Source organism: Nocardiopsis sp. NPDC006938 (assembly GCF_042869555.1).
Classification (GTDB): Bacteria; Actinomycetota; Actinomycetes; order Streptosporangiales; family Streptosporangiaceae; genus Nocardiopsis.
Map to the genome: position 1 here is coordinate 100,476 of NZ_JBIAGA010000009.1, position 55,622 is coordinate 156,097.

Sequence of the window (55,622 nt, forward strand, 5' to 3'; positions counted from 1 at the left end):
GCCGGTGTTACCCCCGGCCCCCGCGCGTCGGGGAGGGGGGGACGGGGGGGGGGGGGCCCGGTGGGGGCGGGCCGCCCCCCCCCCGGGGGGGCCCCCCACCCCCCGGGCGGGGGCCGCGGGCCCGGGGGCCCTCGGCCGGGTGGTTCGGGTCCACGCCGACCAGACCAGCGGCCCCGCCCACCGGTGCGGGTCCACACCGACCCCGCGAACCTCCCCGGCGAAGGAGCGGGACCCCGCCGACCACCCCGGTGGCCCTCCCGGCCGACGGGCCCGGCCATGAGATCGCCCACGCTCGGCCCACCTCCTCCCCGCGCTCGCCGCGACGCCCCGAGCCGACGCATCGCCCCAGGGAGCGGGCCGCGCGGCCCCGAACCGGGCCCTCGGCACCCGAACCCGCTGCGCGCGCCGTGCCACCGACCACATCCCGTGCGGGTTCCCCCGCTCCCACATGCGAGTACGCTCATCCGAAGGCCTCATCCGCTCATGGTCCCCCCGGGGACCGGCCGCTCCCCCGACCCCGTCGGTGCGCGAGTGCCGCAGCGCGGTCGGCGCCCGGTCGCTTCCCCGGCCCGGCGTCGGGCGAGGCCCGTGAAGCCAGTGCGTGGCCGTGCTGTCGAGCCCGCCGAACACCCGGCCGGGCCCTGCCAGTCGTGGCGGCCACCGGCACCCGCGTCGCGGCGCGTCTTCCGCGTCGCTCTCCTCTGACCCTGGGGCCCGTCACGCTCTCCTCGACACTGATCGCCCCGCCGTGCCGTCCGGCACCGCGGGCGCCCTTCGTCGTGCGCGCTCGCGGGACGGCGCCCCGGCTCCCGAACTCCACCGACGAACAGGCGGTTACCTTCGTGCGCACCACCCCCGACTCCGGAAGGGTCGGACTCCACAGCCCAGGGCCGCGTGAGACCTCATGCCGAGCGGCACGTGAGGAGTCGACCCATGAATGACGCTCCGGCCGGACGAAGAACCGTCGGGGTGGTCTTCTGGGCCTCCCTCGCGTTGTCGGCCCTGTTCGTGGTGTGGGGCGTGGCCGCCCCGAACCACCAGATGGCCACCATGAACTCCGCCCTGAACGCGGTCACCTCCAGCTTCGGCTGGGTGTACATCCTGCTGCCGCTGCTCCTGCTGGGGCTCCTGGTGTGGCTGGCGTGCAGCCGCTACGGGCGTATCCGGCTGGGCGCCGACGACGACCGCCCCGAGTTCGCCACCCACACCTGGATCGCGATGATCCTGTGCGCGGTGATGGGCATCGGCCTGGTCTCCTACGGCATCGCCGAGCCGATCTCGCACTTCGCGACCCCGCCGCACGACCTGGCCGAGCCGGGTACGCCCGGGGCCGCCGTCCTGGCCCTCCAGTACTCCTTCTACGACTGGGGGCTGCACGCCTGGGCGATCTTCGCGGTGTTCGGCCTGGCCCTCGGATACTCGATGTACCGCAAGCAGCGCCCCGGGCTGGTCAGCGCCCTGTTCCGGCCCCTGCTGGGCCGGCACGCCGACGGCCCCGCGGGCAAGGCGATCGACGTGTTCACGGTGTTCGCGACGCTGTTCGGCACCACCACGTCGCTCGGTCTGGGCGCGCTCCAGATCGACAACGGCCTGAACCGCGTCCTGGGCACGCCCACCGGGTCCACCACCCAGGTCCTCATCGTGGTCGTGGTCACGGTGCTGTTCAGCCTCTCGGCGGCCTCGGGGGTCAAGCGCGGCATCCGCTACACCAGCGAGATCAACCTGTCGGTGGCCTCGGTGCTCTTCGTGTTCGTGCTGTTCCTCGGCCCGACCGCGTTCCTGGTGTCGCTGTTTCTGGAGTCCCTGGGCCAGTACGGCGGGGACTTCCTCCAGATGAGCCTGCGCGGCCCGGCCTTCGGTGACACCGTCTGGCTCCAGAGCTGGACCTACTTCATGATGGCCTGGTGGGTGTCCTGGGGCGCCTTCGTCGGTGTGTTCCTGGCGCGCATCTCGCGCGGGCGCACGATCCGCCAGTTCGTCCTGGTGGTCCTGGGGATGCCGAGCCTGGCGTTCTTCGCCTGGTTCTCGGTGTTCGGCGGCGCCGCGATCGACCTGGACCTGAATCACGGCACCGACATCGCGGGCGCCACGGCGGCCGACCTGAACAGCGCCTTCTTCGTCACCCTGGCGGAGTTCCCGCTGCCCGTGGTGACGGCCACTCTGGTGGTGATCCTCGCGGTGCTGTTCTTCGTCTCCGGAGCCGACGCCAACACCTACGTGCTGGGCATGCTCACCACCCACGGGTCCATCAGGCCCCGGACGCCGATCCTGCTGCTGTGGGGCGCGGTGACCGGCGCGCTGGCGATCATCCTGCTGCTCTCGGGAGGGCTCAACGCCCTCCAGCAGACCGTGATCGTGGCCTCCGCGCCGTTCCTCGTGGTCATCGTGGGCGTGGTGGTCAGCTTCCTGCGCGACCTGCGTTCGGAGCCCGGGCCCGATCCCCGGCCCGCGCCCGTGTCGACCGGGCACCCGCGGGACGAGGTCGCCGTCGAGGGCTGACGGCGTCCGTTCCCGACGACGGCCTCCGGTTCCCATCGGGGGCCGTCGCGTTCCCCGGGGACCGCTCCGAGGGTGGGGGCAGGAGGGCAGAAACGGCTCCTGGACTCCGCGCCCCCGCGCGGGGTTCACTGTGAGCGCCGTGGGGATTCTTCCTCGCACGCCACGGCCGTCCTGTTCCCACCCCCTCTGGGAGACCCCCACATGCGACCCTCCCCCGCCCCCGACCGTTCACCCGGCCCCGCGAGGAGGCCCCGACTCGACCGCCGCACGCTCCGCTCCGACCTGCGCCACCTGCTCTTCGACTCCTCCGCGGCCCTGGTCGCGACCGCCGTCATCTTCGTCGTCCTGTACGTACGGGTCGAGGGAGGCACCTCACAGACCCTGGAGGTGATGCCGTTCCTCGCCGACGCCCGGCGGTACTGGCTGTACTGGGCGTGCCAGGCCTTCGGCTGGTCGGCGCTGCTGTGGGCGTGGATCACCCTCATGCTCGGCCTGGTGCGCGCCACCCGTCCCCCGGCCTCCCTGCCGGTGCCCCTCTCGCGGCTGGAGCGCTGGCACCGGGTCACCAGCATCACCACCATCGGGCTGATGTTCGGCCACGCCCTCGCGTTCTTCCTCGAACTGCTCCGGGAGAACGCCGACGGCCTCGGCGCCCTCCCGCTCCTGTTCTCGGCGTTCGTGGACGTGTTCGTCCCAGGCGGGTACTCGTCGGGGACCGGACAGGTGGCCATCCTGCTGGGACTCATCGCCCTCTACCTGGCGATCCCGCTGAGCCTGTCGTTCTACGTACGGGCCTGGACCGGGTCGCGGCTGTGGCGGGTACTGCACCGGTTCGTCATCGTGGTCTACGTCCTGAGCGTGTGGCACACCCTGCTGTACGGCACGAACGTGTGGTTCGACGGCGCGTTCCGCACGGTCGTGTGGGCGCTCCAGCTGCCGGTGGCCCTGCTGTTCCTGGCCCGGCTGCTGACGCCGCTGCGCGCCGACGAGCGGCTGACCCGGGCCGACCTGGTCCGGGGCCGGGTGACCGGCGGTCTGGTCCGGCTCTGCGGGCGCCTGCTCGCGGCCGCCGGTGTGGTGGTGCTGCTCCTGGTCACCGTGACCGGTCGGGACGGCGGCCGCACCCGGGGCGAGCCGTCCGGTGATCTGCTGGTCACCCAGCCCCTGGTGTGGGGCGGGCTGGCCGTCCTGTTGACCGTCATGGGCGCGGTGGCCCTGGCGGTGCGGGCCTCCGAGCGCGATTCCGGCCCCGCCGGTCCGCGAAGGCGGCCCGAGGAGGACACGCCCTAACCGAGCGGCCGCCGGGACGTCCGGTCCCGGCGGCCGCCCGCCTCACCCCTTCACGGCACCGCGCGTGATGCCGTTGACGAAGCTGCGCTGGAAGAGCAGGTAGACGACCACGATGGGGGCGATCACGATCAGGCTGGCCGCCGCGAGCAGCGGGACGTCGGTCCCGTACTGACCGACGAACAGGCCCAGTCCGGTGGGCGCGGTGCGCAGCGCCGGGGTCTGCACCATCACGAGGATGAGCAGGAACTGGTTCCACGACCACATGAACACCAGCACCGACAGGGTCGTGACGGCGGGCCAGGAGATCGGCAGCAGCACCCGGGCGAGCACCGCGCTGTCGCGGGCGCCGTCCACCCGGGCGGCCTCCACCAGCTCCTTGGGCACCCCGGCGAAGTGCGACTGCATCCAGTACACGCCGAAGGGCAGGAACAGGGCGACCTCGGCGAGGACCACCCCCGTGTGGGTGTTGGTCAGGCCCACCTCCCGGAGGTTGAGGTAGAGGGCGATGACCAGGAGTTCCACCGGCAGGGTGAGCCCCAGGACGAAGCCGAGCGAGAGCACGCGCCCGCCCCACACGCCCAGGACCGCGAGCGCGTACCCGGCCAGGGTCGCGAAGCAGACCGTCAGCGGAACCACGAACGCGGCGATGACCAGACCGGACCTGGTGAGCTGGTCGAAGCGGCCCGCCTCCCAGGCCAGCCGGAAGTTCTCCCACGACCACTGGTCGGGCACGCCCAGCCCGCCGACCTGGGAGCCGGTGGGATGGAGGGCGGCCAGGACGATCCCGGCGAAGGGGAAGAGCACCAGCACGGCGATCACCGCCAGCACGCCGTGCCGCAGGACCGAGACCGGGACGTCTTGACGCATCACTTCTCCCTCGCGAGCAGTCGGATGACGCTGACCAGGGCGACGACCAGCAGGGTCAGGACCACCGCGAGCGCGCTGGCCGCACCGACGTCGCCCTCGTTGAAGGCGAGCCGGTAGACGAGCAGGGCGGGCACGTTGGTCTGCCCGGCGGGGCCCCCGTTGGTGGTGACGTACACGAGGTCGAAGCTGGCCAGCGCGGCGATGGTGGTGATCACGCCCGCGATGCCGACCTCCTTGCGCAGCCCGGGCAGGGTGACGTGCAGGAACCGGCGCAGGCGTCCGGCTCCGTCGAGGGCGGCGGCCTCGTGCAGCGCCGGGTCGATCTTCTGGGCCCCACTCATGAACAGCACCATGCACAGGCCGCTCATGCACCAGGTACCGATCAACCCCAGCGCGACGAGTGCGAGGTGGTAGTCGGCGAGCCAGGAGCGGGCCAGCCAGCCCAGGCCCACGGCCGCCAGGAACTCGTTGACGGCGCCGCCGCCGCTGTAGAGCCAGCGCCAGGTGGTGCCGACCGCCACCAGGGGCAGCACCTGGGGCAGGAAGTAGACCGTCCGGTAGAAGGTGGTGCCCCGCCCGCCCCGCGCGGTGAGCAGCCCGGTCATCAGCAGCCCGATCGCGATCGGCAGGAACGAGAAGAAGACGATGAGCACGAGCCCGTTGCGGATCGCCCCGGCGAGCAGAGGGTCGGTGACGACCCGCGTGTAGTTGGCCAGCCCCGCCCAGGCCGGGGCCTGGACGCCGTCCCACTCCAGGAAGGAGAAGGAGAGCGTGCTCAGCGCGGGGTAGATCGCGAAGCCGCCGTAGACGGCCAGGGCGGGCAGCAGGTAGAGCCAGCCCTTGAGCCCGGACCGGGTCCGGTGTCGGCGGCGCGGGCGCCCGCCCCCGGCGCCGGGGGGCGGCGCGGGGGCGGGCGCGGTGTGCCGGTGCGCGGGTCCTCCGCTACTCATGGTGGCTTTCCCATTCGGCCTGTAGGGAGGCGAGGAACTCCTCGGGGGTGGCGCTTCCGGAGATCAGCCCCTGGACGCCGGGGGTGAGCTGGTCGATCATGCCGGGCGTGGCGTAGTCCGGGAAGGGGACGATCCCCTCGTTGTCGGCGACGGTGCCGAACCCGGAGTTGACCTCGCCGAGCAGTCCGCGGCTCTCGGTGGGCGCCTGGGTGTCGACGGGCATGAAGCCGGTGGACAGCTGGATCTCGGCCGCCTCGACGCCGCTCAGGTAGTCGAGGAAGGCCGCGGCCACGTCCGGGTGGTCGGTGTGCGAGGACACCGCGTAGGCGACGCTGGCCCCGGAGGCGACCGGCGTCTGGTCCACGGTGGTGCCCGGCATGAGCATGAAGCCGACGTCGTCGCCCATCTCGGCCTCCAGTTCGAAGGCGGCCCAGTTGCCGGTCACGAGGAACATGCCGTCGCCGTCGACGAACGCGGCGCGGGCGTCGTTGTCGGAGGTGGCGTTGGCGCTCTCGGGGACGTACCCGGCCTCCACCCAGCGGTGGAAGGTCTCGGTGGCCTCGGCGGCGGCGTCGGTCTCGATGGTGGACCCGGCCGCTCCGTACACCCAGTCCTTGTACTCGCCGTGGTCACCGAGCACGTTGAGCAGGGCGTTCCAGATCTGGAATCCGCCCACCTCGAGGCCGCCGACGCTGAGGGGTGCGATGTCGGCCTGGTCGGCGAGTTCGAGGGCGGTCTCGAAGTCCTCCAGGGTGGCGGGCGGTTCGGGGACGCCGGCCTCCTCCAGGAGCGCGGTGTTGTAGAAGACGCCCAGGACGGAGAGGGCTCCGGGTGCGGCGTAGAGGCTGCCGGTGGCGAACTCGGAGGCCGCGTCGTCGGACCGGAGGGGTTCCAGGCTGGCCGCCGGGAAGGACTCGTCCCAGCCGTAGGCCTCGGCGTAGGGGTCGAGGTCGAGGATGTGGCCGCCGGGGATGAGGGAGCGCATCGCGCCGGGGTTGTACTGCGCGATGTCGGGGGCGTCGTCCGAGGTCATCGACAGGCTGATGGTCTTGACGTAGTCGGTGAACTGGGTCTGCTGGAGCTCGACCGTGACGTTGGGGTACCTGGACGTGAAGCCCTGGACCAGCTCGTGGGTGGGCGGGTCGTCGGCGAACGCGAGCGTGAGGGTGGCCTCGGCGTCGCCGATGTCGGTGGAGATCTCACCGGGGGTGTTGTCCTGGGCGGAGCCGGTGGTCAGGGCGGCGCAGGCGGTGAGCGTGAGCGCGGCCGAGGCGGCCGCCACCGAGAACGCCGCGGCGCGTGTGGCCTTTTCCTTGGGGGGCATCCTGTTTCTCCGTTGATCCTTTGTGGTGGGGGGTGCCGACACTCCTGGGGAGAGCGGACTCCGGTCCCTGGGACGGCGCGCGAGAACAGGGAACACCGACGGGGGATCACGCAGGCCGGGCGATGTCCTTGCGTTTCGCCCGCCGCAGCGTCGGGACGTCGAGGGCCCGGTAACCCAAGGCTTGTCCGGCCTCAGATCGGTTATGTACTGTACGTAACCGAATTCTCACGACGCAACTTGGATAACCTAAATGTCCGCTATAGCAACAAATTCTCCCTTTTGGGAAACCGTGGCACTCGGATTGGTCACCAGGATTCTCGGACCCGTTCACACGGAAGTCCACTTTCGGGCACTCGACGCGCGGGAAAGGGCGTTCGAGTTCAGTGCCCGGGAGGGCGCGCTCACCATCGCCGCCACCGACGCGCTCGCCGCGTCCGTGGGCCTGCACACCTACCTCCGGGAGGTCTGCGGAACCGCGGTCGGCTGGGACACGCCCCGGCCGCTGCCCGTCACGGAGTTCCCGGACGCCCCGCCGACCCGGCGCACCGCCGAGACCGACCAGCTCTACTACCTGAACTTCTGCACCCAGGGCTACACGGCCGCGTACTGGGACTGGGACGGCTGGGAACGCGAGATCGACTGGATGGCGCTGCACGGCGTCACCCTGCCCCTCACCCTGCTCGGCCACGAGGCCGTCCTCCTGGACGCCTACGCCGCGCTGGGGCTGGACGAGTCCACGGTGCTGCGCTTCCTCGGCGGGCCCGGCTACCTCCCCTGGCAGTACATGGGCAACCTCGACGGCTTCCCCGGCCCGATGCCCTCCTCCTGGGTCGACGGCCACCTGCGGCTCGCCCGACGTGTGCTCGAACGCCAGCGGTCCTTCGGCATGACCCCGGCCCTGCCCGGCTTCACCGGGCACGTACCCGACGAACTCGCCCCCGGGCGGACCCGGACCCGCACCTGGCAGGGGTTCACGACCCACGTCCTGGACCCCGCCGACCCCCGGTACGCGCGGGTCGCCGAGGAGATCGCGCGCAGCCAGGCCCGGCTGCTGGGCACCGACCACCTGTACGCGCTCGACCCGTTCATCGAGATGGTGCCGGTGGACGCCGACCCCGCCTTCCCGGGGCGGGTGGCGCGGGCCACCCTGGCGGGTCTGACCGAGGCCGACCCGGACGCGGTGTGGGTACTCCAGGCCTGGCCCTTCTCCTACCAGCGGGACTTCTGGTCGGACTCGCGCGTGCACGCCTTCCTGGACGCGATCCCCGACGAGCGCCTGCTCGTGCTCGACCTGTGGGCGGAGGAGGACCCCCAGTGGTCCCGGCTGGGGGCGTTCGGCACCAAGGAGTGGGTGTGGTGCGCGCTGCTCAACTTCGGCGGCCGCACCGACCCGATCGGCGACCTCCAGGGCGCGGTGGACGGGATCAACGCCGCCAAGGCCGCCGGGAACCGCCCCGTGGGTCTCGGACTGTCCATGGAGGCCACCCGGAACAACCCGGCCTTCTTCGAGCTGGTGGCGGACCAGGCGTGGACGCGCACCGGTGACGTGTCCCGGGACTGGCTGCCCGGGTTCGTGCGCGGGCGCTACGGGCCGGAGTCCGACCCCGCGCTGCTGGCGGGCTGGCGGGCACTGAACACCACCGTCTACGGCGCGTCGGGGGTGCGGATCTTCCCGGAACAGTTCAACGGGGTGCTGACCGCCCGGCCCGGTTACACGGACCTGGCCCGGCCGGAGAGGGTGCGCGCGGAGGTCGACGGGCTGGTCTGGTACCCGTGGACCGACCTCGTCGGAGCCTGGGAGGCGCTGGTGGGCGCCGCCGAACGGGAGCCCGCGCTGGCGGAGGGGCCGCTCGGCGGGGACCTGGCCGACGTGGCCATGGCGGTGCTGGCACGGGTGGCCGACCACCGGTACGCGGAGCTGGTGGAGGCCGCGGCCGCGCGCGGCGCGGTCTCGGCCGAGGACGTGGAGCGGTTCCTGCGCGTGTTCGACGACCTCGACGCGCTGCTGACGACCCGCCCCGAGTACCGGTACGCGACCTGGGAGGCCCGGGCGGAGTCGTGGGCGGCCGACGACACCGACCTGCGCGTGCTGCGGGACAACGCCCGCCGCGTCCTCACCGTGTGGACCACGCCCGGGGACACCGTACTGGACGACTACGCGGCCCGGCTGTGGGCGGGCCTGGTCGGCGGCTACCACCGGCCCCGGTGGGAGGCGTGGGGGCGGGGCCTGTCGCGTGCCGTCGTGGACCGGCACGGGGCCACGGCGGAACTGAACCGCGAGTTGACCGGGATCGCGGAGCGGTTCCTGGCCGAGGGGGCACCGACGGTGGAGGTCCCGCCGGAGGGGGTGGTGGGGCGGTCGCGCGCGCTGCTGGAACGCTACGGCCGCGCCGGGGCCCCCTGAGGACGGTGATCGGCCCGTGCCCGGCCCATCCGTCCCTCACGACTCCCGACCCTCGCCCTCCTCGACCGTTCCCGCGCTCCATCGTGTGGTCCGCTCCGACAGTGGAGGACAGGAACCGACCGCCACTCCTGCGAGGGTGTCCCCGCACCACGACGAACGGGGGAACCGACCATGGCCACGAGGACCGCGCCCGTGCTGGACGACCGCGCGCTGAACCGCGCCGCGCTGGCCCGGCAGGCCCTTCTCGAACCGACCACCCGGTCGGTGTGGGAGACCGTCTCCCACCTGGGCGGGCTCCAGGCCCAGGAGCCCCAGGAGCCGTTCGTCGGGCTCTGGTCCCGCATGGCCTCGTTCGATGCCGCACAGCTCTCCGACCTGCTCAGCGCACGGCGCGTCGTGCGGGTCCACCTGATGCGGCGCACCGTCCACCTGGTCACCGCCGAGGACGCCCTCGCCTGGAGGTCCCGGTTCGATGCCATGCTGCGGCAGAAGGTCATGGGCGTCTACCGGGCCGACCTGCGCGGGGTCGACCTCGACGCACTCGCCGAGGCGGGCCGCGCGGTGATGTCCGACGGGCGGCCCCGGTCCATGACCGAGCTGGTCGCGGCACTCTCCGACCGCTGGCCGGAGCCGGGGCGGCGTCCGCTCGGCGAGATGCTGGTCTCGGCCCTGCTGCCGGTGGTGCAGTCCCCGCCTCGCGGGCTGTGGCGCACCGGCGGCGGGGTGCGCAACGTCCTGGTCTCCTCGTGGCTGGGCCGGGAGCCCGATCCCCTCGCCCCCGAGGGCTCCGACCCCGTCGGTGAGGCCCTGGTCCGGCGCTATCTCGCCGCGTACGGTCCGGCCACCACCACCGACCTGCGTTCCTGGTGCGGGCTGGCCGGGCTTCCGGCGGCGGTGGCCGCGGTCCGGGGCGAGCTGGTCTCCTTCCGGGACGAGCGTGGCAGGGAGCTGCTCGACCTGCCGGACGCGCCCCGCCCGGACCCCGGCACCGCGGTTCCGGTGCGGTTCCTGCCCGCCTTCGACAACGCGGTGCTCGGGTACCACTTCCGGAACCGGATCATCGACGACGAGCACCGGGGGCTGTCGGTGGCGGGCGAGCGCGTGGTCCTGGTGGACGGCCGGGTCGGCGCGACCTGGCGGGTGGAGGACGGCGCCGTGGTGGTCGACCCGCTGCGCTCCCTGTCCCGGACCGACCGCGAGGAGGTCGCGGAGCAGGGGCGGCGGCTGGCGCTGTTCCTCTCGGACCAGCGGTGCGACCGGGTACGCGTGGGGACCTCCCCCGCGTGAGCCCCGCCCAGGCGCACCGAGCCGCCGCCGACCGACCCCGACCGACTCCGGAGCGACCCCCGGCCGACCCCCGACCGGGCCTGCGCGCGCACGGCGCACGCGCGGCGCGGCCGGGGGCGCGGCGCCGGTCAGCCCTGTCGGCCGTTGGCGGCGAGTCGGCGCAGGGTCTGTTCCGAGGCGGTCGTCATCTCGTTCGGGACACCGAGGGAGTCGAGGTAGTCCGCGGTGGCCCGCACCTCCTCACTGCGGCGCGACGCGTGCTTGACGGTGCCGCTGAGAAAGCGGTCGACCAGCTCCGTTCCGCCCGTGAGCTGCGCGGCCACCTGTTCGCGCACCCATTCCTCCGCCCCGGCCGCCCGGCCCGCCATCACGGCCTCGCACACCACGGAGGCGAGGGGCTTCATCAGGGAGCTGCGCAGGAGCTTGCGCGCCGTGGCCTCTCCCGGTTCCCCCTCCAGGACCTCCACGCGGGCGCCGAGGGGTGCGCACACCCGCGCGACGTCGGCGGCGCCCGGGCCGCTGGCGATGAGGTCGGTGGCGGCTCCCCCGATGGTCATCGGGCCGAGGATGGCGACGTCGGCGAACCGGGCCCCGGTGGAGCCGACCCTCGTGCCGATCGCCCGCATGGTGTCGGGGGCGGCGGAGGTGAGGTCGGCGTAGACGGTGTCCGGGCGGAGCGCTCCGAGCACGCCGTCCGCGACGGCCGGTGCGACGGAGGCGGAGGTGAGGACCAGTACCAGGTCCGCACCGGCCACGGCCGCGTGGGCGGAGTCCGCGCGGTGGACACCGTCGGGGGTGTCCGTGGGGCCGGGGTCGAAGCCGGTGACCTCGTGGCCCTTGGCGGTGAGCGCGCTGGCGTAGATGTTCCCGGCCTCACCGAGGCCGATGACCGTGATGCGCATGGTGACCTTTCGTCGTGTGGGAGCCGACGACGGTCCGGTGCGGCGCGCGGGTGCGCCCGCCCCGTCCGGTCGCCGCTCCGCCGTGGTCCGGCGGGCGGCGTTCCCGGTACGGGTCAGGCGCTGGGCCGGATCACGGGCGGGCGTGCCGTCCGCTGAGGGCGGAGGCTGCTCTTCGGAGTTCGGGGACGGCCTGTCGTAGGCGGTCCTTGGAGGTGTGTTCGGAGGGTCCGGACACGGAGAGGGCGGCGAGTACCTCGCCGGTGGGGCCGGTGACGGCGACGGCCGCGGCGGCGACGGCGACGTCGCGCTCACCGATGGTCAGGCTGTGGCCGTCCCTGTCGATGTCCTCGAGTTCGCGGCGTACGCGTTCGGGGTCGAGCGGTTCTCCGGCGGCGTTGACGCACCCCTCCGACATCGCCGCCACGGCGTCCCGCTCGTCCTTGGGCAGGTGGGCCGCGATGACCTTGCCGGACCCCACGTAGAGCGGGAACCAGCGGCCGATCGGAACCTGGTAGTGGAGCTGGGGGCTGCCGTCGACCCGCACCGCGAGCACGCGCTCGAAGCCGCTGCGCACGTACAGGGACGAGGTGAGCCCGGTGACCGAGGTGAGGCTCTGCATGACGGGACGGGCCTGTTGGGTGAGCTGGTCGTTGACCAGGAACCCGTGGGCCATGCGCAGCACGGCCACGCCCAGGCGGTAGGTCTGGTTCTCCGTGACCACGAGGCCCCTGCGCTGGAGGACGGCGAGCGACCTGAGCACGGTGGCCGGGTGCAGGTCCACCAGGCGGCACAGGTCCACCAGGCGCAGCGGGGTGTCGCTGCGTTCCAGGGCCTCCAGGACGTCAAGGGCACGCTCCACACTGCGTACCGTGGGCTGGCCCGACGACTCTGCGGCCACTGCGGAACCCCTCAGGGTAGGGAGCTGAATGTCCCGCAAATGCTACAGGGAGGCGATCCTCGCCCGTGCCTCCTCCTCGCTGGCGCGCTTGGCCTCGGCGGCGGTGACGATCTCCTCCAGCCGGTGCCTGGGGATGACGGTGACGCCGTCGTCGTCGCCCACGATCACGTCGCCGGGGTTGACCACGACGCGGCCGACGGAGACGGGGACCTGGAGCAGGCCGGGGCCATTGCGGTAGGGGCCCGCCGGGGTGACGGCGCGGGCCCAGGTCGGGAAGCCGATGGCGCCGAGGTCGTCGGCGTCGCGGACGGCGCCGTCCACGACGAACCCGGCGAGGCCGCGGGCCTTGGCCCGTCGGCCCATGAGGTCGCCGAGCAGGGCGCGGTGCGTGACCGCCTGGCCGTCGATGACGAGGACGTCACCGGGCGCCGCGGTGTCGATGGCCTCGTGGATGAGCTTGTTGTCGCCCCCTGCGGTCATCACCGTGAAGGCCGGTCCCACCACCTTCGCGCCCTTCCAGACGGTCGAGATGGCGGCCTCGGCCACGTACAGGCGGTCGAGCACGTCACCGACGTTGGCCGCGGGCAGCGTGCCCAGACGGCGGTGCAGGTCATCGGGCAGGGGTGTGGTCTGTCCCGTCATGGGGTTCCTTTCGAGGGCGCGAGTCGCCGAGTTCCCTTGGCGACACCACCAACATTTCATCTAGTGAAGTTCATTGTCAATGAATGAAATATACATGGCTTCTTGTCACCACTACGCCACCATCCGCAACCAACGAAGGCGGGGCGCCCGACCTGAACCGAGCCGCGCCCCGCCTCCGCGAGGTGGAGGATTGTGAGGTCAGGCCGCCGGAGTCTCCTCCTGGTCGTCACCGTGGAGGTAGGAGGCGAGGAAGGCGATGACACCGAAGGTGGAGGCGAGGGTCACCGCGGGAACCAGCAGGTACTCCGAGGCCGCGCTGACCAGCGCGGGCTGCGACAGGACGGTGCCGACCAGCTGCCCCAGCACCATGAGGATCGCGACGAGGAAGAACCCGGCGAACGTCGCGACGAAGAGGACCCGGAGGATGCTCAGCGCGAGCTGGCGCGCCGACTGTTTGCGTTCGGACATCAGGTGCCCCTTTCTGTTCGGGCGGGCGGCCGTACCGCCCGCCCGGGACGCGATGGATCAGACGACGAAAATCGGCAGGACTCCCCAGCCCACGAGACAGGCCAGGAGGATGATGGGCACGAGGTAGAACAGGATCAGCGGCACGAAGGTCTTCTCCGCCTTGACCTGCACGATCCCCGACGCGATGAAGATCGGCGCGGAGGGCGGGGAGGACCCCTCGGTGGAGGCGGCCACCAGCGGCACCACCAGCGCGATCACCGGGTCCACGCCCACGGCGACGAGGCTGAGGAAGGACACCTGGCCCACGGCGGTCAGCGCGGCGGTCGAGGTCAGGGGGATCGAGACGACCGCGACCAGGAAGACGGTCAGCGCCACCATGAGGAAGGGCCCGGCGTTGAAGTAGCCCAGGACCTGCTCGACGTCCTCGGCCAGGCCGAGGTCCGCGAGCACGCCGCTGGCGGCCATCGCGAAGATCAACAGCGCGCCGATGGTGCCCAGGCGCGGCATCGCGGCGAGCACGAAGTCGTACCACTGGCGTGCGCTCCCGGGCAGCTCGCGGCGGCCGACGATGGCGGCGATGAGGATGATCAGGATCGGAATCCACGTGATGAGCGAGATGTCGCCGAGCGCGTCCCCGAGGCGGTCCGGCGAGCCCAGGTAGTCCGAGAGCGGGCCGGTGGTGACCGCGATCGGGATGAGCGCGCCGAGGTAGATGAGGGTGGCGGGCCATCCGGTACGCCACACCCGTGCGAACGGGAGCCGGGCCTCGTCCTCGGCCACCCGCACGCCGTCCACCCGGACGAACACGAAGGCCATCACGAGCCGGTGCAGGACCTGGTACAGGCCGGTGACCAGCAGCGCGAGGTAGATGTCTCCGGTCGAGACGGCCGCACCCGCGAAGCCGAGCATGATCACCATGGACGAGCTGGGCGGCAGGGCGGCTCCCATACCCCCGTTGCCCGCGAGGATCGTGGCCGCGCGCGCCCGGGTGAAGCCGTTGCGCACCATCCAGGGTCCGGTGACCGAACCGGTGGAGGCGACGTTGCCCGAGTTGGACCCCGAGAGCGCCCCCATCACGCCGGAGGCGACGACGTCGACGTAGGCGGGGCCGCCGCGCAGGCGTCCCAGGGCCGCGTTGAGGATGTCGAGGATCTTGTTGATGAGGCCGGTGCGCTCGATCATGTACGCCATGAACACGAAGGCCAGCGCGGCGTAGATGACCTCGTTGGAGGTGGTGTTCACGAGGCCGGAGACCATCGCTCCGAAGAAGTCCCCGCCCGCGAACAGACAGGTGACGACGAAGCCGAGGAACATGGCCTCGCCCATGTTCCTCTTGAAGACGGCGCTCCAGACGATGATGACCGCGATGAAGGCGGCCAGGGCCAAGAGGGCTGAGGGCATGGGAGGCTCCCGGGCTCGGTGATCGGGGAACGGCGTCGCGGAGGACGCCGGGCGGTGGCGGACCGTTCGGAGGAGTGCGAACGGTCGGCGGGGTGGGGAGGCGGTCCTCTCCCACAGGTCGCGTGTTTTCATCTGGTCGAAACAAAGTTTCAACTAGTGAAGTGTAAGTGCGCTGTGTGAAGTGTGTCCCAGGTTACGTCGAACGTCAACCGTGCACCGAGAATCTTCTGACCTGCAACGCGACCGTCACGGGGCGCGCACGGACGCGGGCACGCCCAAGGCACACGCGGCCAACGCCCCGCTACGGTCCGCCGCTCTCCCGGATCGCCCGGCACACAGGGCATCCGGCACCCGGAGGGGGCGGGCGGCCGGACTCCCGCCCCCGGGAAGGGAAGGGGCCTCAGTCCGACCCGCGCTCGGCGATGCTCTCGGCCAGGGCCAACGTGCGCAGGGCCGCGGCCACGACCGGCGCGTCGACGAAGCGGCCGTCGGCCAGAGCGATCGCGCCGCCCCCGCGCACCGACTCCGCGGACGCGCCCTCGGCCGCCTCGGCGATCTGGCGGGCACGGGACACCTCCTCCTCGGAGGGGGTGAAGGCCCTGCGGATCACCGGGACCTGGCGGGGGTGGATCGCCGAACGGCCGAAGAGCCCGCTGTCACGCCCGCGCAGGCAGGAGCGGTACAGGCCCTCGGTGTCACGGACGTCGATGTAGGCGGCCATCCCCGGCGCCGCCAGCCCGGCGGCGGCCGAGGCGACGACGATGCGGGTCCGCAGCCACGCGAAGGCCTCGTCGCCCCGCAGACCCAGTTCGGCGGTCAGGTCCGCCTCCCCCAGGGCCAACGAGCGCACGGCCGGGTGAGCCGCGATCTCCGAGGCGTTCTCCACGCCCCGCGCCGACTCCAACAGACAGTCCACGGGCACGCCCTCGCCGACGGCGTCCACGACGAGGTCGACGTCCCGCACGGACTCGATCTTGGGCACCCGCACCCCGTCCGCGCCCCCGGCCGCCACGGCGGCGGCGTCGAGCGCGGCCCACTCGCTGTGCGGGGCGTTGATCCGCACGTGCACCCGCACCCCGTCGTCGGCCGACCCCGCGCGGCGGGCGTCGAGGAAGTCCCGCACGTTGCGTCGGGCCGCTTCCTTGGCCGGGGGCAGGACCGCGTCCTCCAGGTCGAGGATGACGGCGTCGGCCCCTGAGGCGACCGCCTTGGCGAAGCGCTCGGGACGGTCACCGGGTACGTAGAGCCACGTGACCAGTGGCGCCTGGGTGCCGCTCATCAGATGACCCCCGCTTCGCGCAGCCCGGTCCGGGCCTGCTCGGAGTAACCGAGCTCCGCCAGGACCTCGTCGGTGTGACGGCCCTTGGGCGGACCCACCCAACGGATCTCACCGGGGCTCTCGGACATCCGGAAGGGCACGTTCTGGATCGCCACGCTCCCCAGTTCGTCGTCGGGGACGTGCACGATCGTCTCCAGGGCCCGGTACTGCGGGTCGTCGGCGATGTCGGACGCGTCGTAGATGGGCGCGATGGCCGCCTGCGCCCGGTCGAACTCCGCGATCACCTCGTCCGCGTCGCGCGCGGCGATCCAGGAACCCACGGCCTCGTCGAGTTCGTCGGCGTGCTCGTAACGGGTTCGGCCGGACGCGAACCAGGGCTCGTCCACGAGGTCCTCACGCCCCACCAGGCGCATCACGCGTTCGGCGATGGACTGGGCACTGGTCGAGATCGCCAGCCAGCGGCCGTCCCGGGTCCGGTAGGTGTTGCGGGGGGCGTTGCTGGTGGACCGGTTACCCGTCCGCTCCGGGATCGCGCCGGTCGCGTGGTAGGCGGTGAGCTGGGGGCCCAGGACCGTGAGGATCGGCTCGATGATGGCCAGGTCGATCACCTGGCCCCGGCCGGTCTCCTCCCGGTGGTGCACGGCGACCATGACGGCGTAGGCCACCGCCAGCGCGGCGATCCCGTCGGCCAGTGCCAGGGGCGGGAGCGTGGGCGGACCGTCGGGCTGCCCGGTCATGGCGGCGAAGCCGCTCATGGCCTCGGCGAGGGTCCCGAAGCCGGGGCGATGGGCCATCGGCCCCTTCTGCCCGAACCCGGTGACGCGGGCGATGATGAGCCGGGGGTTGCGTTCGAGGAGCGTCTCGGGGGCGAGGTTCCAGCGTTCGAGGGTGCCGGGGCGGAAGTTCTCGATGAGGACGTCGGCCTCGTCCAGCAGTCGGAGCGCCACTTCCTGGCCCTCGGGCCGGGACAGGTCGAGCGTGGTCGTGCGCTTGTTGCGGGCCAGCATCTTCCACCAGAGCCCGACCCCGTCCTTGGTGGGCCCGTGCCCCCGGGCCGGGTCGCCGCGACGGGGGTGCTCGACCTTGACGACGTCGGCGCCGAAGTCGCCGAGGTAGGTGGCGGCCATCGGACCGGCGAAGAGCGTGGCCGCGTCGACGACCTTCAGGTTGCTCAGTGATCTCATAGAAAACAACTTATAAGATATATAACCAGGCGCAAGGGGGTCCCCAGTCATCCGGCGCCACCGCCGCGCTCTCGCCACGGCCCCCACCACCGCCGAACGCCGACGGGGTACCGGGTCCCGAACCCCTAAGCTGGGTTCCATGAACATCGTGTCGACGGGGAGGTCCGCTCTTGTCCGCCTCTGGTAGCGGGGAGACAGCGGGGCTCCCGCGTACTGGACGTCCGCCCACAAGCAAGGCCGAGTACGTACACGAGACGCTCCGGCACGAGATCGTCAACGGGGTCCATCCCCCCGGCTCCTCGGTCAACCAGGACGAGGTGGCCACCCGCCTCGGGGTCTCCATCACGCCCGTCCGCGAGGCGCTGCGCCGCCTGGAGAGCGACGGCCTGGTCACCTACCGCGCCCACCACGGCGCCACCGTCTCCGCCCTCGGGGTGGAGGCGGCCGAGGAGCTCCGGCTCCTGCGCGCCTCGGTGGAGGGGTTGAGCGCCCGGCTCGCCGCCCAGCGGATCACCGAGGGGCAGCTCGCCGAGCTCACGGCCGTCCACGACCGCATGGTCGCCGCCGCCCGGGACTCCGCCGACTCCCAGGAGCTGGCCCGGGACAGCCACCTGTTCCACCAGATGGTCGCCGACATCGGCGGCCCCGCCCTGCTGGGCGGACACGTCCGCTCGCTCCGGCGCAACAACCCCATCCTGGAGACCGTCTCGCGTTGGAAGGACCCAGCCAGGGTCCGCTTGTATCTGGACGCACACGGAGAGATGCTCAGGGCCTTCGCGCAGGGCGACGCCGAGGAGGCCGAACGCCTCATGGCCGAGCACATCCTGGCCTCCCCCGGCGAGGACGCGGCCCGCTAGCACGGGCGTGCCGGACCCTCACCCGGCACATCCGCCACACGACCAGGCCACCAGGAAGCCCGGGAATCACGGGACCGACCCCGCACGGGACCCAGGAGCCTCAGGAACCCCAGAAACCCAGGGGCCCGAGGCGCCCCGTCACCCCTGACGTCCAGCGCCGGCACCTCGACCACCTACGGCATCCACGTCACCAGCGGCTTCCCCGACATCCGCGCCCGAGCGGGCCAGTCCGCCGCGTGCCCACCGCGCGGAAGGCGCGGCACCCGGGTACGCGTCGAGGCGTCGCTCACGTGAGGTCGGCACCCGTGGGCGCACTCCACCCCGCCCGTGGGCGGTCCCGAACGGTGCCGCCCGCAGGCCCGCCCGCCCCCGACTTGTGAATTCCTGTGCCGATGACGCATCATGGCTTCGTGATCGCACATGTAAACGTTTCCACGCGGTGCGCCGAGGGGGTCCCTCGAGGCTCTCACCGGGCTGACCACACCCCGGAACCCGCGCGATACCGCGTCCCGGACCGCACCCCGGAACCCGCGTCCACGGGTGGCCCGGAGTGGTAGGCATCAAGGACGTCGCCGCCGCCTCCGGCCTGTCCGTGGCCACGGTCTCCCGCGCCCTCAACGGCCACGCCTCCGTCAGCGAGGCCGCCCGCACCAGGGTGCTCGCGGCCGTCGACGCCCTCGGCTACCGGCCCAACGCGGTGGCGCGCTCCCTGCGCACCGACCGCACCGGCACCATCGGCCTCGTCATCAGCGACGTCCTCAACCCCTACTTCACCGAGCTCGCCAGAGCCGTGGAGGAGGAGGCCCGCGCACTGGGCTTCAGCGTGATCATCGGCAACGCCGACGAGCGCGCCGACCTGGAGGACCACCACGTCCGCAACCTGCTCGAACGCCGGATCGACGGGCTCCTGGTCTCCCCCGCCGACGGCCACTCCCCCAGCACCCTCGACGCCGCCGCCGGGCCCACCCCCGTGGTCTTCGTGGACCGGTGGATCGCCGGGGCCGACGCCCCCGTGGTGCGCGCGGACGGCCGTGACGCCGTCCGCGACCTGGTCGACCACCTGCACGCCCTGGGCCGCCGACGGATCGCCGTGATCACCGGCCCCGCCGCCACGACCACCGGCCGCGAACGGCTCGACGCCTTCCGCTCGGCCCTGGCCCGCCACGGGCTCCCCCTCCCGGAGGAGTACGTGGGGCGCGGCGACTTCCAGGCCGAGAGCGGCCGCCTGGCCACCGAGCGCTTCCTCGACCTGCCCGAACCCCCCGACGTCGTCTTCGCCACCGACAACCTCATGGCGCTGGGCGCCCTCGACGCGATCTCCGCGCGGGGCCTGCGCGTGCCCGACGACATCGGGCTCGCCGCCTTCGACGACATCCCGTGGTTCTCCCACACCGACCCGCCGATCACCACGATCGCCCAGCCCACCGCCGAACTCGGGCGGGTGGCGGTGCGGGCCCTGGCCGCGCTCATCGAGGGCGAACCCGCGACGTCGACGGTCCTGCCCGCCCACCTGGTCGCCCGCCGCTCCTGCGGCGAGCCCGTCGCACCAACCCAGTCAGGAGGAGCCGCACGTGAGTAGCCCGCACGAACTGCTGCGCATCGAGGGCGTACGCAAGGCCTTCCCGGGGGTGGTGGCCCTCGACGACGTCGGCTTCGACCTGCGCCGGGGCGAGGTCCACGCCCTCCTCGGCGAGAACGGGGCGGGGAAGAGCACCCTCATCAAGGTGCTCTCCGGCGCGCACCGCCCCGACCGCGGGCGCGTCCTCGTGGACGGCGAGGAGGTCGTCATCCGCGACGCCCAGGACGCCGCCCGGCTGGGCATCGCCACCATCTACCAGGAGTTCAACCTGGTCCCCGACGTCACGGTCGCGGAGAACATCTTCCTGGGCCGCCAGCCTCGCCGGTTCGGTCTGATCGACCACCGGCGGATGGAGGCCGACGCCGCGCTCCTGCTGGACCGCGTGGGCGTGCGTGTCTCCCCGCGCGCCAAGGTGCGCGGGCTGGGCATCGCCCAGCTCCAGATGGTGGAGATCGCCAAGGCGCTCAGCCTGGACGCCCGGGTGCTCATCATGGACGAGCCCACGGCCGTGCTCACGACCGGCGAGATCGAGCGGCTGTTCGAGATCGCCGGGCGGCTGCGCGACGAGGGTGTGGGCATCGTCTTCATCACCCACCACCTGGACGAGATCGCCGCTCTGGCCGACCGGGTGACGGTCCTGCGCGACGGCCGCTCGGTGGCGCACGTGGGCGCCGACACCCCCGAGGACGAGCTGGTCCGCCTGATGGTGGGGCGCAGCATCGACGAACAGTACCCGCGTGAGCGCCCCGAACCCGGTGAGCCGCTGCTGCGGGTGCGCGGCCTGACCCGCCACGGCCGGTTCCGGGACGTGGACCTCGACGTACACGCGGGCGAGGTCGTCGGCCTCGCCGGGCTGGTGGGCGCGGGCCGCACCGAGGTGGCGCGTGCGGTGTTCGGCGCCGACCCCTACGACGCGGGCGAGGTCGAGGTGGTCGGCGTGCCCCTGCCCGGCGGCGACGTCAGCGCGGCCATGCGGGCCGGGCTGGGCCTGGTCCCCGAGGACCGCAAGGGCCAGGGCCTGGTCCTGGACGCCTCCGTGGAGGAGAACCTGGGCCTGGTCACCCTCGGCCCCACCAGCCGGGCCGGGTTCGTGGACCGTTCCGGGCAGCGGACCTCCGCCCGCCGAATCGCCGGCGAGCTGGGGGTGCGCATGTCCGGCATCGACCAGCACGTGCGCACCCTCTCCGGCGGCAACCAGCAGAAGGTCGTCATCGGCAAGTGGCTGCTGGCCGACTCCCGGGTGCTCATCCTCGACGAGCCCACGCGCGGTGTGGACGCGGGCGCCAAGGTCGAGATCTACCGCCTGGTCAACGAACTGACCGCCTCCGGTCACGCGGTGCTGATGATCTCCAGCGACCTGCCCGAGGTGCTGGGGATGAGTGACCGCGTGCTCGTCATGGCCCAGGGCCGCATCACCGGGGAACTGGCCGCCGAGGACGCCACGCAGGACGCCGTGATGTCCCTGGCGCTGGCCGCCGCCCCCCGAACCGACACGGAACAGAACGGAGTGGAGGGCCCCCATGGCCACTGACACTGAGAAGAGCGGCGGCGCCTGGCCCGCCGTGCGGCGTTTCCTGCTGGAGAACGGCGCGCTGACCGCCCTGGCCCTCCTGGTCGTGGTCATGTCACTGCTGTCCGGCGACTTCCTCACCGCGCAGAACCTGCTGAACGTGGGTGTGCAGGCGGCCGTGATCGCGGTCCTGGCCTTCGGTGTGACCTTCGTGATCATCGCGGGCGGGATCGACCTGTCCGTGGGTTCGGTCGCGGCGCTGTCGGCGACGGTGCTGGCGTTTCTGGCCACGGTCGAGGGGGTGCCGGTCTGGCTGGCGCTGCCGCTGGCCGCCGCCACCGGCGCGGCCTGCGGTCTGGTCAACGGCGCGCTGGTGGCCTACGGCAAGCTCCCGCCGTTCATCGCCACGCTGGCCATGCTGTCGGTGGGGCGCGGGCTGTCGCTGGTGATCTCCGAGGGCAGCCCGATCGCGCTGCCGGACTCCGTGGCCGCCCTGGGCGGCTCGATCGGCGGATGGCTTCCGGTTCCGGTACTGATCATGGTCGTGATGGGCCTGATCACCGCCGTCATCCTGCGCCGGACTTTCACCGGGCGCGCGATGTACGCGATCGGCGGCAATGAGGAGGCGGCGCGGCTGTCGGGTATCCGGGTCCAGCGTCAAAAGCTCGGCATCTACGCACTGTCCGGCCTGTTCGCGGCCGTCGCGGGTGTCATCCTGGCCTCACGGCTGGCCTCCGCGCAGCCGCAGGCCGCGCAGGGGTACGAGCTGGACGCCATCGCGGCGGTCGTGATCGGTGGGGCCAGCCTGGCCGGTGGTGTGGGTACCGCCTTCGGCACGCTGATCGGCGCGCTCATCCTCGCTGTGCTGCGCAACGGGCTCAACCTGCTGTCGGTGTCCGCGTTCTGGCAGCAGGTCGTGATCGGTGTGGTGATCGCCCTCGCCGTCCTGTTCGACACCCTGCGCCGCCGTTCCGGGGGTGCGGGCGGTGGTGGCACCGGGCCGGGAGCCGCCGTCAGCCGGGGTCGGCGCGGAGTCCAGCTCGTCATCGCGGCGGCCGCCACCGCCGTCGTGGTGGGGGCGCTGTCGTTCCTGCTGCCGAACTCCTCCTCCGACGGGCCGCGCGTGGGCATGTCGGTGTCCACGCTCAACAACCCGTTCTTCATCCAGATGAGGGACGGCGCCCAGGCCGAGGCCGACGAGGCCGGGGTGAACCTGGTGGTCACCGACGCCCAGGACGACGCCTCCCAGCAGGCCGACCAGGTCCAGAACTTCATCAGCACCGGTGTGGACGCGATGGTGATCAACCCGGTGGACTCCGACGCCGCCGGTCCCCCTGTGGTGGGTGCCAACAACGCCGAGATCCCGGTGGTCGCGGCCGACCGCGGGGTGACCGACGCCGAGGTGGCGACCCTGGTGGCCTCCGACAACGTCGAGGGCGGGCGTCTGGCGGCGCGGGCGATGGCCGAGGCGCTGGGTGAGGAGGGCCGGATCGTGATTCTCCAGGGAACCCCGGGGACGTCGGCCAGCCGTGAGCGCGGGGCCGGTTTCGAGGAGGGCATCGCGGAGTTCCCGGACATCGAGGTGGTGACCAAGCAGAACGCCGACTTCGACCGCTCCAAGGGTCTCGACGTGATGACCAACCTGTCGCAGGCCCACGGTCACCTCGACGGCGTCTTCGCGGAGAACGACGAGATGGCCCTGGGCGCGGCGGCCGCGCTGTCCTCCCGTGGTGAGGAGGCCGTGGTGATCGGCTTCGACGGCACCCCCGAGGGGTTGGAGGCGGTGGCCGACGGCGTGCTGCACGCGTCGATCGCCCAGCAGCCCGCCGAGCTGGGGCGGGTGGCGGTGCGCAACGCCATCGCCGCCGCGAACGGTGAGGCCCTGGAGGAGACCGTGATGGTGCCCGTGGAGGTCGTCACGGAGGAGAACGTCGAGGACTTCTCCTGACGAGGTGCGCATGACCGCGTGAAAGTGGGAGGGAGGGCCCGGGGTGGAGACGCCCCGGGCCCTCCGGCCTGCCGGGCGTCGGGATCAGCGGCAAGTGTTCGTACCGAGCACGACGCGGACCCACTCGGAACCAGAGGCCCAGAAGTCCCAGGACCGCACCCCGGGGCTCGGGGCTCGGGGCCCGGGGTGCGGGACCCCGATGAATCGCACCCCAGGTCCCAGCCGTCCCACCACGGGGACGCCTGATCAGACACCCGTGCGATGGGACCGCTGGTTCAGGGGCCTGGCTCCCTCTCGATGGCCAGGGCGATCCTCTGGCGAAGATCCTCGGTTCTGGGGCCGGTCAGGTCCGCGAGGGCTTCCAGCGCCTCGTGCCAGTGCTCGTGTGCGGCCTCTCGCTCACCGCTCTCGGACCGCACGGTGGCGAGGCGGTCCAGGCACACCGCCAGCTCCCAGTGGGCGTTGTGCCGCCGGTAGCCGCTCGCCGCCTGCCGATAGAACCCCGCCGCCTCTCCCGCTCGTCCGACCGCCTGATGGACCTGACCCGCGCCCTCGAAGGAGGCGGACTCGCGTACGTGATCACCGATCGAGCGGTACAGAACGGCCGCCTCATGGAAGCTCGCCAGGGCGTCGTCCGGACGGTTGAGCACCGCGTGCACCTGACCGAGTTCCAGGAGCGCGAACCCCTCCCGGGCCGGGTTCTCCAGTTCCCGGGCGGCGTCGAGAGCGTCCTGAACGTAGGACAGCGCGCGTTCGGTCGAGCCGAGTTCACGCCATGCCGCGCCCAAACAGGCCAGACCGGCGAACTCGCTCATCCTGTTCCCGGTCTCACGGTGGATCGTGACGGCTTCCTCGGCAAGGGCCACGGACTCATGGAGGTCTCCCGAGTCGAGTAGCGCGTCGGCGAGGTTGCCGAGTGCGATCCCCTCCCAGCGCCGTTCGCCCAGACGCCGGGCGATGTCGAGTGAGCGTTCGAAATCCTCGCGCGCTTCGTCGAGCCGGTGCTCGCGCAGATGCGCCAGTCCCAGCGCGTTGAACGACATGGCCTCCCCCAGCTCGTCGCCCAGGTCCCGGCGCAACCGCAGTGCGTTCCGGTGGTGGGCCATGCCCTCCCTCATGCGGTGGGACTGCACGTACGCCATCCCCAGACTCTCCAGAAGGTCCGCTTCCGCCGCGTGCTCCCGCTCGCTCCGGGCGGCACCCAGTCCGATGAGGGTCGTGGTGATCCAGGCACTCATGGGAGTTCGGTACACGTAGACGTGTCTCAACACGACCGGCAGGCGCCAGGCGAGGGCGTCCATCCCGGCAGCGGCGGCGGCCTCGGTCATGGCGACCAGGTTCCCGCCCTCGGCCTCGAACCACCGGACCGCGTCCGTGTTGTCGGTGAACTGGGGAACGCCCCCTGATGGGTTCTCGCCCGGATACGAGCGCGGGTCGAGGTGCCGCAGAGGCGAGTCCACCACCCTGGCGGCGGCGTCGGCGGTGCGGAGATACCAGGTCACCAGACGGCCCAGGGCCTCCCGCCGTCGCTCGGGCGACTCCTCACGGCGTGCCTGGTCCAGTGCGTAGGAGCGCAGGAGGTCGTGGAAGCGGTACCGGTCCGGACCGATCTGTTCCACCAGGTGCGCGCCCACTAGCATGTCCAGGACGCGCCGTGCGCGCCGGACCGGCAGGTTGCCGAGGGCGGCCGCGGAGCCCGCGTCGAAGTCATGACCGGGATGCAGCCCGAGCAGCCGGAACAGACGTGCGGTCTCCTCCGGCAGCGCCCGATACGACCAGGCGAAGACGGTGCGGACCGCGTCGGCCTCCTCCTCGTCGTCGGTGGCGAGCGTGTCCCAGAGAGCGGACTCGTCGCGCAGGTCCTGGATCAGCTCCGCCAACGGCATGTGGGGGCGTCCGGCCGCGCGCTCGGCGGCGATGCGCAGGGCCAGGGGCAGCTGCCCGCACAGACGCGCCAGCTCGGCGACCTCCTGCGGCTCGTCCTTCGGCCGGTGGCGCTCAGTGACGTGTTCGAGGAGTTCCACCGCCTCGGCCGGGGCCAGTGTCCGCACGGTCAGACGTCGGGCGCTGTCCCTGGCGACCAGCCCGGACAGCCGGTCCCTGCTGGTGACCAGCACGACGCACGCCGAGGAGCCCGGCAGCAGCGGGCGTACCTGCGCCGCCGTCGCCGCGTTGTCGAGGAGCACCAGCACGCGGCGTTCGGCCAGGAGGGAGCGGTAGAGGGCGGAGCGGCTGTCCACGTCCGCGGGTACGGCGTCGGCGGGCACACCGAAGGCGCGGACGAAGCGCTCCAGCGCCTGGTCGGGTTCGACCGGCGGGCCGGGACCGTATCCCCGCAGGTCCACGTAGAGCTGGCCGTCGGGAAAGCGCTCGCGCACCCGATGCGCCCAGTGCAGGGCGAGCGCGGTCTTGCCGACCCCGGCCGTGCCGGTGACGACGTGGATCGGTGCCTCCGGTCCGTTCCCGGAGTTCTCGGTGCTCAGGTGGCTGCTGAGCACCTCCAGTTCCCCCGCCCGGTTGACGAACCCGTACACGTCACCGGGGAGCTGTCTGGGCACGGGGTTCGGGGGTGCCGCCGGGCCCCGGCCGTGGAAGTGCACCCCGCCCCGGACGTCCCGTGCCTGCACCGCGCGTCCCGCGACCGGGCCCATCCGCGCGCTGTCCCTGTTCTGGGGCGGCTCGTCGTGCTCCTCACCGGACTGGTCGGGGCCGAGGTCAGTCACGGCGGAGCGCCGCCCCCTCGACCTCACGCGGGAAGTACCGTGTGAGGTCTTCACCCATCTCGTGCAGGGCGGCGACCTCGGCACGACACCGTGTGGTGAGCGCGTGGTCGGTGAACCGTACGCCGCCCTGGAGCACGCCCTGATGGTCGTACAGGATCTTGTAGGTCACCTCGTCTCCGAGGCCGACGATCTCGGGTACCTGGGCTTGATGTTCCCACTTCGCGAGTGGTTCCGGGGTGATGATCCGGATGTCCTCGCCGCACTGGGCCCGCAGGTGCAGGGAGTGCAGCTCCCACAGCAGGTACGTGGTGAAAGGTTTCTCCACGACCCGGACGCGACGCAGTGCGCAGCCCGCTCGGGCGAGTTCGTCGAATTCCGCTCGGAGCGAGGAACGCTTTTTCTCGATCAGTTCGAGTGACTCGGCACGGCGCCCCTCGCGGAACGCCAGCCAGCTGGCGCTTTCCGGCTGATCGAAATCCTGCTGCCGTTCGAGCTTCCAGATGTCGGTGTTCCTGAGTGATGACACACGCCCGTCGAAGTCATCGAGATAGGGCGTGAGCTCCAGCCGATCACCGGAAAGGGAGTCGATGGTGTCAAGCATCAGGGATGTCCGCTTTCGCTGAGATCAGGGTGCTGCGGGGGATGATGACCAGACGCTCGTCCTGCGCCACGGTGGCGCCTGCTGGCAGACGCTCCGCGTAGGCCTCGGTCAGATCGCGCCCGATCACGGCGATGTCGCCGTTGTCCAGCTCCCAGATGTCGGGGCAACCAGTGGCCTTGTCGGTGTTGCCCAGTTCGGCCGGGGACCGGCCCAGCCTCTGTGCCAGCTCGGCTGTCGGGTCCGCTTCCCAGGGACGTGTCATGGTGGCCTTCCCACGCGCTCCTGGAATCGGGGGGTGAGCGCGTGCGAGAAGAATACCATGAGGACCCTTCTGAGCCAGGGTTGTCTTTCGTTTCCAGTGACTATTAAGACCTGACCCGGGAAGAGCACGGCAATGCGGGCCTGAATGATGATGCTATGTCAGTGAAGTATGCGGAAGTGGCATTTGTTGCCCGTGTTATGCGTAGGTAAGCACCGGGCGTGAGTGGCCATTTGTCTGGATACTTTCGGCGGCGCCAAGATTCCCGCTCCGAGGAAATCGAGCGCAGGAGTCCTTGGTGGTCATCGGCGGCTCCACCAGCCCGGCGATCCGGGCCGTGAGCCTCCACCACCAGCGCGCCGAAGCGAGGAAGGCGTCCCCGTGGACACGATCGAGCATGAGGCCAAGGTCCTGGACATCGACCACGACGCCCCGCCCCGGCTCATCCTGGACAAGGGCGGCGCGGACCTCGGGGAGGTGCTCCAGCGTGGGTATGTGTACGACGCCGAACCCGGTGACGCCTCCCGGTCGGTGCGCGCGCGGGCGGCCGCTACGGCATCAATCTGTCGGCAGTCACCGGGTCGTGCCATGACGAGGAGTGAGCCCGGGCCGTGCTGGCTCGTTCTGTCGGGTCGGTCAGCACGGCTCGGGTCTCAGCCGAGGAGGAAGGTTACGGCGGGAACGGTCGCGTCACTAAGAGCGAGCGGAGCCGAGGAAGGCGGACCACTCGACGGCGGGGAAGGGGAAGTGACCCTTGGCCGGGTTCTTCGAATCCCGAACAGCAGCCCCACAGGGCAGGTCAGCCACCTCGACACAGTTCACTCGATCACTGCTGTAGCTGCTCTTGCGGAAGCCCGTAGGGACGTGCGCGACCTCGACACAGTTCTGGTCATGGCCGCTGTAGCTGCTCTTGTGGAAGACGGGGATGTGCGCGACCTCGACACAGTTCTGGCCATGGCCGCTGTAGCTGCTTTTGCGCCACATCATCTGACTCCTCTAGCTCTCGCACCCGATGGCCGTGACAGGGGTTCACGGCCAGACAGTGAGGTTCGTCGGTATCAGCGACGAGCGGAACCGAGGAAGGCGGACCACTCGACGGCCGGGAAGGGAAAGTGACCCTTGGCCGGGTTCTTCGAATCCCGAACAGCGGCACCACAGGGCAGGTCAGCGACCTCTACGCAGTTGGGTTCCTGCCCGCTGTAACTGCTCTTGCGGAAGCCCGTGGGGACGTGGGCAACCTCGACACACTCAGCACGATTGCCGCTATAGCTCGACTTGAAGAAGTTGAGTCCGTCATGACTGGACATGCTGTTCGTAAGACTCCAGGTTCTGCCGTAGAAAATGGATGCTCTCTGCTGGCCGGAGCGCCGCAGCGTTGAGGTGTGAGAAGTCTGATACGTAGCGTTGCACAGATTCACTCTCTTGGACGAAGAGGATATCCGTAGATGTTTCCGTGTAGACGATCGTGGGATCAAGCTCGCTTGGGAAGTCCAACATGACGAAGGAACCTGAGAGAGCCGCGTGCATCCCTGCACTGAAGGGGAGGATCTGCACGTCCACATTGTGGTGCATCGCCATGTCAAGCAGATGCTGCGACTGGTGACGCATTACATCCGGACTGCCAGCCTGACGCCGCAGAGCGGCCTCATCGATCACAGCCCAGAGATGAAGCGGCTTACTTCTGCTCAGAACATGCTGGCGTTGTATACGCGCGTCGACGTTGCGTTGGACCTCGCCAGAGGACAGAGTACCCGCGCCCCGAAAGACAGCTTCAGCGTAGTCAGGGGTCTGAAGCAGCCCTGGAATGACCTGGCACTGATACATCCGCATCATCGAGGCCTCGACCTCGAAGTCCGGCAGGGCATTGCCACCGAAGACGTCCTTGTACCGGGACCACCACCCCAACTCCTTGGACTCCTTCGCCAGGTCCAGGAGGGCACTGAGCTCTTCCAGCGAAGCTTTGTAGAGGTCAGCCAGGGCCTGGATGTCCCGTGGCTTGATACGCCGAGCTTCGGCGTTCTCGATGTTGCTGAGGGTGGAGAGCGGCACGCCCGAACTCTTTGCTGCCGCTGACAGCTTGAGATCACGGGATTCACGAAGTCGCCGCAGCTCACGCCCAAGCCTACGTCGCCGCACTGTGGGGCTGATGGGGGTCTGCATGCAGTCATCCTACGCCGAAACTCTCCGAATTTCGAGCTGTTCGGTTGACATCTCGAAATTCGGGGATCACTATGTTGTTGTAGCCAGTGATCGGGGTCTCACAGACAGTCCACAGGATCTCTGGCACTCAGGCTACGTCGTGCCCCTTTCCCTCCGCAGGGAAAACGTGAAGGTCATCGGCCTTGCGGGCACTCCCTCGACCCACATGCAGCTTCCCTCTGCGTCAGGAGTCCGTTCGTCATGCCCGTACTCGCCCCCGTACCCCCGATGGCCCAGGTGACCATCGCCCTCCACGAACTCGTGCCCCACTCCTACCGGCACTACTTCAACGGCCGCCCGGACCGCCCCTACTACCGGACCCGCCGCTACGACTTCGGCGCCTCCCCGCTCTTCCTCCCACTGGTGAGGGCCTTCCTGAACACCTGCGCCGCCGAACAGAACCCCGACTACCGCTACCTCTTCACCCTCATCGGCTCCGAACTCGCGGCAAACGCCCTCAAACACTCCCGCTCCGGCCTGCCCGGACGCTCCTACCGGCTCCTGTGCGAACGCCACCGCGACGGACTGCGCGTCATCTGCCGCGACGACGGAGTGGCCACCGACCGCAGGATCGACTACCGGGAACGCCACCACCTCACCACCGACCCCGGCGGCCTGGACCCCACCAGCGACTCCGGACGCGGACTGGCCATGATCGACGCCCTGGCCACCGACTGGGGCGACAACGGCCGACCCAGCCACCGCGAAGTCTGGGGCTTCCTCGCCTACGACCTCCACGGCAGCGCCTGGCCCCACCTGACCCACTAGACCCACGAACGCAGGCACGAAAAAGGGCCCAGGAAAGCGTTGCAGCGCTTCCCGGGCCCCCACACAACCCCGAATTCCACACTGCGACATGTAAGAAAGCAGGATCAGTGACGCATCCTATCCCCACACCCCGACAGTCCGACGCTCCGCTCCACCGCACCTCCATGACCGGACCGGCCTGCGCCTCCTGCGCACACCGCTCCTGCCGTGACCGCCGCGCCGAACGCCTGCCCCGCCTGGGCGGCCACCTGGCCGAGTACCGCACCGAGCACGACCTCGCCGCCACCCTCCAGGCCCGCAACCCCCACCTGATCATCTGGTACGGCGAGCGCACCGGCTCCTACTGGATCGCCTCCCCCACCGGCCTCACCGAAGTCCCCGACGCCCCCACCCTCACCCGGCTCCTGCCGCCCCTCGTCGAACTCTGGTAGCCGCGTCGGTCGAGCACGATGGTGGCCGCCCACCCCGGGCGGCCACCGTGCCTCATGCCTCGGCTCCGAACTGCTGCCTGACCCGCGAAGGCCCGGGGAACTCCTCCGGGACGGCGTCCATGTGGATCTCGTTGACGCGACGCCCCAGCCACTTGTTGGAGTTGCGCCGTACCCCTTGGCGGCGGAAGCCCGCGCGCTCGTAGGCGGTAGCCGCCCCCACATTGGGTTCCAAGACAGTCAGGTAGACACACTCCAACCCGGTGACGTGAAAGGCGTAGTCCAGCACCAGAAGGGTTGCTTCGGTCCCTACTCCTCTCCCCCGAGCCTCGGGAGCTCCAATGGCCACGGTGTACTCAGCGACATCCAGACCGAGGTCGAGTAGGAGCATCGCCGTTCCCACGGGGACCGGTTCAGGACCGTCCACTGCGTAGATGGTGAACTTGATCTGCCGTTCGGAGGAGGACTCGTAAGCACTGGTGTAGATATCCCGCGTGGTCGCGAGCTGCTGGGGAGTCTGGCGGTTGTACCCGACGATGGTGGGAATGCGCTGCTCCCAGCGCCAGTAGTCCTCCACCAGGTCGGATCGGATAGGTCCGATACCCGCCCTATCACCACGCAGCCAGAGTTCAGAGTCGTTCATGGGCGTTCCTCTTCTGCTCTCAGGCATGGGCCGGAAGGGACAGCAGCGCTTGGAAACGCCGAGTGGAGAGGGGTTCATCACAAGATTCCCATCGCTCATACGTAGCCAAGCGTGAAACTCGACAGGATAGGCGGAGACTCCGTGGCACCAGATGGCAAGCTGTCCGAGCAGAGCCAGTACGAGCATCGTGGCCACTGACTCTTCCAGGCACGCGACCCTCATGGGCAGAATCAACCCGATCCATCGCACCGCGCCGTGAGCCCTCTCAGCACTGGGTCAGGGCGCGGAGGCGACCAGGTGGGACTCCTCGTCCAGCCAGACCCGTTGGTGATCGGCCGACACCGTGAGACCGAACCGGGAGTGCTCGGGGCGGCCCTGCGCCAGCCACCACCGGTAGGCGGCTTCCAGTTCGGTGAACAACTCACGCGGACCGTGCTGGCGGACCTCGTAACCCGGCCCCCGCTGGCCGGGGTCGATGTGCCAGGACGCCCATGAACCGGTGTCCGGATCGACCAGGTGGACCGTGAACTGTCGCCCGTCAGTCTCCGCGAACTCGACCCGGTTCAGCACGGTAGGCATGTGCAGCCCGATGGCGAAGCTCGCGCCGAAGTCGCTGATCGGCTCGTACGGGTGCAGGTCCGTACGGGTGGTCTCGGAGCCCTGCTCCTCGGGGTGAACGTAGGTCTCGACCACTCTCCTCGGCACGCGCTGGTCACGCACCCACATGAACGCCACATCGCCCCCGAACCGCCCCCGCGCGGTGCCGTCCGGGCCGACCCGGAGTTCGGCCAACACCCCGTTGTGGAACGCGTTCCCCCAGGGGGTGAGGATGCGCCCGTCCGGACACGACTGCGCGACCCAGTGGTAGGGCACCCGCTGGACGGCGGCGGTACTGATCACCCGGTCGAAGGGGGCGCGCGCGGGCCAACCCTGCATCCCGTCGCCGGTGACCACCAGGGGCGTGAACCCGGCTGACATCAGCCGAACCCGGGCGGTCTCGGCCAGCTCGGCGTCCACTTCGACGCTGGTCACCTCGTCGTCTCCGAGCAGGTGCGAGAGGAGGGCCGCGTTGTACCCGGTGCCGGTTCCGACCTCCAGCACGCGCATGCCGGGGAAAACGTCCAGGCGGCGGAGCATGTCCGCGACAATCGACGGTTGCGAGGCGGAGCTGGTGGGGTACCCGGAGCCGCCCTCGGCTCCGTCGTCCCTCTGGGTGACGATCGGGACGTCGGCGTAGGCCAGTTCGAGCCACCGAGCCTCGTGTCGGCCGCGGTCCACGTTCACCCCGTCCGGGTCGGTGATCCGGTCCGGGAGGAAACGGTGCCGCTCGACCCCCTCGAACGCGGGGCGCAGGTGCGGGGGCAGGTCGCCCACCCGCACGAGGCGGGCAACCAGCTTTTCATGTGGGGGAAGCACTACTTGTCGTCCCTCTCGTGCTTACCGCCGCCGGAGCCCCCGTCGTTGGGGGTGGGCGGCGGGATCGGCCGATCGGGCTTGTGCCCGTCCGAGGTGGAGTTGTCGTCGTGCTTGCCGTACACGGCAATACCGGGAACCCGCATGGGCTGCTCCTTGAGGGGAGTCCACGATGGCGCTTCTGCCAACTATTCCATTTGTAGTGGAATTATCTGCGTGCGGCAAGGGGGTGACTCAGGGAAGTATTCCTTCCATGATGGAATCACCTCGACCCCCTGGAGGACCCATGAAGTTGACCCATCGCCGGTGAGTGCCCCGACGAGATCACGTGTCCGACCGTGTACGAGACGGACCGTGGCACCATCGTCGTGCAGGGCTACGTCATCGATCCCGACGACCTGAAGCAGATTTCGCTCCCTGATGGAGAGTCAGCCGTGGAGATCCCCCTCTCACTGCTCCAGAAGGTTGCTCATGCTCACACTCGATGAACTGGTCCGCTTCTTCGACGAGAGGATAACCGCCTCGGCCTTCCGGCTGGAGACACTGCCGGAGTACTCCGTGGGCTCCGACGGAAACGACTTCGACCGGCACAAGGCAGGTGCGCCCGATCCGGACTGGGAGAGGAAGAACCCCTGGTTGGAGAAACTACGGGCGGAGAAGAAGGCAGGGTTCAGGAGATACCGGGTGCGGGTGCTCAGAACCCCACTCAACGACTACCTGCGATTCGCTTGCGAGTGGGGCTACGCGCTCAACTCCAAGGCTGGCGAGGAGATCAACGTCCTGGATCTGACCGAGCGCGAACTGCCTGCCGAAGTCGTTGACCACGACTTCTGGCTGCTGGACGACAGGTACCCCATCCGCATGCACTACAGCGAGAGCGGCGAGTTCGTGGGAGGAGAGCTCATGGATAACCTGGGGCATTACATGAAAGCCAGGGACGCGGCTCTCGCCGCCGCTGAACCGTTCGAGCAGTGGTGGGCACGCCATCCCGAGGAATGGAGAGCAAACCGGACTGTATGACAGGTCCCCAGAGAGCTTCGACCGACCGTGGGCCACAAGCCCGCGATCGGCTCGCCCGTGCCCTGAGGGAGGCTCGCGCACGCGCTGGTCTCAGCGGTGTTCGAGCTGGTCAGTCCGCTGGCATGTCGCAGTCCAAGATCTCCAAGATCGAACGTTCGCTCCTGTTGCCCTCCGTGAACGACGTGGCCGAGCTGTGCCGGGTCTACGAGATCCCTGAGCCCGAACGCGCTGAGCTGCTGGCTCTAGCCGAATCCCTGCGTGAGGAGGCCTCGGCACGGGTGATCATGGCCCGTGGTGTTTCCGGGTTCCAGCGCAAGATGACCAAGCTGGCAGCATCGACTTCAGTGGCCCGTACCTTCCACCCCGTGGTGGTCCCTGGAGTCCTCCAGACCCGCGAATACACGAGGTGCATCTTTGAAGACCCACGGAAAAAGGTCTCCCCGGAGGAAGCGGAAGCCTCCATCGAGGCTCGTCAGGAGCGCCGTCAGGGGTTGTTCCATGGGACTACGCAGCACCGCTTGATCGTGCCGGAAGGTGCGCTCCGGTGGCAGGCGGGCTCTCCTGAGCTGATGGCCGAGCAGGTCGAGGACATCGCCCGCGTCACCGCCGAGGCGCCCAACGCGGTGGTGGGTGTCATCCCCTGGACACGGCCCGCGCACGTCTTTCCGGGGCACGGCTTCAACATCTACGACGAGGACGCCGTGATGGTCGGGACCGAGACCGCGACGGCGACCCTCACCGGAGCCGCCGACATCGCGACCTACGTCGAACTCTTCGGTGAGCTGGAGAAGCTGGCCTGTTTCGGGGACGAGGCCATCGACCACCTGGAACGCATCGCGGAGGAGTACCGCCAGCTCGCCCGCAAGTGAGGTCCCTGGATCATGTGGCGGTTCGTTCGCCACCCCTGGACTAGGGATCGTACTCGCGGTGAGGAATCGCGTAGTGCCAGGCGATGTCACGCCACTGGCGGTGCTGGGCGACAGTCGCCGGATCGTCGATGACCTCGTACGCGTGAGGGACGTCGTCCTCGTCGAAGTGCAGGACGCAGACCCATCGGCTGTCGAAGAGCCAGAAGTCACGCCGGGGCAGTTGTTCGACCGCCGGGTGATGCCGGGGAAGCCAGCGGATGTCCTCTCCGGCCTCCTCGTTGAACTGGGTCGCGGCATGCTCCCAACGGATGTAGTCACTCAGTGGTTCGCTGACCACACGGACCCGTTGCCAGGACTTCCCCGCCTCGCGGGCCGCACGGACTTTGCGGTGCCAGCTGGAGGCTCTGGCGTGCTTCTCTTCAAGCGAGGTGTCACCGGTGCGCAACCAGTACTCGAACTCGCCCTGTTCGCTGGAGACGTTGTACCGGTCCCGGGTCTCCAGCTTCCAGGTGGTGTGTTCGAAGTCGAGGAACTGCTGCGCGAATTCCTCTCTGGTCAGGTTCACATCAACCCTTTCGACGATTCGGAGACTCAGGGCACGAGCGCTCGACGACCATGGGAACGTGTCGCAGACATATCCATCAAGGGTTGGCGTCCCTGATCCGTTTGGCGACGTCGGCAAGCCAGGAGTCGTCGGCGCGGTGGTGGTCGTGGGACGACAGATACCCCTGGTACCTGTCGAAGTAGCCGTCGATGGGGGAGGCCACCTCACGCCAGTCCTCCCCCGCGTTGCCCACGGTCCCGTGCATCGGGAAGAGCTTCGCGTGCGCGTGGTCGACTCCGTAGCCCTCGTACATGATCCCGGTGCGCGCCACGTCGGGGAAGGCCGCGTCCAGGCGCCGGGCCACCTCACGGGCCGCTATGTGCAGGGCCGTGTACTCCTGCGGCTCCAGGTCCACCACGTAGCTGGTGCGGTGGGCCTTGGGGATGACCACGGAGAACCCTTCGGTGTTGGGGAAGATCGACAGGAACGCCAGGTGGGTCTCGTCCTCCCAGATCCGGTGTGCGGGCGCCTCACCCGCCACGATCTTGCAGAAAACACACTCAGGGACAGATGGCGTCGAGTTCACCGTGCTCCTTGGGATTGAGGTGTGGCAGGCGGAGGCTCCAGGCCTACCCGCTAAGGACCCGCCGTGTACGTCCGGGCCCGGGGCGCCCGGACGCGCCGGAGCGTGCGGACGCGCCGGAGCGTGCGGACGCGCCGGAGCGTGCGACACGAGCGTAGACGCGACACGTACGGCGCAGGGGCGGATTGCTCGACATCGCTGGCGATTGCTCGCACCTGTGACCAAAAGGCCTGGCCGGTGTTCGCAACCCTGGAAAGACTGGACTTCTTCGGCGGCCGGAGTCGGGCGAATCCGGGGAGCATCCAAGAACTCCGATGAGCCCACGTCACACCGACACCCGCGTTCACGGCACACGGGTCCACCGTGTCGGGCCGGGCGAGAGCGCGTCACGTGAGCAGGTGAACGCGGGCACGACCGACGGGAGCAGCCGAACAGGGCGGGGCCTCGACGCGCCTTGACGCGCGTCGGTCTACGCCTGCCCCCGTCGCCTCAGGTGCCGAGTCAGCCGGTCGGGTGGGGGACGGCCGGGACGCGCAGAGGGCCGTTGATGAAGAAGGACGGAATCCGGTCCGGCTCCCGGCCGTCCTCGGTGAGGGCGAGGTCGGGCAGGGCCCCGAACAGCTCCTCCAACGCCACCCGGGCCTCCATACGGCCCAGGTGGGCGCCCACGCAGTAGTGCGCCCCGTGGCCGAACGCCAGGTGTTCCTTGGCCTCGCGGTCCGGGTCGAAGGCATCCGGGCGCTCCGGGTGCAGGTCCGGGTCCCGGCCCGGGCCGCCGAAGGCCACCAGGATCGGTTCTCCCTTGCGGATCAGGACTTCGCCGAGGTCGATGTCCTCCACCGCGTAGCGCAGCGGTACGTACTTGGCGGGCGGGTCGAGGCGCAACGACTCCTCCACCACCTCCTCGGCCGCCAGCGATCCCTCGGCCAGACGGTCCCGGTACTCGGGGTTCGTGAGCAGTGAGTGCACCGCGTTGGCGATGAGGTTGACCGTCGTCTCGTACCCCGCGCCGATCATGAGCAGGAGCGTGCCGATGAGGTCCCTGTGGGGCAGCGGCTCACCGTCGCCAGGACGGATCAGGTCACCGGTGAGGTCCTCGGCGGGGTGGGCGCGCTTGTGCTCGGCCAGCAGCTCCAGGCAGGCCAGCAGCTCCCCCTGCTGCGCCAGGACCTCCTCCGGCTCGGCGGTGGTGTCGACCACCGCGTCCATCGCCGTGCCGAGCCGCTCCCGCAGGTCCTCGGGGACTCCGAAGAGTTCGCAGATCACCCCCATGGTGAGCGGTCGGGCCAGGGCCGCGCGCAGGTCGACCTCCTGCCCCGGCTCGGCCGCGGCGATGTCGGCGACCAGCGCGCGGGCCCGTACGCGGACGGTGTCCTCCATCCGGCGGATACGCCCGGGTGTGAAGGCGGGGGTGACCTTGCGGCGCAACCGGCGGTGTTCCTCCCCGTACCGGTTGAGGAAGCTCTCCAGGAACACCAGGGTGGCCAGGGGCCAGTCGTGTCCGACCCGGTCGTGGTCGGGCCAGTGCGCCCGGAAGTCCCGGGAGACCCTCGGGTCGCTCAGCAGGTCGCGGATGAGGTCGTGGCGGGTGATCGCCCAGGCGACCAGGTTGCCTGGCAGCTCCACACGAACGGCGGGTTCGCGCTGGCGCAGTTCGGCGACCTCCTCGTGGAAGGCGGTGCCGTCGGGACGCAGTCGGTACGGACAGCCGGAGCCGGTGGGGGGTGTGATGGCGGCCTCCTGAGGGGAAGGGGCGACCGGCCACCGGGCGCGGCCGGTCTCACACCTTGGTTCTACGTCGCCGGGGTCGCCCTGACAATGGTCGCCGGTTCCCAGGCCCGCTCGACGACGCGCACCAGCCCCCGGTCGGTGATCTTCACGCTCGGGGACACCGCCAGGGTGAGGGTGGACAGGCTCATGAACGCGTTGCGGTTGTCCCAGCCCCAGGCCCCCAGCTCCGTGCGGAGCCGGCGGGAGGCCTCGGCCACCTCGTCGGCGGGCCGTTCGGACATGACGCCGCCGATGGGCAGGGGCAGCCCGGCGCCGGTTCCGTCCTCGCGGACCAGCCGCATGCCGCCTCCCCAGGCCACCACGTCGGCGGCGGCGGCGAGCAGCGCCTCCTCGGTGGTGGCGACGACGGTGAGGTTGTGGCTGTCGTGGGCGTAGGTGGTGGCGAAGGCCCCGGCGCCGAGGTCGTGGCCGACGACCGGCGCGAAGGTCACCCCTCCCCTGCCGGTGTGGCGCTCGAAGACCGCCACCACGGCGGTGCGCCCCGGCCAGTCCACCTCCCCGTCGCGGACCGGGAGCACCACCTCGTCGGGTTCGGTGTAGGTGTCCACGCCGTTGACCCGCATGGCGCGGAAGGCGTGGTCGCCGTCGGGCAGGTCCACCCGCCAGCGCGCGGTACCGGCCTCGGGCGCGCCGATCCGCACCGTGTCGCCGAACGGGTGCTCGGGGGCGGCACCGGGGCCCTCGACGGGGGCGCCGTCACGGCCGACCACGCCACCGCCCGCGATGGTCACGACGGGGGTGAGTTCGGTGAGGGAGCGCAGCAGCACCAGGTCGGCGCGCTTGCCGGGGGTGACGGTCCCCCGGTCGTCCAGGCCGAGCCTGCGGGCGGGCTGGAGCGTGAGCGCGCGGAGCACCGCGAGCGGCGGCAGACCGCGTTCCAGCGCCACCGAACCCACCCGGTCCAGGTGGCCGGTGGTCACGATGGCGTCCACGACGATGTCGTCGGTGACCAGGCAGAAGTCGGGCAGGTGGGGCAGGTCGAGGAGCGCTTGGACGACCTCGGGGGTCAGGCACTTCTCCTGGAGCATGAGGAGCATGCCCAGGCTGGCCTTCTCCACGGCGACCTCGGCGGTGTTCTTGCAGTGGTCGGAGTCGATCCCTGCCCACAGGTACTCGCCGAGTTCGGCCCCGGACAGGTTGGGGCAGTGCCCGTCCAGGCGCACGCCCCGGCGCCGGGCGGCGTCGATGATGGCGTGCATGCGCGGGTCGCCGTCGACCACCGCCCGGTAGTCCATGACCTCACCGAGGGTGGTGACGCCCTCCCACTCCAGCATCTGGGCGATGTCGGTGTCGTCGAGCCGCGCTCCCGCCGTCTCGAACCCGTCCAGCGCGGGCACGCAGGAGGGCACCGCCCAGCGCATGGACTGCGCGGTGTCCCGGCCCTGCTCGATCATCCAGGCCTGCCCGTCGCGACCGGCGACGTTGACGATCTCGTGGGCGTCCGCGAGCACGGTCGTGGTGCCGCGCGCGAGCGTGACACGGGCGAACTCGGCCGGCGCGAGCAGGGAGCTCTCGATGTGCATGTGGGCGTCCACGTAGCCGGGGGCGATCACGAGCCCGGTGGCGTCCAGGGTGCGCTCGGCCCGCACCGGGGCCCCCGGCGGCAGCACGGCGCGCACGCGGTCGCCGGTCACGGCGACGTCGGCCCGCCACACCTGGCCGGTGTGCACGGAGACGACCTCCCCGCCGTGGATGAGCAGGTCGGCGCTGAGCTGGGCGTGGGGCATCGGTGTCGGGTTCCCTTCGGGTGGGCGGGTGCGGGGCCTGGTTCAGGGGGCGGGGCCTGGTTCAGGGGGCGGGGTGCGCGTGGCGGGCGATGCCCTCGGTGAGGAGGGCGGAGAACGCGTCGGCGTCGACGGTACGGCCCACGCGTACGTGGCGCGTGCGGTCGGGGGTGCGCAGGTCCGCGACGAGGGCGCCCCGGGTGAGGTCGCCGGAGCACTCCACGGAGGCGCTGCCCTCCTCCCAGCCGATCAGGTCCGGGTGGCTGACGGCGGCCACGGCCAGGGCGTCATGCACGGGGACGGCCGGGGTACCGAACCGGTCCAGGTAGCGCTGGGCGTAGGCGCGCAGGAGCTCACCGGCGGTCCCGGCGGTGCCGGGCAGGGTGGCCAGGTACTCGGCCTCGGTGAGCGGGTACAGCGCGGCGCGGGTGACGTCCAGTCCGACGATCCGCACCGGCAGACCGGACTCCAGCACGTAGCGTGCGGCCTCGGGGTCGGCGTGGAAGTTGAACTCCGCCGCCGGGGTGACGTTGCCCTGGGCGAAGGCGGCCCCGCCCATGACGACGATCTCCCGGAACGCGGGCCCGGCCCCGGGGTGGCGGGCGAGCATGGCGGCGACGTTGGACAGCGGTCCGATCGCCACCAGGGTGAGTTCGCCCGGGGACTCCAGGGCTCGTTCGGCCAGCCAGTCCACGGCGTGGCCGGGGGTCAGGGGCCGGGGCGGGGAGCCCGGGACGAGTCCGCCGAGGCCCCCGGCGCCGTGCATGGGTTCGTCGCGCAGCCGTGTGGTGCGGGCGATCGGTCCCGCGAGCCCGGGGACCAGCGGGAGGTCGGCGGGCGCCCCGGCCAGGTCCAGCACGTGGGCGGCGTTGCGGTTCACGTCGGTGAGCGAGACGTTGCCCGCCACGGTGGTCACCCCGCGCACCTCCAGCAGGGGCGAGGCCAGGGCGAGCAGCAGGGCGACGGCGTCGTCGACGCCGGGGTCGCAGTCGATGAGGACGGGTGTGGGCACGGTTCCTCCGTCGGGGTTCACTTGGCGACCTCCTCGGTGAAGCGGTCCAGCCAGGCCGAGCGCTCGTCGGCGAGGAGCGCGAGGTCGCCCTGGTGGTAGCCGTTGGCGACGGGGTCGGTGGCGGCCTCGCGGGAGACCTCTTCCATGAGTGCCGTGGGCCGGGCACCGAGCGCGACGGGCTTGTCGTACAGCGCCTCGGCCATGCCCTCCTGGATCTCGGGGCGCAGCAGGAAGTCGGTGAAGGCGAGCGCCCCGGCCGGGTTGGGCGCGCCCGCCACCACCTGGACGGTGTTGGCCGTCATCACCCTTCCCTCGTCGGGCACGGCGAAGCCGACGGGCTGGTCGGCCTCCACCGAGCCCATGGCGAAGTTGTCGAGTCCGGGCGCCATGGCGATCTCGCCGCGTTCGAGCAGGCTGGTGAGCTCGGTGGAGCCGGTGTAGAACTGGAGCGCGTCGGGGCCGATCTCCGCCAGCGCCTCGAACCCGGCGTCGGGGTCGGAGGGGCCGGACCCGAAGTGCTCCCCTGCGGCGAGGACGAACATGGGGCCCGCCGACACGGAGATGTCGGGCAGCGCGTAGCCGCCCCCGGGCTGTTCCCAGAGGTCGTCCCAGGACTCGGGCGCCTCGTCCACCAGGTCGGTCCGGTACATCAGGCCGAGGAGCTGGAAGGTGTAGGCGGGACCGTAACCGTCGGGGTCCACGGCCCAGGGCTGGATGGCGTCGAGGTTGGGCACGTCGTCGGCGCTGACGGGGGCGAACAGCCCCATGTCCCGGCCGATGCGCGCGTAGTAGTCGGAGATCAGCACGACGTCGGTGTCGGGCTGCTCGGCGTTGATCCGCAGCTTGGTGAGCCGCCCGGCGTTGTTGCCGGTGTCCAGGACCACCCGGATGCCGGTCTCGGCCTCGAAGGGTTCGGCGACCACGCGGGTGAACTCCTCGGTGGCGAACGCGAAGGTGCTCACCACCAGGGTGTCGGGGTCGTCCTCGCGCACGGGCGCGCAGGACGCGGTGACGAAGGTCAGTGCCAGGGCGCCAGCGAGAACGGCGGTGACCCGGCCGGGCGCGGGGAGCCTCATCCGGTCGTCACCTCGTCGGCGGGCAGCTCCACCAGGTGGCGGTGGGGCAGGGCGATGCGGACGGGGTCGCCGGGGCGCAGGTCGTCGCCGGGGTGCAGGACCCGCAGGACCGATCCCGGCCCCTCGCCCCCGTTGATGGCCGTCTCGACCAGGCAGTTACTGCCCTGGAAGGTGACCGCGGCGACGGTGCCGTCGAGACCGGCCTCCCCGGCGTCCTCGCGGGCGTCGCCGGAGAGCAGCCGCACGTGTTCGGGCCGGACGGTGACCGGCCCGTGCCCGGGGATCTCCGGGAAGTTGTCGTAGCCGAGGAACTCGGCCACGAAGCGGTTGGCGGGACGGGGGAAGACGTCCCGGGGCGATCCCTGCTGCTCCAGGCGCCCGTTGTTGAGGATCACCATCGTGTCGGACAGCTCCAGCGCCTCGTCCTGGTCGTGGGTGACCAGGACGGCGGTCAACCCGGTCTCGCGCTGGACCCGTAGGAGTTCGCGCCGCATCTGCACCCGGAGCTGGGCGTCGAGGTTGGACAGCGGCTCGTCCAGGAGCAGGACCGAGGGGCGGATGGCCACGGCGCGGGCCAGGGCCACGCGCTGCTGCTGGCCGCCGGACAGCTCGGCGGGCTTGCGGTCGGCCAGGTGGGCGAGGCCGACCAGGTCGAGCGCCTCCTCCGCGCGCCGCTTCGTCTCGGCGGAGGCCACCTTGCGGGTGCGCAGGCCGTAGCCGACGTTGTCACGCAGGGTCATGTGCGGGAAGAGCGCGTACGACTGGAAGACCATGCCGATGTTGCGCTTCTCCGGCGGGGTGCGGGTGGCGTCCACGCCCTCCAGGAGGATGCGCCCGGAGGTGGGCTGGAGGAACCCGGCGATCATCCGCAGGGTGGTGGTCTTGCCGCAGCCGCTGGGCCCGAGCAGGGTGGTGAACTCCCCCGGGCGCACGGTCAGGTCCAGGTCGGCGACGGCGGTGGTGCCGCCCTTTCCGCCCCGCGCCCCGAAGAGGTGGCTGACGCGGTCGAGTTCGACGACGGGTGTCATCTGGGTGTCTCCTTCTTCCCGGAGGGCGGGCTTCCCGGTCATCGGCCGAAGACCTTCGTGAAACCGACCAGGCGTTCGGTGGTGAACGCGACCACGACGCTGAGCGCCAAGAGCAGCACGCTGACCGCCGCGACCACCGGGTCGAACGAGGACTGGACGTAGTTGAGCATCTCCACCGGCAGGGTGGCCACGCCCGGGCCGGTGAGCAGGAGGGACAGCGGAACGTTGTTGAGGGAGGTGATGAAGGCGAGGATGGTGGCTGAGAGGATGCCCGGCGCCATCACCGGCAGGGTGACCGTGAGGAAGGTGCGGACCGGGCCCGCTCCCAGCCCGCGTGCGGCCTCCTCCAGGCGCGCGTCGGCCAGCGCCAGTGACGCCCCGACCACCCGCACGGTGTACGGGAGCAGCAGGACGGTGTGGCCGATGATCAGCGCGCCGAGCGCGGTCACCCGCATACCGACCATGACCTGCTGGAACAGGGCCAGGCCCAGGACCAGCTCGGGGACCACGATCGGCGCGAAGAACAGGTTCTCCATGATCCGGCGCCCGCGCGGGTTGCCCCGGTGCAGCGCCAGGGTCGCGGGGACGCCCAGGGCCAGCGCGATCACGGTCGAGAACGCCGCGACGATCACGCTGGTGCCGAAGGAGTCGACGAAGGGGCCGTACTCCAGCGCGGCGGAGAACCAGCGCAGGGAGAGGCCCTCCGGCGGAAAGGCGAGGGTGCTTCCGGCGGTGAAGGCGACCCCGACCAGGATCACCACGGGGCCGAGCATCAGCACGAAGGCGGCCGCCGCGAGCAGGGAGAGGAACGGGCGTCTCAGGATCATGAGGTGGTGCTCCCGATCTTGCCGAGCCGACCGGACAGCGCGCCGACCACCAGCACCAGGGCGGTCATCACCAGGGCGATGGCGCTGGCGGAGGGCCAGTCGAGACTGACGTTGACCCGGCTGTAGAGCAGGGTGGACAGGAGCCGCTCGCGGGGTCCGCCGAGCAGCTGGGGTGTGGTGAAGGCGGTGACCGCGCCCGCGAAGACCAGCGTGCAGCCGACCAGGGCGCCGGGCAGGGCCAGGGGGAAGACCACGTCGCGGAACGCGCGGCCGGGTGAGGCGCCCAGGCCGCGGGCCGCCTCCTCCAGACGGTGGTCCTGCTGGGAGAGGCTGGAGTAGGCGGACAGGATCATCAGGGGCAGGAACAACTGGACGAGGCCGAGCACGATCGCGGTCTCGGTGTAGAGCAGCTGGACCCGGCCCAGGCCCAGGGCCTCGCTGACCCTGCTGATCAGACCGTTGCCGCCGAGCACCACGATCCAGCCGTAGGTGCGTACGACGGTGTTGAGCAGGAGCGGGAAGATCGCCAGGGCCAGGAGCCGTCCGGGCCAGGGGCCGGGGGCGCGCGAGATGAGGTAGGCCACCGGGAAGCCCATGAGCAGGCACAGGGCGGTGGTCAGGACCGCGACGCGGACGGTGCGGGCGATCACCGGAAGCAGGTAGGGGTCGGTGAGCAGGCTCCCGGTCTCGCGGGCGACGGTGGCGGGTTCGCCGTCCGGCGGCCAGGCCAGGGTGGCCACGACGGGGTAGCAGAAGGCGAAGAGCATCACGGCCAGCCCGGGGACGAGCAGGATCGTGACGGGGGGACGCGGAAGGAGACGGCGGCGCGAAGCGACTCGGGCGGCCTCTGCGGTGGGTGACGGGCGGGGCAATTCCACTCCCGGTCGCTGGCGGCGGGTGTTTCGGAGTTTGTTGCAGTGCCTCATCTGCGAAGACCTCTGCAAGCGCTTCTGCAAGCGCTTGCAACAACGTAACCTTTCCGTGGGCGTCGAGCCAACCCCCCGGCCACGAGTGTGACCGGGGGCACCGTGACCTGCGAGGAGTCGGAATGGCGAGCTTGGATGACGTGGCCAGGGAGGCGGGGGTGTCCGCCTCCACCGTGTCGCGGGCGCTGTCGCGGCCGTCCATGGTCGCCGAGTCCACCCTGGTGCGGGTCCGCGCCGCCGTCGAACGGCTCGGGTTCCGCGCCAACCCGGCCGCCCGGGCGCTGACCACCGGACGCAGCGGCTTCTTCGCCGTCCTCGTACCCGACCTGGACAACCCCTTCTACTCCACCACCGCCACCGCCGCGCAGGACCAGGCGGGCCGCAGCGGCAGACGGGTACTCATCGCGGTCACCGGCGGCGACCCCGACCGCGAGGCGGAGGCGCTGGGCGAGCTGGAGGGCCAGGTCGACGGGTTCGCCGTCCAGTCCCCGGTGAGCTCGGCCGCGGCGCTCAAGGAGGTGCACGCCCGCAAGCCGGTGGTGGCCATCAACCGCCGGGTGCCCGGGCTGACCTCGTTCACGGTCGACACCCCCGGAGGTCTGGGCCAGGTGTACGACCGCCTGGTGGAGCTGGGCCACCGCGACGTCGCCTACCTGGCCGGGCCGCCCAGTTCGTGGATGGACCGGCACCGCCGGGCGGAGCTGGTCGAGCACGCCGCGCGGTCGGGCCTGCGGGTGCGGGTCCACGGCCCGGTGCGTCCCGCGTTCGCGGAGGGGGCCGCCGCCGCGCGGGAGATCGCCGACTCCGGGTGCACGGCGGTGCTCGTCTACAACAGCCTGCTCCTGCTGGGCGTGATGTTCGAGTTCGGGCGTCTGGGCGTGCGGGTGCCCGAGGACATCAGCGTCGCCGCGGCCGACGACATCGCCCTGGTCGACCTGCCGGGGCCGCCGATCACGGCCGTGCGCACCCCCGCCGACGAACTCGGGCGCGCGGCGGTCCTGGCTCTGACCACGCTGGTGGACGGCGAGGGGGGCGACCGGCCGCGCGGGCGACGCCTGCCCACCACCGTCCGGATCACGGACTCGCTGGCGCCGCCGCGCACCGCGTGACCGTCCGGGGGTTTCCGACCTGACCCAAAAGGCGGGCCCACACCGGCGTTCCTCCTCGTGCATTTGGGGAGGAGTCCTGACATGGGCCCACCGGATCAGCGCCGTGTCCGCACGAGCACGCCGAACCCGCTTGCCCTTCGCAGGTCCGTGACGCACTCTGATGGACACCGCCGGACCGCTCCGGGAGGCCCCACCACGGCCCCTGAACAGCACGGACCCCCCTTCACCAGGGGTGGACTCACCCGGGACCCTGACTCCCGTCCGGCTCCGTCTCCCGCACTCCCTTCCCGAGGTATCCCATGAAGACGAGCAGGTTGCCCGCCTCCCCGGCGGCCCCGACGACGGCGTTCGCCCTCCTCGGCCCCCGAGACGGCTCCGTCACCTGCTGAGAAACGCCCCGGCTCCCGCCTCGCGCCAGGCCGGGAGCCGGGGTCGGGCGGCGGCGGTAGGGTTGCCCCTGCCGCGCACCCGTGTGGGGTGCGCGGGGGTCGGCGAACACGCCGGGGACTGTACGCGACCCTGTCGTCTCCCCCGCCCGAGAGGAAGTGTCGTGCCGAGGCCGCTGCTCGCCGACGAGATCGCCCGGACCCTCCTGGACCGCATCGTTGACGGTGACCTGCCCTCCGGGGGCCGGATGCCCTCCGAGAACGAGCTGGGCCAGGAGTTCGACGTCAGCCGCCTGACCGTGCGCGAGGCCATCCGCACGCTCCAGGCGCAGAACGTGGTCGAGGTGGTGCGGGGGCGCGGCACCCTGGTGCGCCCGGTGGAGGAGTGGACCGGGCTGGAGGCGGTACTGCGCGCCACGGTGCGCGGCGGTGACGACCTGACCGCCTCGCTCCAGCTCATCCAGGTGCGGCGGATGATCGAGACCGGGGCCGCCGCGCTGGCCGCCGAGCACCGGAGCGAGTCCCACCTGGCCGCGCTGGAGAAGGCCCTGGAGGGCATGCGCGAGGCGCACGCGCGCGGTGACCTGGCGGGGTTCGTGGAGCACGACATCCACTTCCACGACGTGATCCTGTCGGCGACCGGCAACGTGTTCGTGGCGGTGATGTTCGAGCCGCTGTCGAGGGTGATGCGGGAGAAGCGCACGCAGACCTCGTCGGTACCGGCCATCCAGACGCACGCGATCGACGAGCACTCCCGTGTGCTGGAGGCGATCCGTTCCGGCGATCCGGAGCGGGCGCGCCTGGCCATGGAGAGCCACATGACGCAGACCGCCCGTGATCTGCGCCAGCACGTCTTCGGCCTGCCCGACTAAGCCCCCGAGCCCTTCCGGCTCCCGCTTGCGGTCCCCTTCGGCCCGGGCGCGATGACACCGCGCTCGGGCCGATCCATGCTCCGACCTGGTAATCCCTGTGACGTGACTGTTGACGGCCACGCGATTTAACATAAGATGTCTGATGTCTTACAAGGGAGTTTTCATGGTCGATCCCCACGAAGTCCTCACCGTGGCCGGGGCACCGAGCCCCGTCTCCGCGTCCGCCGTGGCGCATGAGGCCAGCGCAGCCGGTTCGCTCGTCGTCGTCCTCGACGACGACCCGACCGGCACCCAGTCCGTGCACGGTCTGCCCGTGCTCACCCGCTGGTCCGTCGACGACCTGCGGTGGGCGTTCACGCAGGACACGCTCGCCGTCTACGTCCTCACCAACACCCGGAGCCTGGACCCGGACGAGGCCGCGGCCCGCAACGCCGAGGTGGTACGCAACGCCCGCGCCGCCGCCGGGGACCGTCCCCTGGTCTTCGCCAGCCGCGGGGACTCCACCCTGCGCGGACACTTCCCGCTCGAACCCCGGGTCATCGACGCCACCCTCCAGGAGTTGGGCGCCCCCGGCGTCGACGGCGTCGTCATCGTCCCCGCCTTCCCCGACGCCGGGCGCGTCACCATCGGCGGCGTCCACTACACGCGATCGGGCACGGAGCACACGCCGGTCGCGGAGACCGAGTTCGCCCGCGACGCCACCTTCGGCTACCGCAGCTCCGACCTGCGCGCCTGGGTGGAGGAGAAGACCGGCGGCGAGATCCCCGCCGACCGGGTCGCCCTCATCGACCTGCCCCTCCTGCGCGGCGGCGACACCGACGCCGTGACCGAGCGCCTGCTGGGACTGCGCGGCGCCGCGCCGGTCGTGGTCGACGCCGAGACCGAGGAGGACCTGCGGGTCCTCTCCCTGGCCCTCATCGCCGCCGAACGCCGGGGACGCTCGTTCGTCTACCGGGTCGGCCCGCCCTTCGTGCGCGCTCGCATCGGCATGGCGGCCCGCACGCCCCTGGGCACGGACGAGATCGGCACCGGCACCGACGCCCCCGGCGGACTCGTGGTGGTCGGCTCCCACGTCGCGCTCACCACCCACCAGCTCGCGGCGCTCGTCGACACCCACCCCCGGGCCCGCGTGATCGAACTCGACGTCGACGACGTCCTCGACCCCGCCGCCCGCGAGGCGGCGCTGGCCCGTACCGTCGACGCCGTCGTCGAGGGCCTGGCCGACCACGACGTCGTCCTGCACACCTCGCGCCTGCTTCGCCAGAGCGACGACCCGGCCGCCAGCCTGGCCATCGCCCGAGAGGTCTCCGCCGCCCTCGTACGCTGCGTGTCCGACACCCTCGCCCGCCGGGCTCCGCGCTTCGTCGTGGCCAAGGGCGGGATCACCTCCAGCGACGTGGCCTCGCTGGGACTGGGCATTCACCGCGCCCTCGTGCGCGGCCCGATGCTGCCCGGCCTGGTCTCCCTGTGGGAGCCCGTCGGCGGCCCGGCCGCCGGTATCCCCTACGTCGTCTTCGCGGGCAACGTCGGCGCCGACGACTCGCTGGCCGAGGTCGTCGACCGCCTCAGCACCCTGACCACCAGCTCCACCGCGGACGGCGCCCCCGTCACCGGTGCCCCGAACACAGGAGTCCACCCATGACCACCAGCCCCGTCACGAGCGTCGCCGTCATCGGCCTCGGCGCCATGGGCCTGCCGATGGCCACCCGCCTGGCCGGGACCATGACGGTCCACGGCTGCGACATCGCCGCCGCCCGCCGCGACCTGGCCGCCGAAGCCGGGGTGGTGACCTTCGAGCGCGCCGCCGACGCGGTCGCCGGAGTCGGCGCCGTGGTGCTGGTGGTACGCGACGGCGGCCAGCTGCGCGACGTGCTCTTCGGAGAACACGGCATCGTCGAGGCCCTCGAACCCGGCACCGTCCTGCTCCTGACCAGTACGGTCGGGGTGGAGACGGTCACCGCGACCGCCGAGGAGCTCGCCCCGCGCGGCCTCCTCCTGGTGGACGCCCCGCTCAGCGGCGGCCCCGTCCGTGCCGGGGAGGGCGACCTGCTGATCGTGGTCGGTGCCACCCCCGAGGCGCGGGAGGCCGCCGACCCGGTGCTGCGGCGGCTGGCCTCCACCCTGAGCGTGATCGGCGACCGCCCCGGCGACGGCCAGGCGTTCAAGACCGTCAACCAACTGCTGTGCGGGGTGCACATCGCGGCCGCCGCCGAGGCCCTGGCCCTGGCCCGGTCGCTCGGCCTGGACCCCGAGACCACCCTGGAGACCCTGGGCGCGGGCGCCGCCGGCTCGTTCATGCTGGGCAACCGGGGCCCGCGCATGCTCCAGGCCTACGAGGAGGAGGGCGCCGAGGTGCTCAGCCGACTCGACATCTTCGTGAAGGACATGGGCATCGTGACCTCCGCGAGCCGCTCCGTCGGGCTGGCGACCCCGCTGGCGGCCACCGCCGAGCAGCTGTACCTGCTGGGGCTGGGGCAGGGGCTGGGCTCCGCCGACGACTCCGCCGTGATCCGCGTCGTGGCACCCGAACCCACAGGCAAGGAGTAGGGTCGATGAGCGCCCTCACCCTTCTGGGCATCGCGGCGGGCGGTATCGCCCTCCTGCTGGTGCTGATCATCCGCTTCAAGGTCCACGCGTTCGTGGCCCTGCTCCTGGTGAGCATCCTCGTCGGCCTGGCCTCCGGCATGCCGCTGGTCACCGTCCCGGCCACCGCCGACGCTCCCGAACAGCTCGGCGTCATCGCCTCCATCACCGCCGGGGTGGGCGGCACCCTGGGATCGGTCGCCGTGCTGGTCGCCCTGGGCGCGATGCTCGGCCGCATGATCGAGGTGTCCGGTGGTGCCGAGAGCCTGGCCGGGCGCTTCACCGGCTGGCTCGGCCCCAGGCGGGTCGCCGCGGCGCTCACCGGCGCCGCGCTGGTGCTCGCCATCCCCGTCTTCTTCGACGTCGGCTTCATCATCCTGGTGCCGATCATCTACGGGTTCTCGCGGGCGGCCGGGGTCGACCCGGTCAAGTTCGGCCTGCCGGTCGCCGGAATCATGCTGGCGGTGCACGTGTCCGTGCCGCCCCACCCGGGCATCGTCGGAGGAGCCGCGCTGCTCGAGGGCGACGTCGGCTGGATTCTCATCCTGGGTCTGATCGTGTGCGCGCCGCTGGCCTTCGTCGCCCACTACGTGTCCAAGCGCCTCAACCGGCGCGACATCCCGATGCTGCCCGCCACCCGCGCGCAGTTCGAGGCCTTCGGGTCCGCGGACGGAGCCTCCGGCCCGACGGGCACCGGCGGCACCGGAACGCTGAGCCGGACCGAGACCCCGCCCAGCGTGTGGACGGTGCTCGGGCTCATCCTCACACCGCTGGCGTTCATCATGGTCGGCACGACCTCGGCGACGGTCCTGCCCGAGGACCACCCGCTGCTCCCCGTGCTGTCGTTCGTCGGCTCCCCGGTCTTCGCACTGCTCGTCGCCCTGGTCCTCGCCTACTTCCTGCTGGGGGTGCGGCGCGGGTGGTCCACCGCCCACATCGGCGAGGTCATGGAGGCCGCCCTGCCGCCGGTCGCCGTGGTCGTGCTGGTCACCGGGGCGGGCGGGGCGTTCGCCCGCGTGCTCACCGAGAGCGGCGTGGGCGAGGCGCTCGCCGACACCCTCGCCGGGACCGGACTGCCGATCCTGCTCCTCGGGTTCGTGCTCTCCCTGGCGCTGCGCGCCTCCCAGGGGTCGGCGACCGTCGCGATCCTCACTTCGTCGGGCCTGCTCGCCGACATGGTGCTGGGCGGGGACTACTCCCCGGCCCAGGTCGCGCTCGTCGCGCTGGCCATCGCCTTCGGTGCGCTCGGGCTCTCCCACGTCAACGACTCCGGGTTCTGGGTGGTGACCCGCTACCTGGGGTTGTCGGTGGCCGACGGGCTGCGCACGTGGACCGTGCTGACCACGGTGCTGGGCGTGTCGGGGTTCCTGATCGTCAGCCTGTTGTGGCTGGTCCTCAGCTGACCCTGGCGACACACCCCGGACGGGGCGGACCCGGTCCGCCCCGTCCTTCTACTGTGTTCCCATGCGCATCGATCTTTCCGGCACCACCGCACTGGTCACCGGTTCGACCCAGGGGATCGGGATGGCCGTCGCGGCCGTGCTCGCGGACGCGGGCGCCCGGGTCGCGGTGAACGGACGCCGCCCGGAGCGGGTGGCGGAGGCGATCGACACCCTGACCGGTCGGGCCCCGGACCGGGACCTGGTCCCCGCCCCCGGCGACGTCACCACCGAGCAGGGCGCGGACGCGGTGCTCTCCGCCGTTCCCGAGGTGGACGTCCTGGTCAACAGCCTGGGGGTGTTCGGAAGTGCCCCGGCGCCGGAGATCAGCGACGAGGAGTGGCGGCGCTACTTCGAGACCAACGTGCTCTCCGCCGTACGGCTGATCCGCGCCACCCTGCCGGGGATGACGGAGCGCGGCTGGGGACGTGTGCTCAGCATCGCCAGCGACTCGGCGCTCGCGATCCCCGCGGAGATGATCCACTACGGGGCCTCGAAGACCGCGCTGCTCGCCGTCACCCGGGGCTTCGCCAAGCAGGCGGCGGGTACCGGGGTGACCGTCAACTCGGTGATCGCCGGGCCCACCCACACCCGCGGGGTGGAGGACTTCGTGTACGAGCTGGTCGACCGTGACCTGCCCTGGGATGAGGCCCAGCGCGAGTTCATGGTCCGGCACCGTCCGATGTCGCTGCTCCAGCGGTTGATCGAGCCCGAGGAGATCGCCAACATGGTGGCCTACCTGAGCTCCCCGCTGGCCTCCGCCACGACCGGCGCCGCCGTCCGGGTGGACGGCGGCTACGTCGACTCGATCGTGCCCTGAGCGGGCCGGGTCCGCCCGCCCCCGCTCACTCCCCGGTGAAGACGGGGGCGGTGCGGTCGAGGGAGGCGGCGACCCCCGCCCGGTGGTCCTTGGTACCGAGCAGCAGGGTCTGTTCGATGATCTCCCGTTCCAGGGCGGAGGGCAGTTCGGCGAACAGGCCCGCGCGGACGGTGGCCTTCATGGAGCGCACCGCCAGCGGCGCGGACCCCGCGATGTCGCGGGCCAGCCGCAGTGCCTCCTCCCGGAGCCGCTCCTCGTCCACGAGGTGGTCGGCCAGACCGATCTCGTGGGCCTCGGTGCCGGTGACCCGGCGGGCGGTGTACAGCATGTCGGCGGCCCTCTGCCCACCCACGATCCGCGGCAGGGACGCGCTCAGTCCGAACCCCTGGTGGAGTCCGAGCAGACCGAAGTTGGCGTGGAAGCGCGAGGAGGGCGCGGCCACCCGGAAGTCGGCGGAGCAGGCCAGGCCGAGCCCACCGCCCACGGCCGCTCCCTGGACCGCGGCGACCACGGGGACCGGCAGCGAGTACAGGCGCAGCCCCTGTCCGTAGATGGCGCTGAGCGTACGGACCGGGTCGTCACCGACTCCACCGGAGGCGAAGTCCACCCCGGCGCAGAAGTTCCTGCCCTCGGAGCACAGCACCAGCGCCCGGCAGCCCTCCGCGGCCAGCCGCTCGGCGGTGTCCGCGAGCTCCGTGAGGACGTCGAGGTCGAAGTGGTTGTTCGGTGGGCGGTGGATCTCCAGGACACCGACGTGACCGTCGATGCGTACGGACAACTCCTCGCTCATGGAGTGCCTTCCAGGTAGTGCGGGCCCCGGACACGGGACGTTGCCGGGGCGACCGGCGACGAGGGTATCGGGCCGCCCCCGGTCGGCGCCCACCGGGCGCGCGTTGCTCACGACCGGAGGGCGTCGCGGTGGTTAGCGTGACGACATGAGCAACGAGATCGACCCGACCACGCCGCCCAGCGGCACCGGATGCCAGGAGTGCCTCGACCGGAACGGGTGGTGGGTGCACCTGCGCCGCTGCGCCGCCTGCGGGCACGTGGGCTGCTGTGACAGCTCACCCTCCCAGCACGGCAGCCGCCACTTCGAGGCCACCGGCCACCCGATCATGCAGAGCTTCGAGCCCGGCGAGGAGTGGTTCTACGACTTCCGCACCCAGGAGGTCGGTTCCGGGCCGGAGTTGGCGCCGCCGACCTCGCACCCGCTGGACCAGCCGGTGCCCGCACCCGCCGACCGGGTGCCGAAGGACTGGCAGAGGCTGGTCAACTAGTTCGGGCCGCCGCCGGTCCCCCGGGCCCGGCGGCGTTCGAGGATCACCAGCGTGGCGGCTCCCCAGCGCAGGTTCTCCCGCTCGTGCGACCGGCCGCGCTGGAGGGTCAGGTAGGGGCCGACCCGGTCGGCCTCGCGCAGGTAGCGCTCCTCGTCGCGCCCGTCGAGCATGCGGGCCGCGATGCGGTCGTAGCGTTCGAGCTTGGCGCGGCTGAGTTCCATACGCTCCTCGAGGGCGCCGATCACCGCGTCCACGTCGGTCTCGTCCACGGCCTGGAGCCGGACCAGCAGGTCGTCGCGGATCGCGGTGGGCCGGACGGGCCGTCGGTTGAGGGAGCGCAACGCCTCGCGTCCCGCGTCGGTGACGGTGAACAGGCGCTTGTCCGGGCGACGCTCCTGCCGCACGACCCGCGCGCTGAGCAGGCCCTCGCCCTCCAGGCGGTCGAGTTCCCGGTAGAGCTGCTGCGGGGTCGCCGACCAGAAGTTCGCGACCCCGGCGTCGAACCGTTTGGCCAGGTCGTAGCCGGAGGCCTCGCCCTCCAGCAGCGCGGCCAGAACCGCCTCTCCCAGTGCCATTCCGACAAATTATCACCCCGACCCCCAAAACGGAGTGGAGGCGACCGCGCCCCGACCCCACCCGAGATGCGCTCCGGAGTATTCCCCCCTTCGCGGACATCCGAATCTCCCCCTACGGGCGCCCCAGAGACCTCACAAAAGCGGACCTATCGCCTTTTTCGCCGGGAAATCGCACCACTGCGGGGTGAGGGCTGGAACGCGCCGACACCCCTCCCTACTGTGAGGACACCTCCAACCCTCGCCACCGTTGGGAGCGTGACCCTTGACCAGCGCACACGACATCCCCGACCTGCTCTCCCCCGAGTTCGCCCGCGACCCCTACCCCGCCTACGCCCTGCTGCGCGCACACGACCCCCTGCACTGGCACGCCCCCACCTCCAGCTACGTCCTCTCCCGGTACGAGGACGTGCGCCGGGTCTTCCAGGACCGCGAGGGCGCCTTCTCCACCGACAACTACGGCTGGCAACTCGAACCCGTGCACGGGCGGACCATCCTCCAGCTGGACGGCCGCGAGCACGCGACCCGCCGCGCCCTGGTCGCGCCCGCCTTCCGAGGCCGCGAGCTCCAGGAACGCTTCATGCCGGTGATCGAACACAACAGCGCGGCCCTCGTCGACGCCTTCCGGGACCGGGGACGGGTCGACCTGGTCTCGGAGTACGCGACCCGGTTCCCGATCAACGTCATCGTGGACATGCTCGGCCTGGACCAGGCGCACCACGACCGCTTCCACGACTGGTACACCGCCATCATCGCCTTCCTGGGCAACCTCTCCCAGGACCCGGAGGTCGCCGAGGCCGGGCTGCGCACAAGGGAGGAGTTCGCCGCCTACCTGCTCCCGATCATCGCCGCACGCCGGGAGCGGCCCGGAGACGACCTGCTGTCCCGGCTGTGCCAGGCCGAGGTCGACGGGACCCGGATGACCGACGAGGAGGTCAAGGCGTTCTGTAGCCTCCTGCTGGCAGCGGGCGGGGAGACCACGGACAAGGCCCTGGCCAGCCTCTTCGCCAACCTCGTCACCCACCCGGAACAGCTGGCCGCGGTCCGCGCCGACCGCTCCCTGATCCCCCGCGCCTTCGTGGAGTCGCTACGGCTCACCCCGCCCGTGCAGATGATCATGCGCCAGGCCAGCCGCGACGTGGAGGTCGGCGGCGCCACGGTGCCCGCCGGGTCCACCGTCACCTGCCTGATCGGCGCGGCCAACCGCGACCCCGACCGCTTCACGGACCCGGACCGCTACGACCTCCACCGGCCGGAGCTGTCCGGGACCACGTCCTTCTCCGCCGCCGCCGAACACCTCGCCTTCGCCCTCGGCCGTCACTTCTGCGTGGGGGCGCTGCTCGCCGAGGCCGAGGTACGGGTGGCGGTCAACGACCTGCTCGACGCCATGCCCGACCTGCGCCTGGCCCAGGACGCCGTCCTGGAGGAGCAGGGCCTGTTCACCCGGGGCCTGCGGGAACTGCCTCTGGAGTTCACCCCGGTGTCCGGGCCCGACGGCTCCCGCTGACAGGCCCGCCGAGGCTACCGCGCACCGCCGCGCCGACGACCGATGTTCGGGGTGTAGCGCGCGGGGAGTTCGTAGAGCCCGCGCATCCACACCGAGGGCCGCCACCGCAGCTGGTCCGGCGGCACCCCCATCCGCACGTCCGGCAGCCGGTCCAGGAGGGTCTCCACCGCGGTGCGGGCGATGACCTCGGCCACCTCGGGCGCGGGGAACGGGCAACCGTGCTCCCCGTGCCCGAACGACATCTGCGCCCTGTTGCTCCCGAAGATTCCCAGATCACCGGTGTTGAGCCGGGGGTCGGCGTTGGCCGCGGCCATGCCCAACACCAGCAGGTCACCCCGCCTGATCCGGCGTCCCCCCAGCTCACAGGCCTGCACGGCCCACCGGCCGATGAAGTTCTGCGTGGGGGTGTTCTTCCACAGCACCTCGTTGAGCGCCTCCCCCGAACTACCGCGCCCGCCCTGGAGGGTGAGGGAGAAGTGGTCGTCCAGCAGCATGAGCCGCAACGTGTTGCCGATCCAGTTGCCGGTGGGCGCCTGCGCCGCCGACATGATCACCAACAGGTCGATGACCACCTCTTCGTCGGTGAGCGCCGCCGGGTGCGCGAGCAACCGCGACGGGATGTCGTCGCGTGGATGCGCGCGCCGCTCACCCACGATCCGCCGCATGCGTTCCTGGACCCGGTGGTGGGCCGCACCGGCCTCTGCGGTGACGTCGAGGGACACCAGGATGTCGCGGACCAGGTCGGGGACCTCCGCCGACGGCAGGCCGTACAGCCGGGCGATCACCCCCGCCGGGATGTGGTGGGCGTACTGGCTGACGAGGTCGGCCTCGCCGTCGCCCGCGAAGTGGTCGATGAGGTCGTCGGAGACCTGCTCGCACAGGGTCCGCAGGTCGGCGCGGTCCGTGGCGTCCAGGGCGTCGCCGATCGCCCCGGCCCGCCGCTGGTGCTCGGCCCCCTCGGCGAACATCACCGAGGGGGTCCACATGACGTAGGGCAGCAGCGGCCAGGCGTCGTCGACGTGGTCCCACATGTTCCACCGGCGGCAGTCCCGGGCGAACCACTCCGGCCGGTCGGACACGTGGTGCAGCTCCCGGTAGCCCAGCACGAACCAGGCGGGGATGTCGCCGTCCAGCAGGATGGGGGCGACCGGCCCGTAGTGGCGGCGCATCTCCTCGTAGAGCGCCACCGGGTCGCAGGCGATGTCCGGCCCGTAGAAGCGCATGGCGTTCACGTGGTCGGGGGACAGGGGCGCGGGCCCCCGGGTCGGGGGGACGAGCGTCCCCGGGACTCCGAGGTTGTCGTTCACGATGACCTCTCCGGTGCGGGCGCGGGC

At 71.2% G+C, this 55,622-nt stretch carries 52 protein-coding genes and 1 pseudogene (1 of these 53 only partly in view); 20 read left to right on the forward strand and 33 right to left on the reverse strand.

Going from position 1 to position 55,622, the window contains the following annotated elements:
• Positions 1–933 precede the first annotated feature (933 nt).
• Together ACFYL4_RS15600 and ACFYL4_RS15605 are read left to right on the forward strand one after the other, a co-directional pair.
• Positions 934–2,499: a BCCT family transporter gene (locus ACFYL4_RS15600; RefSeq protein WP_387518905.1), complete on the forward strand. Its 1,566-nt coding sequence runs from the start codon at positions 934–936 to the stop codon at positions 2,497–2,499.
• Between the two features lie 201 nt (positions 2,500–2,700).
• The gene (locus ACFYL4_RS15605) at positions 2,701–3,789 is read left to right on the forward strand and encodes a ferric reductase-like transmembrane domain-containing protein (protein ID WP_387518906.1); all 1,089 of its coding nucleotides are present in this window, start codon (positions 2,701–2,703) and stop codon (positions 3,787–3,789) included.
• Between the two features lie 42 nt (positions 3,790–3,831).
• Here ACFYL4_RS15605 and ACFYL4_RS15610 read toward each other — a convergent pair whose 3' ends face one another.
• From ACFYL4_RS15610 to ACFYL4_RS15620, 3 genes are read right to left on the reverse strand one after another with little or no spacing between them, the layout of a single operon-like run.
• Positions 3,832–4,656 (reverse strand): carbohydrate ABC transporter permease, encoded by an 825-nt coding sequence (locus tag ACFYL4_RS15610; RefSeq protein ID WP_387518907.1) that lies wholly within the window; start codon positions 4,654–4,656, stop codon positions 3,832–3,834.
• Positions 4,656–5,606 (reverse strand): carbohydrate ABC transporter permease, encoded by a 951-nt coding sequence (locus ACFYL4_RS15615; protein ID WP_387518908.1) that lies wholly within the window; start codon positions 5,604–5,606, stop codon positions 4,656–4,658. Before ACFYL4_RS15615 ends, ACFYL4_RS15610 begins: the two co-directional genes overlap by 1 nt.
• Positions 5,599–6,930, reverse strand: coding sequence for an ABC transporter substrate-binding protein (locus tag ACFYL4_RS15620; protein WP_387518910.1), 1,332 nt, complete (start codon positions 6,928–6,930; stop codon positions 5,599–5,601). Before ACFYL4_RS15620 ends, ACFYL4_RS15615 begins: the two co-directional genes overlap by 8 nt.
• Positions 6,931–7,180: 250 nt before the next feature.
• Between ACFYL4_RS15620 and ACFYL4_RS15625 the strand changes: the two genes are divergently transcribed.
• Both ACFYL4_RS15625 and ACFYL4_RS15630 read left to right on the forward strand, forming a co-directional pair.
• On the forward strand, positions 7,181–9,334 hold the full coding sequence (locus ACFYL4_RS15625) for an alpha-N-acetylglucosaminidase TIM-barrel domain-containing protein (RefSeq protein WP_387518911.1): 2,154 nt from the start codon (positions 7,181–7,183) through the stop codon (positions 9,332–9,334).
• 171 nt (positions 9,335–9,505) lie between these two features.
• Entirely contained in the window at positions 9,506–10,621 is a 1,116-nt protein-coding gene (locus tag ACFYL4_RS15630; RefSeq protein WP_357765442.1) for a winged helix DNA-binding domain-containing protein, read from the forward strand.
• A gap of 128 nt (positions 10,622–10,749) precedes the next feature.
• Here ACFYL4_RS15630 and ACFYL4_RS15635 read toward each other — a convergent pair whose 3' ends face one another.
• From ACFYL4_RS15635 to ACFYL4_RS15665, 7 genes are all read right to left on the reverse strand, one after another.
• Positions 10,750–11,523, reverse strand: a complete 774-nt coding sequence (locus ACFYL4_RS15635) for a DUF1932 domain-containing protein (protein ID WP_357765439.1) — start codon at positions 11,521–11,523, stop codon at positions 10,750–10,752.
• Between the two features lie 130 nt (positions 11,524–11,653).
• Entirely contained in the window at positions 11,654–12,382 is a 729-nt protein-coding gene (locus tag ACFYL4_RS15640) for an IclR family transcriptional regulator (protein ID WP_387518913.1), read from the reverse strand.
• 81 nt (positions 12,383–12,463) lie between these two features.
• Entirely contained in the window at positions 12,464–13,063 is a 600-nt protein-coding gene (locus tag ACFYL4_RS15645; RefSeq protein ID WP_357765433.1) for a methyltransferase, read from the reverse strand.
• 198 nt (positions 13,064–13,261) lie between these two features.
• The gene (locus ACFYL4_RS15650; protein ID WP_357765430.1) at positions 13,262–13,531 is read right to left on the reverse strand and encodes a hypothetical protein; all 270 of its coding nucleotides are present in this window, start codon (positions 13,529–13,531) and stop codon (positions 13,262–13,264) included.
• A 57-nt stretch (positions 13,532–13,588) separates the two neighbouring features.
• Positions 13,589–14,932: a TRAP transporter large permease subunit gene (locus ACFYL4_RS15655; protein WP_357765427.1), complete on the reverse strand. Its 1,344-nt coding sequence runs from the start codon at positions 14,930–14,932 to the stop codon at positions 13,589–13,591.
• Positions 14,933–15,332: 400 nt separating this feature from the next.
• A complete protein-coding gene (locus ACFYL4_RS15660; protein WP_387518914.1) occupies positions 15,333–16,211 on the reverse strand; it encodes an HpcH/HpaI aldolase/citrate lyase family protein in 879 nt (292 codons plus the stop codon).
• Positions 16,211–17,395 (reverse strand): CaiB/BaiF CoA transferase family protein, encoded by a 1,185-nt coding sequence (locus ACFYL4_RS15665; RefSeq protein ID WP_387518915.1) that lies wholly within the window; start codon positions 17,393–17,395, stop codon positions 16,211–16,213. Before ACFYL4_RS15665 ends, ACFYL4_RS15660 begins: the two co-directional genes overlap by 1 nt.
• Positions 17,396–17,565: 170 nt before the next feature.
• Between ACFYL4_RS15665 and ACFYL4_RS15670 the strand changes: the two genes are divergently transcribed.
• The 4 genes from ACFYL4_RS15670 (at position 17,566) to ACFYL4_RS15685 (ending at position 23,289) form a co-directional block, all read left to right on the forward strand.
• Positions 17,566–18,252, forward strand: a complete 687-nt coding sequence (locus ACFYL4_RS15670; RefSeq protein WP_387518916.1) for a GntR family transcriptional regulator — start codon at positions 17,566–17,568, stop codon at positions 18,250–18,252.
• 550 nt (positions 18,253–18,802) lie between these two features.
• Positions 18,803–19,831, forward strand: a complete 1,029-nt coding sequence (locus ACFYL4_RS15675) for a LacI family DNA-binding transcriptional regulator (protein WP_387518917.1) — start codon at positions 18,803–18,805, stop codon at positions 19,829–19,831.
• On the forward strand, positions 19,824–21,362 hold the full coding sequence (locus ACFYL4_RS15680; RefSeq protein ID WP_357765414.1) for a sugar ABC transporter ATP-binding protein: 1,539 nt from the start codon (positions 19,824–19,826) through the stop codon (positions 21,360–21,362). Before ACFYL4_RS15675 ends, ACFYL4_RS15680 begins: the two co-directional genes overlap by 8 nt.
• The gene (locus ACFYL4_RS15685) at positions 21,352–23,289 is read left to right on the forward strand and encodes a substrate-binding domain-containing protein (protein ID WP_387518918.1); all 1,938 of its coding nucleotides are present in this window, start codon (positions 21,352–21,354) and stop codon (positions 23,287–23,289) included. The genes ACFYL4_RS15680 and ACFYL4_RS15685 overlap by 11 nt, the downstream gene beginning before the upstream one ends.
• A 275-nt stretch (positions 23,290–23,564) precedes the next feature.
• Here the strand turns inward: ACFYL4_RS15685 and ACFYL4_RS15690 are convergent, their stop codons facing one another.
• The 6 genes from ACFYL4_RS15690 to ACFYL4_RS15715 form a co-directional block, all read right to left on the reverse strand.
• A complete protein-coding gene (locus ACFYL4_RS15690) occupies positions 23,565–25,940 on the reverse strand; it encodes an ATP-binding protein (RefSeq protein ID WP_387519039.1) in 2,376 nt (791 codons plus the stop codon).
• Between the two features lie 64 nt (positions 25,941–26,004).
• The gene (locus ACFYL4_RS15695; protein WP_387518919.1) at positions 26,005–26,613 is read right to left on the reverse strand and encodes a DUF6879 family protein; all 609 of its coding nucleotides are present in this window, start codon (positions 26,611–26,613) and stop codon (positions 26,005–26,007) included.
• Positions 26,606–26,875 (reverse strand): hypothetical protein, encoded by a 270-nt coding sequence (locus ACFYL4_RS15700; RefSeq protein ID WP_357765406.1) that lies wholly within the window; start codon positions 26,873–26,875, stop codon positions 26,606–26,608. The genes ACFYL4_RS15695 and ACFYL4_RS15700 overlap by 8 nt, the downstream gene beginning before the upstream one ends.
• Before the next feature lie 690 nt (positions 26,876–27,565).
• Complete coding sequence (locus ACFYL4_RS15705; protein ID WP_387518920.1) at positions 27,566–27,859, reverse strand: DUF397 domain-containing protein; 294 nt, start codon at positions 27,857–27,859, stop codon at positions 27,566–27,568.
• 71 nt (positions 27,860–27,930) lie between these two features.
• A complete protein-coding gene (locus tag ACFYL4_RS15710; RefSeq protein WP_387518922.1) occupies positions 27,931–28,179 on the reverse strand; it encodes a DUF397 domain-containing protein in 249 nt (82 codons plus the stop codon).
• Positions 28,166–29,032, reverse strand: coding sequence for a helix-turn-helix transcriptional regulator (locus ACFYL4_RS15715; protein WP_387518924.1), 867 nt, complete (start codon positions 29,030–29,032; stop codon positions 28,166–28,168). Before ACFYL4_RS15715 ends, ACFYL4_RS15710 begins: the two co-directional genes overlap by 14 nt.
• A 240-nt stretch (positions 29,033–29,272) precedes the next feature.
• Here ACFYL4_RS15715 and ACFYL4_RS15720 point away from each other — a divergent pair, with 240 nt between their 5' ends.
• Together ACFYL4_RS15720 and ACFYL4_RS15725 are read left to right on the forward strand one after the other, a co-directional pair.
• On the forward strand, positions 29,273–29,839 hold the full coding sequence (locus tag ACFYL4_RS15720) for an ATP-binding protein (protein ID WP_387518926.1): 567 nt from the start codon (positions 29,273–29,275) through the stop codon (positions 29,837–29,839).
• Positions 29,840–29,946: 107 nt separating this feature from the next.
• Positions 29,947–30,270: a hypothetical protein gene (locus ACFYL4_RS15725; RefSeq protein WP_387518927.1), complete on the forward strand. Its 324-nt coding sequence runs from the start codon at positions 29,947–29,949 to the stop codon at positions 30,268–30,270.
• Positions 30,271–30,322: 52 nt separating this feature from the next.
• Here the strand turns inward: ACFYL4_RS15725 and ACFYL4_RS15730 are convergent, their stop codons facing one another.
• From ACFYL4_RS15730 to ACFYL4_RS15745, 4 genes and pseudogenes are all read right to left on the reverse strand, one after another.
• A complete protein-coding gene (locus ACFYL4_RS15730) occupies positions 30,323–30,910 on the reverse strand; it encodes a GNAT family N-acetyltransferase (protein ID WP_357765389.1) in 588 nt (195 codons plus the stop codon).
• 75 nt (positions 30,911–30,985) lie between these two features.
• Positions 30,986–31,171 (reverse strand): annotated as a pseudogene (locus ACFYL4_RS15735) (lasso peptide biosynthesis B2 protein); the annotation flags it as partial.
• A gap of 15 nt (positions 31,172–31,186) precedes the next feature.
• Entirely contained in the window at positions 31,187–32,326 is a 1,140-nt protein-coding gene (locus ACFYL4_RS15740) for a methyltransferase domain-containing protein (RefSeq protein WP_387518928.1), read from the reverse strand.
• Positions 32,326–32,511 carry a hypothetical protein gene (locus tag ACFYL4_RS15745; RefSeq protein WP_387519044.1) on the reverse strand — a complete coding sequence of 62 codons (186 nt, stop codon included), beginning with the start codon at positions 32,509–32,511 and terminating at the stop codon, positions 32,326–32,328. The genes ACFYL4_RS15740 and ACFYL4_RS15745 overlap by 1 nt, the downstream gene beginning before the upstream one ends.
• 283 nt (positions 32,512–32,794) lie before the next feature.
• On the opposite strand from ACFYL4_RS15745, the gene ACFYL4_RS15750 reads away from it, so the two are divergent.
• Positions 32,795–33,343 carry a DUF6879 family protein gene (locus tag ACFYL4_RS15750; RefSeq protein WP_387518929.1) on the forward strand — a complete coding sequence of 183 codons (549 nt, stop codon included), beginning with the start codon at positions 32,795–32,797 and terminating at the stop codon, positions 33,341–33,343.
• A complete protein-coding gene (locus ACFYL4_RS15755) occupies positions 33,340–34,212 on the forward strand; it encodes a helix-turn-helix domain-containing protein (RefSeq protein WP_387518930.1) in 873 nt (290 codons plus the stop codon). Before ACFYL4_RS15750 ends, ACFYL4_RS15755 begins: the two co-directional genes overlap by 4 nt.
• Positions 34,213–34,252: 40 nt before the next feature.
• Here the strand turns inward: ACFYL4_RS15755 and ACFYL4_RS15760 are convergent, their stop codons facing one another.
• The 9 genes from ACFYL4_RS15760 to ACFYL4_RS15800 form a co-directional block, all read right to left on the reverse strand.
• The gene (locus tag ACFYL4_RS15760; protein WP_387518931.1) at positions 34,253–34,777 is read right to left on the reverse strand and encodes a DUF6879 family protein; all 525 of its coding nucleotides are present in this window, start codon (positions 34,775–34,777) and stop codon (positions 34,253–34,255) included.
• Between the two features lie 76 nt (positions 34,778–34,853).
• Entirely contained in the window at positions 34,854–35,297 is a 444-nt protein-coding gene (locus tag ACFYL4_RS15765) for an HIT family protein (protein ID WP_387518932.1), read from the reverse strand.
• 543 nt (positions 35,298–35,840) lie between these two features.
• Complete coding sequence (locus ACFYL4_RS15770; protein ID WP_387518933.1) at positions 35,841–36,965, reverse strand: cytochrome P450; 1,125 nt, start codon at positions 36,963–36,965, stop codon at positions 35,841–35,843.
• A gap of 167 nt (positions 36,966–37,132) precedes the next feature.
• A complete protein-coding gene (locus tag ACFYL4_RS15775; RefSeq protein ID WP_387518934.1) occupies positions 37,133–38,857 on the reverse strand; it encodes an adenine deaminase C-terminal domain-containing protein in 1,725 nt (574 codons plus the stop codon).
• Between the two features lie 61 nt (positions 38,858–38,918).
• Positions 38,919–39,887 (reverse strand): nucleoside hydrolase, encoded by a 969-nt coding sequence (locus ACFYL4_RS15780; RefSeq protein WP_387518936.1) that lies wholly within the window; start codon positions 39,885–39,887, stop codon positions 38,919–38,921.
• Positions 39,884–40,942, reverse strand: coding sequence for an ABC transporter substrate-binding protein (locus ACFYL4_RS15785; protein ID WP_387518937.1), 1,059 nt, complete (start codon positions 40,940–40,942; stop codon positions 39,884–39,886). The genes ACFYL4_RS15780 and ACFYL4_RS15785 overlap by 4 nt, the downstream gene beginning before the upstream one ends.
• Entirely contained in the window at positions 40,939–41,970 is a 1,032-nt protein-coding gene (locus ACFYL4_RS15790) for an ABC transporter ATP-binding protein (RefSeq protein WP_387518938.1), read from the reverse strand. Before ACFYL4_RS15790 ends, ACFYL4_RS15785 begins: the two co-directional genes overlap by 4 nt.
• A 38-nt stretch (positions 41,971–42,008) precedes the next feature.
• Positions 42,009–42,797: an ABC transporter permease gene (locus ACFYL4_RS15795; protein WP_387518939.1), complete on the reverse strand. Its 789-nt coding sequence runs from the start codon at positions 42,795–42,797 to the stop codon at positions 42,009–42,011.
• Complete coding sequence (locus ACFYL4_RS15800) at positions 42,794–43,675, reverse strand: ABC transporter permease (protein WP_387518940.1); 882 nt, start codon at positions 43,673–43,675, stop codon at positions 42,794–42,796. Before ACFYL4_RS15800 ends, ACFYL4_RS15795 begins: the two co-directional genes overlap by 4 nt.
• A 170-nt stretch (positions 43,676–43,845) precedes the next feature.
• Here ACFYL4_RS15800 and ACFYL4_RS15805 point away from each other — a divergent pair, with 170 nt between their 5' ends.
• The 6 genes from ACFYL4_RS15805 (at position 43,846) to ACFYL4_RS15830 (ending at position 50,932) form a co-directional block, all read left to right on the forward strand.
• Positions 43,846–44,832 (forward strand): LacI family DNA-binding transcriptional regulator, encoded by a 987-nt coding sequence (locus ACFYL4_RS15805; RefSeq protein ID WP_357765354.1) that lies wholly within the window; start codon positions 43,846–43,848, stop codon positions 44,830–44,832.
• Positions 44,833–45,382: 550 nt separating this feature from the next.
• Positions 45,383–46,090 (forward strand): FadR/GntR family transcriptional regulator, encoded by a 708-nt coding sequence (locus ACFYL4_RS15810; protein ID WP_357765351.1) that lies wholly within the window; start codon positions 45,383–45,385, stop codon positions 46,088–46,090.
• Positions 46,091–46,253: 163 nt separating this feature from the next.
• The gene (locus ACFYL4_RS15815) at positions 46,254–47,732 is read left to right on the forward strand and encodes a four-carbon acid sugar kinase family protein (RefSeq protein WP_387518941.1); all 1,479 of its coding nucleotides are present in this window, start codon (positions 46,254–46,256) and stop codon (positions 47,730–47,732) included.
• The gene (locus tag ACFYL4_RS15820) at positions 47,729–48,637 is read left to right on the forward strand and encodes an NAD(P)-dependent oxidoreductase (protein WP_387518943.1); all 909 of its coding nucleotides are present in this window, start codon (positions 47,729–47,731) and stop codon (positions 48,635–48,637) included. The genes ACFYL4_RS15815 and ACFYL4_RS15820 overlap by 4 nt, the downstream gene beginning before the upstream one ends.
• Positions 48,638–48,642: 5 nt before the next feature.
• Complete coding sequence (locus ACFYL4_RS15825; RefSeq protein WP_357765342.1) at positions 48,643–50,076, forward strand: GntP family transporter; 1,434 nt, start codon at positions 48,643–48,645, stop codon at positions 50,074–50,076.
• A 61-nt stretch (positions 50,077–50,137) separates the two neighbouring features.
• The gene (locus ACFYL4_RS15830; RefSeq protein ID WP_357765339.1) at positions 50,138–50,932 is read left to right on the forward strand and encodes an SDR family oxidoreductase; all 795 of its coding nucleotides are present in this window, start codon (positions 50,138–50,140) and stop codon (positions 50,930–50,932) included.
• A gap of 25 nt (positions 50,933–50,957) precedes the next feature.
• Here ACFYL4_RS15830 and ACFYL4_RS15835 read toward each other — a convergent pair whose 3' ends face one another.
• Entirely contained in the window at positions 50,958–51,722 is a 765-nt protein-coding gene (locus ACFYL4_RS15835; protein WP_357765336.1) for an enoyl-CoA hydratase/isomerase family protein, read from the reverse strand.
• Between the two features lie 145 nt (positions 51,723–51,867).
• Between ACFYL4_RS15835 and ACFYL4_RS15840 the strand changes: the two genes are divergently transcribed.
• Positions 51,868–52,209, forward strand: a complete 342-nt coding sequence (locus ACFYL4_RS15840; RefSeq protein WP_357765333.1) for a UBP-type zinc finger domain-containing protein — start codon at positions 51,868–51,870, stop codon at positions 52,207–52,209.
• Here the strand turns inward: ACFYL4_RS15840 and ACFYL4_RS15845 are convergent.
• Entirely contained in the window at positions 52,206–52,784 is a 579-nt protein-coding gene (locus tag ACFYL4_RS15845) for a PadR family transcriptional regulator (protein WP_357765330.1), read from the reverse strand. The two genes, ACFYL4_RS15840 and ACFYL4_RS15845, sit on opposite strands and share 4 nt — an antisense overlap.
• A 262-nt stretch (positions 52,785–53,046) precedes the next feature.
• On the opposite strand from ACFYL4_RS15845, the gene ACFYL4_RS15850 reads away from it, so the two are divergent.
• On the forward strand, positions 53,047–54,288 hold the full coding sequence (locus ACFYL4_RS15850; RefSeq protein ID WP_357765328.1) for a cytochrome P450: 1,242 nt from the start codon (positions 53,047–53,049) through the stop codon (positions 54,286–54,288).
• A gap of 14 nt (positions 54,289–54,302) precedes the next feature.
• Here ACFYL4_RS15850 and ACFYL4_RS15855 read toward each other — a convergent pair whose 3' ends face one another.
• Both ACFYL4_RS15855 and ACFYL4_RS15860 read right to left on the reverse strand, forming a co-directional pair.
• Complete coding sequence (locus ACFYL4_RS15855; RefSeq protein WP_357765325.1) at positions 54,303–55,595, reverse strand: cytochrome P450; 1,293 nt, start codon at positions 55,593–55,595, stop codon at positions 54,303–54,305.
• Positions 55,592–55,622, reverse strand: partial view of an ATP/GTP-binding protein gene (locus ACFYL4_RS15860; RefSeq protein ID WP_387518944.1) — the end only. The gene runs 629 nt beyond the window's last position; only the last 31 of its 660 coding nucleotides appear in the window; its start codon lies beyond the right edge, outside the window; its stop codon occupies positions 55,592–55,594. The genes ACFYL4_RS15855 and ACFYL4_RS15860 overlap by 4 nt, the downstream gene beginning before the upstream one ends.

What these genes read in the sequence shown, in the direction of transcription:
- ACFYL4_RS15830 (WP_357765339.1), top strand. Translation starts at nt 50,138, where the DNA reads ATGCGCATCGATCTTTCCGGCACCACCGCACTGGTCACCGGTTCGACC.
- ACFYL4_RS15785 (WP_387518937.1), bottom strand. Translation starts at nt 40,942, where the DNA reads ATGAGGCTCCCCGCGCCCGGCCGGGTCACCGCCGTTCTCGCTGGCGCC.
- ACFYL4_RS15840 (WP_357765333.1), top strand. Translation starts at nt 51,868, where the DNA reads ATGAGCAACGAGATCGACCCGACCACGCCGCCCAGCGGCACCGGATGC.
- ACFYL4_RS15790 (WP_387518938.1), bottom strand. Translation starts at nt 41,970, where the DNA reads ATGACACCCGTCGTCGAACTCGACCGCGTCAGCCACCTCTTCGGGGCG.
- ACFYL4_RS15600 (WP_387518905.1), top strand. Translation starts at nt 934, where the DNA reads ATGAATGACGCTCCGGCCGGACGAAGAACCGTCGGGGTGGTCTTCTGG.
- ACFYL4_RS15655 (WP_357765427.1), bottom strand. Translation starts at nt 14,932, where the DNA reads ATGCCCTCAGCCCTCTTGGCCCTGGCCGCCTTCATCGCGGTCATCATC.
- ACFYL4_RS15650 (WP_357765430.1), bottom strand. Translation starts at nt 13,531, where the DNA reads ATGTCCGAACGCAAACAGTCGGCGCGCCAGCTCGCGCTGAGCATCCTC.
- ACFYL4_RS15660 (WP_387518914.1), bottom strand. Translation starts at nt 16,211, where the DNA reads ATGAGCGGCACCCAGGCGCCACTGGTCACGTGGCTCTACGTACCCGGT.
- ACFYL4_RS15610 (WP_387518907.1), bottom strand. Translation starts at nt 4,656, where the DNA reads ATGCGTCAAGACGTCCCGGTCTCGGTCCTGCGGCACGGCGTGCTGGCG.
- ACFYL4_RS15615 (WP_387518908.1), bottom strand. Translation starts at nt 5,606, where the DNA reads ATGAGTAGCGGAGGACCCGCGCACCGGCACACCGCGCCCGCCCCCGCG.
- ACFYL4_RS15685 (WP_387518918.1), top strand. Translation starts at nt 21,352, where the DNA reads ATGGCCACTGACACTGAGAAGAGCGGCGGCGCCTGGCCCGCCGTGCGG.
- ACFYL4_RS15625 (WP_387518911.1), top strand. Translation starts at nt 7,181, where the DNA reads ATGTCCGCTATAGCAACAAATTCTCCCTTTTGGGAAACCGTGGCACTC.
- ACFYL4_RS15820 (WP_387518943.1), top strand. Translation starts at nt 47,729, where the DNA reads ATGACCACCAGCCCCGTCACGAGCGTCGCCGTCATCGGCCTCGGCGCC.
- ACFYL4_RS15605 (WP_387518906.1), top strand. Translation starts at nt 2,701, where the DNA reads ATGCGACCCTCCCCCGCCCCCGACCGTTCACCCGGCCCCGCGAGGAGG.
- ACFYL4_RS15775 (WP_387518934.1), bottom strand. Translation starts at nt 38,857, where the DNA reads ATGCCCCACGCCCAGCTCAGCGCCGACCTGCTCATCCACGGCGGGGAG.
- ACFYL4_RS15690 (WP_387519039.1), bottom strand. Translation starts at nt 25,940, where the DNA reads ATGGGCCCGGTCGCGGGACGCGCGGTGCAGGCACGGGACGTCCGGGGC.
- ACFYL4_RS15705 (WP_387518920.1), bottom strand. Translation starts at nt 27,859, where the DNA reads ATGATGTGGCGCAAAAGCAGCTACAGCGGCCATGGCCAGAACTGTGTC.
- ACFYL4_RS15720 (WP_387518926.1), top strand. Translation starts at nt 29,273, where the DNA reads ATGCCCGTACTCGCCCCCGTACCCCCGATGGCCCAGGTGACCATCGCC.
- ACFYL4_RS15730 (WP_357765389.1), bottom strand. Translation starts at nt 30,910, where the DNA reads ATGAACGACTCTGAACTCTGGCTGCGTGGTGATAGGGCGGGTATCGGA.
- ACFYL4_RS15755 (WP_387518930.1), top strand. Translation starts at nt 33,340, where the DNA reads ATGACAGGTCCCCAGAGAGCTTCGACCGACCGTGGGCCACAAGCCCGC.
- ACFYL4_RS15750 (WP_387518929.1), top strand. Translation starts at nt 32,795, where the DNA reads ATGCTCACACTCGATGAACTGGTCCGCTTCTTCGACGAGAGGATAACC.
- ACFYL4_RS15665 (WP_387518915.1), bottom strand. Translation starts at nt 17,395, where the DNA reads ATGAGATCACTGAGCAACCTGAAGGTCGTCGACGCGGCCACGCTCTTC.
- ACFYL4_RS15835 (WP_357765336.1), bottom strand. Translation starts at nt 51,722, where the DNA reads ATGAGCGAGGAGTTGTCCGTACGCATCGACGGTCACGTCGGTGTCCTG.
- ACFYL4_RS15620 (WP_387518910.1), bottom strand. Translation starts at nt 6,930, where the DNA reads ATGCCCCCCAAGGAAAAGGCCACACGCGCCGCGGCGTTCTCGGTGGCG.
- ACFYL4_RS15795 (WP_387518939.1), bottom strand. Translation starts at nt 42,797, where the DNA reads ATGATCCTGAGACGCCCGTTCCTCTCCCTGCTCGCGGCGGCCGCCTTC.
- ACFYL4_RS15825 (WP_357765342.1), top strand. Translation starts at nt 48,643, where the DNA reads ATGAGCGCCCTCACCCTTCTGGGCATCGCGGCGGGCGGTATCGCCCTC.
- ACFYL4_RS15815 (WP_387518941.1), top strand. Translation starts at nt 46,254, where the DNA reads ATGGTCGATCCCCACGAAGTCCTCACCGTGGCCGGGGCACCGAGCCCC.
- ACFYL4_RS15700 (WP_357765406.1), bottom strand. Translation starts at nt 26,875, where the DNA reads ATGACACGTCCCTGGGAAGCGGACCCGACAGCCGAGCTGGCACAGAGG.
- ACFYL4_RS15805 (WP_357765354.1), top strand. Translation starts at nt 43,846, where the DNA reads ATGGCGAGCTTGGATGACGTGGCCAGGGAGGCGGGGGTGTCCGCCTCC.
- ACFYL4_RS15630 (WP_357765442.1), top strand. Translation starts at nt 9,506, where the DNA reads ATGGCCACGAGGACCGCGCCCGTGCTGGACGACCGCGCGCTGAACCGC.
- ACFYL4_RS15845 (WP_357765330.1), bottom strand. Translation starts at nt 52,784, where the DNA reads ATGGCACTGGGAGAGGCGGTTCTGGCCGCGCTGCTGGAGGGCGAGGCC.
- ACFYL4_RS15715 (WP_387518924.1), bottom strand. Translation starts at nt 29,032, where the DNA reads ATGCAGACCCCCATCAGCCCCACAGTGCGGCGACGTAGGCTTGGGCGT.
- ACFYL4_RS15645 (WP_357765433.1), bottom strand. Translation starts at nt 13,063, where the DNA reads ATGACGGGACAGACCACACCCCTGCCCGATGACCTGCACCGCCGTCTG.
- ACFYL4_RS15710 (WP_387518922.1), bottom strand. Translation starts at nt 28,179, where the DNA reads ATGTCCAGTCATGACGGACTCAACTTCTTCAAGTCGAGCTATAGCGGC.
- ACFYL4_RS15695 (WP_387518919.1), bottom strand. Translation starts at nt 26,613, where the DNA reads ATGCTTGACACCATCGACTCCCTTTCCGGTGATCGGCTGGAGCTCACG.
- ACFYL4_RS15635 (WP_357765439.1), bottom strand. Translation starts at nt 11,523, where the DNA reads ATGCGCATCACGGTCATCGGCCTCGGTGAGGCCGGGAACATCTACGCC.